Annotated in this window: 49 protein-coding genes and 1 pseudogene (1 of these 50 only partly in view); 28 read left to right on the top strand and 22 right to left on the bottom strand. The window is 72.7% G+C overall.

Features of this window, described 5'->3' with window-relative positions; genetic code table 11:
- The 7 genes from IH09_RS31630 to IH09_RS31600 all read left to right on the top strand — a co-directional run.
- Positions 1-1,629: the 3' portion of a DNA translocase FtsK gene (locus IH09_RS31630; RefSeq protein ID WP_110952706.1), read on the top strand. 1,140 nt of this gene lie to the left of the window's left edge; only the last 1,629 of its 2,769 coding nucleotides appear in the window; its start codon lies beyond the left edge, outside the window; its stop codon occupies positions 1,627-1,629.
- Between the two features lie 223 nt (positions 1,630-1,852).
- Positions 1,853-2,656 carry a helix-turn-helix domain-containing protein gene (locus IH09_RS31625; protein WP_052860978.1) on the top strand — a complete coding sequence of 268 codons (804 nt, stop codon included), beginning with the start codon at positions 1,853-1,855 and terminating at the stop codon, positions 2,654-2,656.
- A 114-nt stretch (positions 2,657-2,770) separates the two neighbouring features.
- Positions 2,771-4,255 carry a 30S ribosomal protein S12 methylthiotransferase RimO gene (rimO, locus tag IH09_RS31620; RefSeq protein ID WP_052860977.1) on the top strand — a complete coding sequence of 495 codons (1,485 nt, stop codon included), beginning with the start codon at positions 2,771-2,773 and terminating at the stop codon, positions 4,253-4,255.
- Positions 4,252-4,893, top strand: coding sequence for a CDP-diacylglycerol--glycerol-3-phosphate 3-phosphatidyltransferase (gene pgsA / locus IH09_RS31615; RefSeq protein ID WP_052860976.1), 642 nt, complete (start codon positions 4,252-4,254; stop codon positions 4,891-4,893). The genes rimO and pgsA overlap by 4 nt, the downstream gene beginning before the upstream one ends.
- Positions 4,890-5,429 (top strand): nicotinamide-nucleotide amidohydrolase family protein, encoded by a 540-nt coding sequence (locus tag IH09_RS31610; protein WP_052860975.1) that lies wholly within the window; start codon positions 4,890-4,892, stop codon positions 5,427-5,429. Before pgsA ends, IH09_RS31610 begins: the two co-directional genes overlap by 4 nt.
- Before the next feature lie 94 nt (positions 5,430-5,523).
- A complete protein-coding gene (locus IH09_RS31605) occupies positions 5,524-5,907 on the top strand; it encodes a helix-turn-helix domain-containing protein (RefSeq protein WP_052860974.1) in 384 nt (127 codons plus the stop codon).
- Between the two features lie 178 nt (positions 5,908-6,085).
- Positions 6,086-6,556: a Dps family protein gene (locus IH09_RS31600; RefSeq protein ID WP_052860973.1), complete on the top strand. Its 471-nt coding sequence runs from the start codon at positions 6,086-6,088 to the stop codon at positions 6,554-6,556.
- A 429-nt stretch (positions 6,557-6,985) separates the two neighbouring features.
- On the opposite strand, the gene IH09_RS31595 is transcribed toward IH09_RS31600, so the two are convergent.
- The 3 genes from IH09_RS31595 to IH09_RS31585 form a co-directional block, all read right to left on the bottom strand.
- Complete coding sequence (locus tag IH09_RS31595; RefSeq protein WP_052860972.1) at positions 6,986-7,762, bottom strand: SDR family NAD(P)-dependent oxidoreductase; 777 nt, start codon at positions 7,760-7,762, stop codon at positions 6,986-6,988.
- Positions 7,763-7,853: 91 nt separating this feature from the next.
- Complete coding sequence (locus IH09_RS31590) at positions 7,854-8,648, bottom strand: Fpg/Nei family DNA glycosylase (protein WP_052860971.1); 795 nt, start codon at positions 8,646-8,648, stop codon at positions 7,854-7,856.
- 154 nt (positions 8,649-8,802) lie between these two features.
- Entirely contained in the window at positions 8,803-13,548 is a 4,746-nt protein-coding gene (locus tag IH09_RS31585; RefSeq protein WP_052860970.1) for an ATP-dependent helicase, read from the bottom strand.
- A 450-nt stretch (positions 13,549-13,998) separates the two neighbouring features.
- On the opposite strand from IH09_RS31585, the pseudogene IH09_RS40350 reads away from it, so the two are divergent.
- Positions 13,999-14,293: pseudogene (locus tag IH09_RS40350) on the top strand (AzlD domain-containing protein).
- Between the two features lie 37 nt (positions 14,294-14,330).
- On the opposite strand, the gene IH09_RS31580 reads toward IH09_RS40350, so the two are convergent.
- From IH09_RS31580 to IH09_RS31570, 3 genes are all read right to left on the bottom strand, one after another.
- Positions 14,331-15,254, bottom strand: a complete 924-nt coding sequence (locus tag IH09_RS31580) for a hypothetical protein (RefSeq protein ID WP_052860969.1) — start codon at positions 15,252-15,254, stop codon at positions 14,331-14,333.
- Between the two features lie 366 nt (positions 15,255-15,620).
- Positions 15,621-18,254: a DUF7507 domain-containing protein gene (locus tag IH09_RS31575; RefSeq protein ID WP_190233461.1), complete on the bottom strand. Its 2,634-nt coding sequence runs from the start codon at positions 18,252-18,254 to the stop codon at positions 15,621-15,623.
- Between the two features lie 415 nt (positions 18,255-18,669).
- Positions 18,670-19,239, bottom strand: coding sequence for a rhodanese-like domain-containing protein (locus IH09_RS31570; RefSeq protein ID WP_052860967.1), 570 nt, complete (start codon positions 19,237-19,239; stop codon positions 18,670-18,672).
- A 66-nt stretch (positions 19,240-19,305) separates the two neighbouring features.
- On the opposite strand from IH09_RS31570, the gene IH09_RS31565 reads away from it, so the two are divergent.
- On the top strand, positions 19,306-19,587 hold the full coding sequence (locus IH09_RS31565; protein WP_052860966.1) for a metal-sensitive transcriptional regulator: 282 nt from the start codon (positions 19,306-19,308) through the stop codon (positions 19,585-19,587).
- A 34-nt stretch (positions 19,588-19,621) separates the two neighbouring features.
- Here the strand turns inward: IH09_RS31565 and IH09_RS31560 are convergent, their stop codons facing one another.
- Genes IH09_RS31560 through IH09_RS31550 form a run of 3 tightly spaced genes read right to left on the bottom strand, consistent with a single transcriptional unit; the run spans position 19,622 to position 22,139 of the window.
- Positions 19,622-20,374, bottom strand: coding sequence for a TSUP family transporter (locus tag IH09_RS31560; RefSeq protein ID WP_052860965.1), 753 nt, complete (start codon positions 20,372-20,374; stop codon positions 19,622-19,624).
- Positions 20,371-20,724 carry a rhodanese-like domain-containing protein gene (locus IH09_RS31555; protein ID WP_052860964.1) on the bottom strand — a complete coding sequence of 118 codons (354 nt, stop codon included), beginning with the start codon at positions 20,722-20,724 and terminating at the stop codon, positions 20,371-20,373. The genes IH09_RS31560 and IH09_RS31555 overlap by 4 nt, the downstream gene beginning before the upstream one ends.
- 38 nt (positions 20,725-20,762) lie before the next feature.
- Positions 20,763-22,139: a rhodanese-like domain-containing protein gene (locus IH09_RS31550; RefSeq protein WP_052860963.1), complete on the bottom strand. Its 1,377-nt coding sequence runs from the start codon at positions 22,137-22,139 to the stop codon at positions 20,763-20,765.
- A 368-nt stretch (positions 22,140-22,507) separates the two neighbouring features.
- Here IH09_RS31550 and IH09_RS39410 point away from each other — a divergent pair, with 368 nt between their 5' ends.
- The 5 genes from IH09_RS39410 to IH09_RS31530 all read left to right on the top strand — a co-directional run bounded on the left by IH09_RS39410 (position 22,508) and on the right by IH09_RS31530 (position 26,926).
- A complete protein-coding gene (locus tag IH09_RS39410; protein ID WP_190233460.1) occupies positions 22,508-22,684 on the top strand; it encodes a hypothetical protein in 177 nt (58 codons plus the stop codon).
- A gap of 159 nt (positions 22,685-22,843) precedes the next feature.
- A complete protein-coding gene (locus tag IH09_RS31545) occupies positions 22,844-23,965 on the top strand; it encodes a lipid II:glycine glycyltransferase FemX (RefSeq protein ID WP_052860962.1) in 1,122 nt (373 codons plus the stop codon).
- Between the two features lie 368 nt (positions 23,966-24,333).
- Entirely contained in the window at positions 24,334-24,975 is a 642-nt protein-coding gene (locus tag IH09_RS31540) for a DUF7003 family protein (protein ID WP_052860961.1), read from the top strand.
- A gap of 330 nt (positions 24,976-25,305) precedes the next feature.
- Entirely contained in the window at positions 25,306-25,500 is a 195-nt protein-coding gene (locus IH09_RS31535) for a DUF3046 domain-containing protein (RefSeq protein ID WP_052860960.1), read from the top strand.
- 136 nt (positions 25,501-25,636) lie between these two features.
- Positions 25,637-26,926 (top strand): AI-2E family transporter, encoded by a 1,290-nt coding sequence (locus IH09_RS31530; RefSeq protein WP_240150583.1) that lies wholly within the window; start codon positions 25,637-25,639, stop codon positions 26,924-26,926.
- 442 nt (positions 26,927-27,368) lie between these two features.
- On the opposite strand, the gene IH09_RS31525 is transcribed toward IH09_RS31530, so the two are convergent.
- Positions 27,369-28,466 (bottom strand): NAD(P)/FAD-dependent oxidoreductase, encoded by a 1,098-nt coding sequence (locus IH09_RS31525; protein ID WP_110952705.1) that lies wholly within the window; start codon positions 28,464-28,466, stop codon positions 27,369-27,371.
- Between the two features lie 1,015 nt (positions 28,467-29,481).
- On the opposite strand from IH09_RS31525, the gene recA reads away from it, so the two are divergent.
- Together recA and recX are read left to right on the top strand one after the other, a co-directional pair.
- Positions 29,482-30,603 carry a recombinase RecA gene (recA, locus tag IH09_RS31520; RefSeq protein WP_052860957.1) on the top strand — a complete coding sequence of 374 codons (1,122 nt, stop codon included), beginning with the start codon at positions 29,482-29,484 and terminating at the stop codon, positions 30,601-30,603.
- Positions 30,604-30,609: 6 nt separating this feature from the next.
- The gene (recX, locus tag IH09_RS31515; RefSeq protein WP_052860956.1) at positions 30,610-31,254 is read left to right on the top strand and encodes a recombination regulator RecX; all 645 of its coding nucleotides are present in this window, start codon (positions 30,610-30,612) and stop codon (positions 31,252-31,254) included.
- 815 nt (positions 31,255-32,069) lie between these two features.
- Here the strand turns inward: recX and IH09_RS31510 are convergent.
- The 8 genes from IH09_RS31510 to IH09_RS31480 form a co-directional block, all read right to left on the bottom strand.
- Positions 32,070-32,462: a rhodanese-like domain-containing protein gene (locus tag IH09_RS31510; RefSeq protein WP_052860955.1), complete on the bottom strand. Its 393-nt coding sequence runs from the start codon at positions 32,460-32,462 to the stop codon at positions 32,070-32,072.
- The gene (locus IH09_RS31505) at positions 32,459-33,001 is read right to left on the bottom strand and encodes a cupin domain-containing protein (protein ID WP_052860986.1); all 543 of its coding nucleotides are present in this window, start codon (positions 32,999-33,001) and stop codon (positions 32,459-32,461) included. Before IH09_RS31505 ends, IH09_RS31510 begins: the two co-directional genes overlap by 4 nt.
- A gap of 77 nt (positions 33,002-33,078) precedes the next feature.
- Positions 33,079-33,252, bottom strand: a complete 174-nt coding sequence (locus tag IH09_RS40345; protein ID WP_318279611.1) for a putative leader peptide — start codon at positions 33,250-33,252, stop codon at positions 33,079-33,081.
- Between the two features lie 180 nt (positions 33,253-33,432).
- Positions 33,433-35,307 (bottom strand): FAD-dependent monooxygenase, encoded by a 1,875-nt coding sequence (locus IH09_RS31500; protein WP_110952704.1) that lies wholly within the window; start codon positions 35,305-35,307, stop codon positions 33,433-33,435.
- A 163-nt stretch (positions 35,308-35,470) separates the two neighbouring features.
- Positions 35,471-36,406, bottom strand: coding sequence for an amino acid ABC transporter permease (locus tag IH09_RS31495; protein ID WP_052860954.1), 936 nt, complete (start codon positions 36,404-36,406; stop codon positions 35,471-35,473).
- Positions 36,403-37,050 (bottom strand): amino acid ABC transporter permease, encoded by a 648-nt coding sequence (locus IH09_RS31490; protein ID WP_052860953.1) that lies wholly within the window; start codon positions 37,048-37,050, stop codon positions 36,403-36,405. The genes IH09_RS31495 and IH09_RS31490 overlap by 4 nt, the downstream gene beginning before the upstream one ends.
- Positions 37,051-37,231: 181 nt before the next feature.
- Complete coding sequence (locus IH09_RS31485; RefSeq protein ID WP_052860985.1) at positions 37,232-38,140, bottom strand: glutamate ABC transporter substrate-binding protein; 909 nt, start codon at positions 38,138-38,140, stop codon at positions 37,232-37,234.
- 56 nt (positions 38,141-38,196) lie between these two features.
- Entirely contained in the window at positions 38,197-38,982 is a 786-nt protein-coding gene (locus IH09_RS31480; RefSeq protein WP_052860952.1) for an amino acid ABC transporter ATP-binding protein, read from the bottom strand.
- A 327-nt stretch (positions 38,983-39,309) separates the two neighbouring features.
- On the opposite strand from IH09_RS31480, the gene IH09_RS31475 reads away from it, so the two are divergent.
- The 3 genes from IH09_RS31475 (at position 39,310) to IH09_RS31465 (ending at position 41,919) form a co-directional block, all read left to right on the top strand.
- Entirely contained in the window at positions 39,310-40,059 is a 750-nt protein-coding gene (locus IH09_RS31475; RefSeq protein WP_052860951.1) for a response regulator transcription factor, read from the top strand.
- A gap of 16 nt (positions 40,060-40,075) precedes the next feature.
- Positions 40,076-41,491: a sensor histidine kinase gene (locus IH09_RS31470; RefSeq protein WP_052860950.1), complete on the top strand. Its 1,416-nt coding sequence runs from the start codon at positions 40,076-40,078 to the stop codon at positions 41,489-41,491.
- 224 nt (positions 41,492-41,715) lie between these two features.
- Positions 41,716-41,919, top strand: coding sequence for a cold-shock protein (locus tag IH09_RS31465; RefSeq protein WP_052860949.1), 204 nt, complete (start codon positions 41,716-41,718; stop codon positions 41,917-41,919).
- Positions 41,920-42,088: 169 nt separating this feature from the next.
- On the opposite strand, the gene IH09_RS31460 is transcribed toward IH09_RS31465, so the two are convergent.
- Positions 42,089-43,084, bottom strand: a complete 996-nt coding sequence (locus tag IH09_RS31460; protein ID WP_052860948.1) for a TAXI family TRAP transporter solute-binding subunit — start codon at positions 43,082-43,084, stop codon at positions 42,089-42,091.
- Positions 43,085-43,255: 171 nt separating this feature from the next.
- Positions 43,256-44,188 carry an EamA family transporter gene (locus IH09_RS31455; protein ID WP_094792045.1) on the bottom strand — a complete coding sequence of 311 codons (933 nt, stop codon included), beginning with the start codon at positions 44,186-44,188 and terminating at the stop codon, positions 43,256-43,258.
- Between the two features lie 68 nt (positions 44,189-44,256).
- Here IH09_RS31455 and IH09_RS31450 point away from each other — a divergent pair, with 68 nt between their 5' ends.
- From IH09_RS31450 to IH09_RS31440, 3 genes are all read left to right on the top strand, one after another.
- The gene (locus IH09_RS31450; RefSeq protein ID WP_052860946.1) at positions 44,257-45,126 is read left to right on the top strand and encodes a LysR family transcriptional regulator; all 870 of its coding nucleotides are present in this window, start codon (positions 44,257-44,259) and stop codon (positions 45,124-45,126) included.
- 109 nt (positions 45,127-45,235) lie between these two features.
- Complete coding sequence (gene miaB / locus IH09_RS31445) at positions 45,236-46,732, top strand: tRNA (N6-isopentenyl adenosine(37)-C2)-methylthiotransferase MiaB (protein ID WP_172450859.1); 1,497 nt, start codon at positions 45,236-45,238, stop codon at positions 46,730-46,732.
- Positions 46,733-46,912: 180 nt separating this feature from the next.
- Positions 46,913-47,623, top strand: a complete 711-nt coding sequence (locus IH09_RS31440) for a class III extradiol dioxygenase subunit B-like domain-containing protein (RefSeq protein ID WP_052860945.1) — start codon at positions 46,913-46,915, stop codon at positions 47,621-47,623.
- Positions 47,624-47,788: 165 nt separating this feature from the next.
- On the opposite strand, the gene IH09_RS31435 is transcribed toward IH09_RS31440, so the two are convergent.
- Positions 47,789-48,064, bottom strand: coding sequence for an antitoxin (locus IH09_RS31435; protein WP_052860944.1), 276 nt, complete (start codon positions 48,062-48,064; stop codon positions 47,789-47,791).
- Between the two features lie 70 nt (positions 48,065-48,134).
- On the bottom strand, positions 48,135-48,458 hold the full coding sequence (locus tag IH09_RS31430) for a hypothetical protein (protein ID WP_094792046.1): 324 nt from the start codon (positions 48,456-48,458) through the stop codon (positions 48,135-48,137).
- Between the two features lie 182 nt (positions 48,459-48,640).
- Between IH09_RS31430 and miaA the strand changes: the two genes are divergently transcribed.
- The 6 genes from miaA to hflX all read left to right on the top strand — a co-directional run bounded on the left by miaA (position 48,641) and on the right by hflX (position 56,850).
- The gene (gene miaA / locus IH09_RS31425) at positions 48,641-49,579 is read left to right on the top strand and encodes a tRNA (adenosine(37)-N6)-dimethylallyltransferase MiaA (protein ID WP_052860942.1); all 939 of its coding nucleotides are present in this window, start codon (positions 48,641-48,643) and stop codon (positions 49,577-49,579) included.
- Between the two features lie 106 nt (positions 49,580-49,685).
- Positions 49,686-50,240: a hypothetical protein gene (locus tag IH09_RS31420; RefSeq protein ID WP_052860941.1), complete on the top strand. Its 555-nt coding sequence runs from the start codon at positions 49,686-49,688 to the stop codon at positions 50,238-50,240.
- Positions 50,241-50,287: 47 nt separating this feature from the next.
- On the top strand, positions 50,288-51,163 hold the full coding sequence (dapF, locus tag IH09_RS31415; RefSeq protein ID WP_052860940.1) for a diaminopimelate epimerase: 876 nt from the start codon (positions 50,288-50,290) through the stop codon (positions 51,161-51,163).
- Between the two features lie 161 nt (positions 51,164-51,324).
- Complete coding sequence (locus IH09_RS31410; protein WP_052860939.1) at positions 51,325-53,526, top strand: RelA/SpoT family protein; 2,202 nt, start codon at positions 51,325-51,327, stop codon at positions 53,524-53,526.
- Between the two features lie 108 nt (positions 53,527-53,634).
- A complete protein-coding gene (locus IH09_RS31405) occupies positions 53,635-55,221 on the top strand; it encodes a M1 family metallopeptidase (RefSeq protein ID WP_110952703.1) in 1,587 nt (528 codons plus the stop codon).
- A gap of 144 nt (positions 55,222-55,365) precedes the next feature.
- Positions 55,366-56,850 carry a GTPase HflX gene (gene hflX / locus IH09_RS31400; RefSeq protein ID WP_052860938.1) on the top strand — a complete coding sequence of 495 codons (1,485 nt, stop codon included), beginning with the start codon at positions 55,366-55,368 and terminating at the stop codon, positions 56,848-56,850.
- The last annotated feature ends 159 nt before the right edge of the window (positions 56,851-57,009 follow it).

Here is a 57,009-nt window from a genome sequence, read left to right as displayed (position 1 = left end):
GACACCGGGGCGGAGAGCGGCGGGGTGCCGGCGGCCCGCGGCGCGCAGCCGGCCGGCGCCGGGTCCACCCCGTCCGTACCGGACTTCACCAAGGCGGCGCCGGAGCCGCCCGCGGATCTGCCGCCGCGCGCCGAACAGCTCCAGCTGGCCGGTGACATCAGCTACGCGCTGCCCTCCCTCGACCTGCTCTCCCGCGGCGGCCCCGGCAAGACCCGCAGCGCTGCCAACGACGCGATAGTGGCGGCGCTGACCACGGTCTTCCAGGAGTTCAAGGTCGATGCCGCGGTCACCGGCTTCACCCGTGGGCCGACGGTCACCCGCTACGAGGTCGAGCTGGGTCCGGCCGTCAAGGTCGAGAAGATCACCGCGCTGGCCAAGAACATCGCCTACGCGGTGGCCAGCCCCGATGTCCGCATCATCAGCCCGATCCCCGGCAAGTCCGCGGTGGGCATCGAGATCCCCAACACCGACCGCGAGATGGTCAACCTCGGCGACGTCCTGCGGCTGGCGGACGCCGCGGGCGACGACCACCCGATGCTGGTCGCGCTCGGCAAGGACGTCGAGGGCGGCTATGTCATGGCCAACATGACGAAGATGCCGCACGTCCTGGTCGCCGGTGCGACCGGCTCCGGCAAGTCCTCCTGCATCAACTGCCTGATCACCTCGGTGATGATCCGCGCCACCCCGGACGATGTGCGGATGGTGCTGGTCGACCCCAAGCGGGTGGAACTGACCGCCTACGAAGGCATCCCGCACCTGATCACGCCGATCATCACCAACCCCAAGCGTGCCGCCGAGGCGCTCCAGTGGGTGGTGCGCGAGATGGACCTGCGCTACGACGACCTGGCGGCGTACGGCTTCCGGCACATCGACGACTTCAACGAAGCGGTGCGCAACGGCAAGGTCACCTCGCCCGTGGGCAGCGAGCGCGAGCTGTCCCCGTACCCGTATCTGCTGGTCATCGTCGACGAGCTGGCGGACCTGATGATGGTCGCGCCGCGGGACGTGGAGGACTCGATCGTCCGCATCACGCAGCTCGCCCGCGCCGCCGGCATCCACCTGGTGCTGGCCACCCAGCGCCCGTCCGTCGATGTCGTCACCGGTCTGATCAAGGCCAATGTGCCCTCCCGGCTCGCCTTCGCCACCTCCTCGCTCGCCGACAGCCGGGTCATCCTCGACCAGCCGGGCGCCGAGAAGCTGATCGGCAAGGGCGATGGACTCTTCCTGCCGATGGGCGCCAACAAACCGGTCCGTATGCAGGGCGCCTTCGTGACCGAGGCCGAGGTCGCGGCGGTGGTCCAGCACTGCAAGGACCAGATGGCGCCGGTCTTCCGCGAGGACGTCACCGTCGGTACGGCGAAGAAGAAGGAGATCGACGAGGACATCGGCGACGATCTCGATCTGCTCTGCCAGGCCGCCGAGCTGGTGGTGTCCACCCAGTTCGGATCGACGTCGATGCTCCAGCGCAAGCTGCGGGTGGGCTTCGCCAAGGCCGGGCGGCTGATGGACCTGATGGAGTCGCGGAACATCGTCGGGCCGAGCGAGGGCTCCAAGGCCCGCGATGTGCTGGTCAAGCCGGACGAACTGGACGGGGCGCTCGCCCTGATCCGGGGGGACTCTCCGGCGTAGCACCCATTTGCGGGTCACTCGTACGAGAGAAAGCAACCGTTTCGCCTGCTGATACGTCAAGCGGAAGGAGGTGAGGGAACGATGCTTCATCATGCAGGCCCGGCGGCGCCGTCCACGGGCGTTCTGATGGCGTACAAACTCCGCTCTCCCGCTTGCCCCACCCTTTCGGTCCACCCCTAGACTGAACCTCCAGCAGGTGGCTACACGCTCGAAAGGCGCCCCCGTGTCCATCGGCAACTCTCCCGAAGCCGACCGGCCTTCCGTCGGTCGCGCCATCCAGCAGGCCCGTACCGACGCAGGACTGACCATCGAAGAGGTCAGTACGACGACACGGGTGCGCATCCCCATCGTGCAGGCGATCGAGATGGACGACTTCTCGCGCTGCGGCGGCGAGGTCTATGCGCGGGGGCATCTGCGTGCGCTCGCCCGCGCCGTCTCGCTCGATCCCGAGGCACTGATCGCCCGGTACGACGCCGAGCACGGCGGCCGGCCCGCACCGACCCCGGCCGCGCCGCTGTTCGAGGCCGAGCGGATCCGGCCCGAGCGGCGCCGGCCCAACTGGACCGCCGCCATGGTCGCGGCGATCGTCGCAGTCGTCGGCTTCGTCGGCTTCACGCTCTTCAGCGGCGGCAAGACCACCGGCAACCCGGTCGCCGCGGGGGACTCCGCCGACGCCGAGAAGCCCGCACCGGCGCCCAGCCGCTCCGCGCCGCCGGCCAAGCCCGCCCCCGAGCCCTCCGACGGTGCCATCGCCGGACTGCCCAAGGACAAGGTGACGATCAAGGTCACCGCCCGGGACGGCAAGAGCTGGGTCTCCGCCAAGGACGCCAACGGCAAGCTCCTGGAGGACGGTCTGCTGGAGCAGGGCGAGTCCATGACCTTCACCGACAAGAAGCGGATCGACCTGGTCCTGGGCAACGCCGGAGCCGTGCAGCTGTACGTCAACGGCAAGGAGGTCAAGGAGGTCGGCGACGAGGGGTCCGTGGAGCGGCTGAGCTACACCCCCGGAGACCCTCAGGCGGGCTGAGACCGCGTCTGAGCTGCGGCCGCCGCCCCGGCACCCCCTGGCCGGGGAGCCCTGGGAGAGCGGCCGCAGACCTGCACGCCATGGGCACGACCGGGACGAAGTAGGCTGAGCCCCATGCCCGAACGCCGTACCGTCGCCCTTGTCACTCTTGGCTGCGCCCGTAACGAGGTGGACTCGGAGGAGCTCGCAGGCCGCCTGGCAGCGGACGGCTGGGAGCTCGTCGAAGAAGCCGCCGATGCCGATGTCGCCGTCGTCAACACCTGCGGATTCGTCGAGGCCGCCAAGAAGGACTCCGTCGATGCCCTGCTCGAAGCCAACGATCTGAAGGATCACGGCCGGACCCAGGCCGTGGTGGCCGTGGGCTGCATGGCCGAGCGCTACGGCAAGGAACTGGCCCAGGCGCTGCCCGAGGCCGACGGTGTGCTCGGTTTCGACGACTACAGCGATATCTCCGACCGCCTCCAGACCATCCTCAACGGCGGCATCCACGCCTCGCACACCCCGCGCGACCGCCGCAAGCTGCTGCCGATCAGCCCGGCCGAGCGCCAGGGCGCCGCCGATGTGGCGCTGCCCGGCCACGCCCAGGACACCCCGCCCGAGGACCTGCCCGAGGGCGTCGCGCCCGCCTCCGGGCCCCGCGCGCCGCTGCGCCGCCGGCTCGGCAGCAACCCGGTGGCCTCGGTGAAGCTCGCCTCCGGCTGCGACCGGCGCTGCTCGTTCTGCGCCATCCCGTCCTTCCGCGGCTCGTTCATCTCGCGCCGGCCCGCCGATGTGCTCGGCGAGACCCGCTGGCTGGCCGACCAGGGCGTCAAGGAGATCATGCTGGTCTCCGAGAACAACACCTCCTACGGCAAGGACCTCGGTGACATCCGGCTGCTGGAGACGCTGCTGCCGGAGCTGGCGGCCGTCGACGGCATCGAGCGGATCCGGGTCAGCTACCTCCAGCCCGCCGAGATGCGCCCCGGACTGATCGACGTGCTGACCGGCACCGACAAGGTGGCGCCCTACTTCGATCTGTCCTTCCAGCACTCGGCGCCGGGTGTGCTGCGCGCGATGCGGCGGTTCGGGGACACCGACCGCTTCCTGGACCTGCTCCGGCAGATCCGGACGAAGGCGCCCGAGGCCGGCGCCCGCTCCAACTTCATCGTCGGCTTCCCGGGCGAGACCGAGAGCGACGTCGCGGAGCTGGAACGCTTCCTCACCGAGGCCCGGCTCGACGCCATCGGCATCTTCGGCTACTCGGACGAGGACGGTACGGAAGCCGCGTCGTACGCGGACAAGGTCGACCCGGAGGTGGTCGCCGAGCGGCTGGCGCGGGTCTCGTGGCTGGCCGAGGAGCTGACCGCGCAGCGCGCGGAGGAGCGGGTCGGCGAGAGCGTACGGGTGCTGGTCGACCGGATCGACGAGGAGGAGGGCGTCGTCGGGCGGGCCGCGCACCAGGCGCCGGAGACCGACGGGGTCACCCTGCTCTCGACCGGCCGGGAGCTCGTGCCCGGTCGTATGGTCGAAGCAAAGGTGGTGGCCAGCGAGGGCGTGGACCTGGTGGCCGAGGTGCTCTCGGTGGACGGTCCGGAGCGTGCCGAGGAGGCGGGCAGATGAGCGGAGTCCCGGCTTCCGCAGCCGGCAGGCCGCGCCCGGCGCCGGCCGTCCGGCAGGCCGGGCTGTGGAACATCGCCAACGTCCTGACGATGCTGCGGCTGCTGCTGGTCCCGGCCTTCGTCATGCTGCTGATGCACGGTGACGGTACGGACCCGGCCTGGCGCGCCTTCGCGTGGGCCGCCTTCGCCGTCGCCATGATCACCGACGTGTTCGACGGGCATCTGGCGCGCGCGTACAACCTGGTCACCGACTTCGGGAAGATCGCCGACCCGATAGCGGACAAGACGATCATGGGATCCGCGCTGATCTGCCTGTCGGTGCTGGGCGATCTGCCCTGGTGGGTGACGGGTGTGATCCTCTTCCGCGAGCTGGGCATCACGCTGATGCGGTTCTGGGTGATCAAGCACGGTGTCATTCCGGCCAGCCGCGGGGGCAAGATCAAGACATTGGCCCAGGGCACCGCGGTCGGGATGTACGTCCTGGTGCTGACCGGCCCGCTGGCCACTTTCCGCTGGTGGGTGATGGCGGTGGCGGTGGTGCTGACCGTCGCCACGGGGCTGGACTACGTCCGCCAGGCCGTGGTGCTGCGCCGGGCCGGTCTGGCCCGGGAGCGGGCCGGGCGGGACGCCGAACGGTGAACGGGCCGGCGGGTGCCGCGGCGGCCGGGGCGCTGACGCTGCTCGCCGGCCGAGGGCAGACGCTGGCGGTGGCCGAGTCGCTGACCGGCGGACTGGTCGCGGGGGCGCTGACCGCCGTCCCCGGGGCCTCGCGGGTCGTCCGTGGGTCGGTGACCGCCTACGCCACCGACCTCAAACGGGACGTACTGGGCGTGGACGGGGCGCTGCTCGCCGCGCGCGGGGCCGTGGACGGGGAGGTCGCCCGGCAGATGGCCGACGGTGTACGGCGGGTGCTGAGCGCCGACTGGGGCCTCGCCACCACGGGGGTCGCCGGGCCCGATCCCCAGGACGGGCAGCCGGTGGGCACCGTCTTCGTCGCGGTCCGGGGGCCGGCGGGCGCCGGAGCGGTGCGCCGGCTCGCGCTGGCCGGGGACCGTGCGCGGATCCGCACGGACAGCGTCGAAGCCGTGCTCGCCTTGCTGCTGAGCGAACTGACAGAAAATGCGCGGGCACAGGATACGGAACAACACGGGGGGAATGGATGTTTGCAGCCCTGAGAGAACACGAACTTGCGCCCGGCACGGCTACCGCCCGAGGCGGTACGGTGGGTCGAGAAGGATCCGGATCCGAGGTCCGAGGAGGGAGCCAGCGATGATTCTGCTTCGTCGCCTGCTGGGTGACGTGCTGCGCCGACAGCGTCAGCGCCAGGGCCGAACCCTGCGCGAGGTCTCTTCCTCCGCCCGGGTGTCGCTCGGCTATTTGTCCGAGGTCGAGAGGGGGCAGAAGGAGGCATCCTCCGAACTGCTCTCGTCGATCTGTGACGCGCTGGATGTGCGCATGTCCGAACTCATGCGAGAGGTCAGCGACGAGCTGGCACTCGCCGAACTCGCACAGTCCGCCGCCGCGAGCGGCCCGGTCCACGCACCGGTACGGCCGAAGCTCAATTCGGTGTCCGTCGCCTCCTTGGCCGGTGTGCCGGAGGACCGCGTGACCATCAAGTCGCCGGCAGACGTCGTGGATGTCGTCGCGGCCTGACAGCCCTGTATTCACCCGAAGCCCCGGTCGGCAGCAGCCCGGCCGGGGCTTCGGGCTGTGTGCGTCCGGGCACGCACCGGAGGGGACGCGCCCGCGTGGACCGTTTGGCCCGCTCGTCTCGCGACATCGTTTATACGATGACGCAATAGGTGCATTCGTCCCGAACAGGAGTATCCGGATGTCTGTTGTCACAAGCACGCTGTCCGACGCCGACCGCACCGTGGTCGGGAACGCTCTGCAGGGAGCCCTGGTCGACCTGGTGGACCTCTCCCTCGTCGCGAAGCAGGTGCACTGGAACGTCGTCGGCCCGCGCTTCCGCTCCGTGCATCTCCAGCTCGACGAGGTGGTCGCCACCGCCCGCCTGCACGCCGACACGGTGGCCGAGCGGGCGGCGGCGATCAGCGTCTCGCCCGACGGCCGGTCCGTGACCGTTGCCAAGACCAGCGGTATCGGCGAAGTGACGGACGGCTGGATCAAGGACGACCACGCCGTGGACGCGCTGGTGGCGGCCCTGGCCGCGGTCATCGGGCGGATGCGCCGGCGGATCACCGACACCGCGGAGCCCGACCCGGTCACCCAGGACATCCTCATCGGCCTGACCGCCGACCTGGAGAAGCACCACTGGATGTTCCAGGCCGAATCCCAGTGACGGGGCGCGGCGTCGGCTGAGGGGCCGTGCCGCCCTCGCAGCGGTGGGCGGATGCCCCGCGGTCGCGCCGGAAATGCTGCGGTGCGCCCTGCCGCCGGATGGCAGGCCCCGTCTAGCGTCGGCCGGAGGAGGCAGCCATGGCGTGGCACGACTTCGCGGCGCGCGGACCGGTCGCACGGAATGCCGGTGACCGGATAGCGGGCCGCCGAGGGCGCTCCGGGCCGGGGCGCTGGACGGCCGCGGCTCTCGTCGGCGGGCTGTGGTGGTGGGCCGTGCTCCGGCTGACCCTGTGGCCCCACTCGGCGGGCGTGATCGAGGGGGCGGTGGCGGCGGGCGGCTGGGGGCTGAGCCTGCTGCCCGTGCACTGCGTTCCGTGGGTGGGGCGCGACGCTGAGACCGCGGCGGTGGTACGGCGCGGGCGGGCGGCGCTCACCACGGCATGGCGACGCCGCCGTTCGGGCGGAGGATCTGGCCGGTCGTGAAGGACGAGGCGTCCGACGCCAGGTGCAGTACCGCGTGGGCGATGTCCTCGGGCTCGCCCACCCGGCCCAGGGGTGAGCGCCGGCTCATCGGCTCCTCGGCCTGCCGCCGGGCCTCGGCGGTGTGCCGGTCGGTCATCGCCGTACGGACCCAGCCCGGGGCGATGGCGTTGACCCGGATACCGTGCCGGCCGACCTCGCTGGCCAGCGTCCTGGTGAGCTGGACGACGGCCGCCTTGGCCGCCCCGTAGCAGAGCAGGCCCGGGGCGCCGGTGTCGATGGCGCCGGAGGCCATGGTGACGATGCTGCCCCCGGTACCGGCGGCGATCATGGCGCGGGCGGCCTCCTGGCAGCCGTACAGGACGCCCTTGAAGTTGGTGTTCCACACCCGGTCCAGATCCGCGTCCGCGGTCTCCAGGACGGTGGAGGTGTGCATGATCCCGGCGATGTTGGCCATCACGTCGAGGCGGCCGGTCTGCCGGCGGGCCTCGTCGACGGCGGCGGCGATCTGGTCGCGCCGGGTGACGTCGAGGTGGTGGGGGCGGGCGGAGCCGCCGGCGTCCGCGATGGCGGCGGCGGTCGCGCGGGCGCCCTCGCCGTCGAGGTCCGCGCAGTGGACGGTGGCGCCGGCCTCGGCGAGGAGTACGGCGGTGGCGCGGCCGATACCGCTCGCCGCGCCGGTGACGATCGCGGTGCGGCCCGTGAGGTCGTACGCGGTGAGGGGCATGGGGTGAGGGTAGGGACATGTCTGACTGGGCGTCAATTAGTGGGCACGGGGCGTGTGTTGGTGTGCCGGGGCCGGTGGGAGTGCGGCTAGGTCAGTCGGGTGGGGCGGGCTGGCAGGCCGGGCACCAGAAGGTGGTGCGTGCTTCGGTGGCGGGGCCCCCGTCGGTGGTGCGGATAGGGGTGCCGCAGCGCAGACAGGGGCGGCCCGCGCGGCCGTAGACCCACAGGCGGCGATCGGGTCGGGGGTCGGGGGTGGTACGGCGCGCGGGGCGGCGCTTGTTGGCTTCGAGGAGTTTCCTGGCGAGTGCGGGGGCGCGTTCCGGGGCGGGCAGGCGTCCGACGGGGAGCCAGGGGGAGGCGCGCAGCAGGAAACACAGCTCGGACTTGTAGACATTGCCGATGCCGGCGAGATTGCGCTGGTCCAGCAGGGCTTCGCCGAGCGGGCGTGCGGGGGCGGCGAGCAGACGGCGCAGCGCCTCGGCCGCATCCCAGTCGGGGCCGAGGAGATCGGGGCCCAGGTGGCCGACGACGCGGTACTCGTCGGCGGTGCGCAGCAGGTCGAGGACGGGGAGGCGGTAGCCGACGGCGGTGCGGCCGGCGGTGCCGAGGACGGCCCGGATCTGATGGGCGGGGCCGCCGCGCCAGCGTTCCGCCGGGGCGTAGAGCTGCCAGGCGCCGTCCATGCGCAGATGGGAGTGGAGGGTCAGCCCGCCCTCGAAGCGGATGAGCAGATGTTTGCCGCGGGAGCGGACCTCCAGCACCTGGCGGCCGGTCAGGTCCGCCGTCGCGAGCCGGGGAACGCGCAGGTCGCAGCGGGTCAGTGGCTGTCCGGCCAGTGCGTCGTGGAGGCGCTGGGCCGTGCGCCGGACCGTGTCACCTTCGGGCATGGCAGCCATCATGCCGGGGCGGGGGGATCAGGGGGCGGATCTCCGGGGCGCAGGGCGGCGCATCCGTTCCGGGCTTCCGGGCGGGGTCAGGGAACCCGGGGCGCGGGGCGGCGCGGCGGCCGACTGTGGCGCCGGGGCCGGTGGCCGCGTCCCGTCAGCCGCGCAGCCGCAGCCCCCGCGGGGTGGGGTGGAAACCGGCGGCCTCCAGGACCGGGGCGAAGGGGGAGGTGAGGGCCGCGGCGCCGTTGATGCGTTCGGTGGTGATGGTGCCGAGGGCGCCCGCGCGGGCGGCGTCCGTGAGCGCGGCGACGGCGGAGTGGAGGCGGGCGTCGGCGGGGTGGCCCGCCGGGTCGTCGGTGAGCGGCCAGAGCAGCAGGGTCTTGCCGCCGCGCTCCATGTAGAGCGCCAGCTCACCGTCGGTCAGGACGACGACGGAGCCCGCCTTGCGGCCGGGTTTGTGCGTCGAGCCCGCGGGCGGATCGGGCCAGGGCAGGGCGGCACCGTAGGCGTTGGCCGGGTCGGCGGCGGCCAGGACGACGGCGCGCCGCGGACCGCCGCGCGCGGCCTCGGCCGCACCGCCGTCCGGCAGGGCGTCGGCGGTGCGGTCCCGCTGGGTGCTGACGGCTCGCAGCCGGTCGACGGCGCCGTCCATCGCGAACTGGGCGGCACCCAGCCCCTCGACGACATAGCCGCGGCGCGCCTGGCCGGACTCCTCGAACGCGGCCAGCACCCGGTACGCGGCCGAGAACCCGCCCGCGACCCCCTCGGCGGCGACCGCGCCGCGGGTGACGATGCCGTGCCGGTCCAGGAGCGTGCGGGCCAGGGCGTGGGCGCGGTGGGTGGCGTCCGGTTCGACGGCGGGCAGCAGGGACCAGCGGCCGCCGACCGTCGGCGGGCCGGAGCGGGACGCCGTGGGGCGGCCCGTACGGCCGGTGGCGGCGGTCAGTGAGCCGTACCGGCCGCGGGGCACCGCCCGCCGGGCGCGGTGGGCGGTCGAACCGGCCGTACGGCCCGAGCCGAGGAGGGCGCGCAGCGGGGCGAGGGTGTCGTTGGTGAGCCGTCCCGACCAGGCCAGCTCCCAGAGGGCGTCGGCCAGTTGCGGGTCGGTGGCATCGGGATGGGTGGTGGCGTGGATCCGGTCGGCGAGCTGGCGGAAGAACAGGCCGTAGCCGGGGGCGAGGGCGGTCAGCACGGACTCGTGCAGCGCGGACAGTTCGAGCGGGAGCGGCGGCTGGAGCAGGAGGGGCGCGGAGTCGGCGAGATGGAGGGAGAGCCAGCCGTCCTTGCCGGGCAGCGAGCCGGCGCCGGCCCACAACACCTCACCGGTGGCGGTGAGTTCGTCCAGGAGGGCGGGGGTGTAGTCGCCGACCCGGGAGGGCAGTACGAGCTTCTCCAGGGCCGACGCGGGGACCGGCGCGCCCTGGAGCTGCTCGATGGCACGGACCAGGCCGTCGACGCCGTGCAGGCCGTGCGAGGTGCCGCGCGGCGCCCGGCCCCCGGTGCCCGGCGCGGGCGGCGGCGGGCCGACATGCTGCCACTGGGGGAGAAAGGCGGCGAGCGCGGCGGGCGGCACCGGCTCCAGCTCCTCGCGCAGCGCGGCGAGCGAGCGGCGCCGCAGCCTGCGCAGCACCTGGGCGTCGCACCACTCCTGGCCCGTCCCGGCGGGGTGGAATTCGCCCTGGACGACGCGGCCGGCGGCGGCGAGGCGGTGCAGGGCGCCGTCCGTGACGGCCGTGCCCAGACCGAAGCGGGCGGCCGCCCGCTCGGAGGTGAACGGGCCGTGGGTGCGGGCGAACCGGGAGAGCAGATCGCCCAGCGGGTCCTTGACCGGCTCGGTGAAGGACTCCGGGACGCCGACCGGCAGGGCCGTGCCCAGGGCGTCGCGCAGCCGCCCGGCGTCCTCGACGGCCGCCCAGTGGTCGGCGCCGGCGATCCGCACCGTGATGGCGCGGCGGGCGGCGGCCAGCTCCCGGGGCCAGGCCGGCTCCGCGCCCCGCTCGGCCAGCTCGGCATCGGTCAGCGGGCCGAGCAGCCGCAGCAGGTCGGCGACGCCCTCGGCGTCCTTGGCGCGGCGGTCGTCCGTACGCCACTGGAGCTCGCGCTCCAGCTCGGCCAGGACGCCGGCGTCCAGCAGCTCGCGCAGCTCGGCCTGGCCCAGCAGTTCGGCGAGCAGCCGGGAATCCAGCGAGAGGGCGGCGGCGCGGCGCTCGGCGAGGGGGGAGTCGCCCTCGTACAGGAACTGGGCGACATAGCCGAAGAGCAGGGAACGGGCGAACGGGGACGGCTCGGGGGTGGTGACCTCCACGAGCCGGACCCGGCGGGCCTCGATGTCGCCCATCAGCTCCGTCAGGCCCGGTACGTCGAAGACGTCCTGGAGGCATTCGCGGACGGCTTCCAGCACGATGGGGAAGGACCCGTACTCGCTCGCCACCTGGAGCAGCTGGGCCGCGCGCTGGCGCTGCTGCCAGAGCGGGGTGCGTTTGCCGGGGCTGCGGCGCGGCAGCAGCAGGGCGCGGGCGGCGCATTCGCGGAAGCGGGAGGCGAACAGCGCGGAGCCGCCGACCTGGTCCGTGACGAGCTGGTCGATCTCGCCGTGGTCGAAGGCGACATCGGCGGCGCCCACCGGGGACTGCTCCGGGTCGTACTCCGTGCCCGCGGCGGCCGGACCGAAACCGCCGTCGAGGAGGTCGAGGCCCATCAGGTCGGCGTCGGGCAGCCGCAGCACGATGCCGTCGTCGGCGTGCATCACCTGGGCGTCCATGCCGTAGCGCTCGGCGAGCCGGGCGCCCAGGGCGAGCGCCCACGGGGCGTGGACCTGCGCGCCGAACGGGGAGTGGATGACGACCCGCCAGTCGCCGAGCTCGTCACGGAACCGCTCGACGACGATCGTGCGGTCGTCCGGGACGTGCCCGCACGCCTGCCGCTGCTCGGCGAGATAGCCGAGGACGTTGTCGGCCGCCCACTCGTCGAGGCCGGCGGCGGAGAGCCGGGCGCGGGCGTCCGGCGGGGCGAGCGAGCCGATCTCCCGGAGGAACGCGCCGAGCGCACGGCCCAGTTCGAGGGGGCGGCCCAGCTGGTCGCCCTTCCAGAACGGCAGCCGGCCGGGGACTCCGGGAGCGGGGGTCACCAGAACCCGGTCGCGGGTGATGTCCTCGATGCGCCAGGACGTCGTGCCGAGCGTGAAGACATCGCCGACGCGGGATTCGTAGACCATCTCCTCGTCCAGCTCGCCGACCCGGCGGCCGCCGCCCTTGCCGGTGTCGCCGCCCGCCAGGAAGACACCGAACAGGCCGCGGTCGGGGATCGTGCCCCCGGAGGTGACGGCCAGCCGCTGGGCGCCGGGGCGGCCCGTGACGGTCCCCGCGACGCGGTCCCATACGAGGCGCGGCCGCAGCTCCGCGAAGGCGTCGGACGGATAGCGGCCGGCCAGCATGTCCAGCACCGCCGTGAACGCCGACTCGGGGAGCGCGGCGAACGGCGCGGCCCGGCGCACGACGGCCAGCAGCTCCTCGACGTCCCAGGTGTCCAGCGCGGTCATCGCGACGATCTGCTGGGCGAGCACGTCCAGCGGATTGGCGGGCACCCGCAGCGCCTCGATGGCACCGGCGCGCATCCGCTCGGTGACCACGGCGGCCTGGACCAGATCGCCGCGGTACTTGGGGAAGACGATGCCCGTCGACACCGCGCCGACCTGATGGCCCGCCCGGCCCACCCGCTGGAGGCCGGAGGCGACCGATGGCGGCGACTCGACCTGGACGACCAGATCGACCGCGCCCATGTCGATGCCCAGCTCCAGGCTGGAGGTGGCGACCACGGCGGGCAGCCGGCCCGCCTTCAAGTCCTCCTCCACCTGGGCGCGCTGCTCCTTGGAGACCGAACCGTGGTGGGCGCGGGCCAGTACCGGGGGCGCGCCCTTGGCGGCACCGGACTCGGCCATGATCTCCGCGGGGGAGTGCGCCTCCGGCAGCGTCTCTCCGGTGGCGCGCTCGTAGGCGATCTCGTTGAGGCGGTTGCACAGCCGCTCCGCCAGGCGGCGGGAGTTGGCGAAGACGATGGTGGAGCGGTGGGCCTGGACGAGATCGGCGATCTTCTCCTCCACATGCGGCCAGATGGACGGCCGCTCGCCGGCGTCGCCCTCCTGGACGGGCGAACCGCCCAGCTCGCCCAGGTCCGCCACGGGGACGACCACCGACAGGTCGAAGCGCTTGCCGGACGGCGGCTGGACGATCTCCACCCGGCGCCGCGGCGACAGATAGCGGGCCACCTCCTCGACCGGGCGCACCGTCGCCGACAGGCCGATCCGGCGGGCCGGGCGGTCCAGCAACTCGTCCAGCCGCTCCAGGGAGAGCGCCAGATGCGCACCGCGCTTGGTGCCGGCGACCGCGTGCACCTCGTCCAGGATGACCGTCTCCACGCCGGCCAGCGCCTCCCGGGCCGAGGACGTCAGCATCAGGAAGAGCGATTCGGGGGTCGTGATGAGGATGTCCGGCGGGCGGTTGGCGATCGACCGGCGCTCGGCGGGCGGGGTGTCGCCGGAGCGGATGCCCACCGTGATGTCCGGTTCGGGCAGCCCCAGCCGGACCGACTCCTGGCGGATACCCGTCAGCGGACTGCGCAGATTGCGCTCGACATCGACGGCGAGGGCCTTCAGGGGCGAGACGTACAGCACCCGGCAGCGCTTTTTCGGCTCGGCGGGCGGGGGCGTGGAGGCCAGGGCGTCCAGCGAGGCGAGGAAGGCGGCGAGGGTCTTGCCGGAACCGGTCGGCGCCACCACGAGGACGTCCGAGCCCTCGCCGATCGCCCGCCAGGCGCCCTCCTGCGCGCCGGTGGGCGCGCTGAACGCCCCGGCGAACCAGCCGCGGGTCGCGGGGGAGAAGGAGTCGAGCGCTGCCTTGGCCATGTCCCCCATCGTGCACCGGACCACTGACAATGCGACGCGCTGGCGGTCGCGCGACACTGCTCGGCACGCCTTTTCCCAGGTCGGAGGGGTGTGCGGAGTCCGGCGGGCCGCCCGGGTCCGGGCCGTTCCCGGTCCCGGGACGCCCACGGTGCGGACGGGCGGGCCGCCGAGGCCGGTGACGCCCTCACCGCGGACAGCCTGCTGCGGATCTCCGTCGCCCGGCTGCCGTGCCGCTACGGAGGCCCGCTGCCGGTCCGCCCGCCCCGTACGGCGGGCGCCGCCACCGCCGCCCGCGCCAAGGCCGTCCTGGAGGAGCGGACGGCCCGCCCGCCCTCGCCGGCGAAGCCGGCGCAGGAGCTCGGGACCGGCCCGGGGGCGCAAGAACGTACAAGACCGCCGAGGGCGCCGCCTCCTAAGGTCCCGGGCGGCCGCCGGACCGCTCGCCGCCCACTGGGCCATCGACGAGACCTCGGCCGTCACCCTGGCCCAGCCCGGCGCGGCCTCTCGGCGCCCACCGGTGTACTGGAGCGCCCGCTCGCCGAACGGTTGGCCGCGCTGCTCCCGGTGGCCCTGCCGGCCGCGCTCACCGCCCAGCAGACCGTCAGCGACGGCCGGTACCCGCTGCTCGACGCGAAGGCCGCGGGCCTGGCGGCCGCGGCCGTCGCGCTCGTCCTGCGGGCGCCGTTCCTCCTGGTCGTCGGCCGCGGTGATCGTCACCGCCGGGGTGCGGGCCCTGAGCGGGTGACGGCGGCAGGCCGCCGGGGAACGGCCCGCCCGCCGGGTCAGCCGATGGGGCGCCCGTACGCGCGCAGGGTCAGCAGCGCGTCGAGCGTCACCATCGGGCGGCACTCCAGCTCCGTCCCCGGGGCCCACGCCCGCCAGTTGACGGGCCAGCCGCCGTCCTCCTGCTGGAGCGATGCGAGATGGTCCAGCGACCGGTCCAGTTCCGCGTCGGTGAACCAGCTGCGGGCCAGCGAGCCGGGTGCGGCCGCGAAGTCGTACGCGAAGTGGTGCTCCCCGGGGGCGTACCCCTGCGCCACCGGGACCTCCGCCGCCCGCTCCGGCTCCAGCAGTACCAGGCCCTGGTCCCGGACGAGCCGGCCCAGGCGATGCGCCGCGGCGGCCGCCCGCGGGCGGTCCGGGGCGCCGTCCAGGAAGGCCACCGCCGCCTCGGCCTCGTACGGATGGGTCTGCGCCAGCGACTCCACGGCCGCCCAGCAGAAGTCCGTGGCCCGGAAGAGCCAGGCGTTCCACACCTCGTTGCGGTGCAGCACACCCACCACCGGGCCGGTGGCCAGGAGGGCGCTTGGCGGATCGTCGACCACCGGGATCCAGGGCGCGGCCGGATACCCGCGCTGTGAGGGGTGCAGCGCGGGCAGCGCGCCTTCCGGGGTCGAGATCCTCGTCAGATAGCGGCAGATCCGCTCCACCTGGCGGCCGTCACAGCGCCCGATACGGTCCAGCACCCGCAGTGCGTGCGCGGTGTGCAGCGGCTGGCTGACCGGGCCGCGCAGATCGGGCTCCAGAGCGTGGCCGTAGCCGTTGTCGTCGTTGCGGTACGCGGCGAGCGCGGTCTCGACCGCGTCCGCCGTGCCGCCGAGGAAGTGGTGCTCGAAGAGCCGCTGTTCGAGCACCCGGGCAGTCAGCCAGACGAAGCGCTCGGCGCGCGCCAGAGGGGTCGGTGGGGGACTTGCGATTTCGGCCATGGCCCGACCGTAGGGGCGAAATCCCCCCGGCGGCCCGAAGGTGGACGGCTGCCCTCCCAGGGCGGGAACCGGAGGCATGCGGTTGACGGCCGTCCGGCGGCGGATCCTCCGCCCGTCTGCCGGGAAACTCGTCAATTCGCGCTATGACCTGCACTGTTGTGCGGAGTCCGGAACCTGAGGAAGAGCACCCGGCCCACGCGGGCGGCGTCCCCCGCGCCGTGCGTGCCCCTCAACCACCGTGGCGTCGCCGCCGTCGGCCGTGTGAGGACGCCTCCCGGGCGGCGGCGGAGGTGACACGGGCAGCCGTGGGGCGCCCGCCGATGGCCGGCGGACGCCCCTGGTGCGAGGTTCAGCGGTTCGCGTGCCTCACTTCCGCACCGCGTGCCTCAACTTCGGCTTGCCGGGGTGCTTGCCGTGGCAGGGCTTGCCGCAGTGCTTGCCGTGGCAGGGCTTGCAGTCCTTGCCATGACAGGGTTTGTTGCACTCCTTGCCGTGACAAGGCTTGCACTCCTTGCCGTGGCACGGCTTGTTGCACTCGTCGCCGTGACAGGGCTTCTTCTGCACCTGGATGGTGGCGCGGGCGGGTTCCGAGCGGACGGTGCCGTTGTCGGCGGTCGCTACGGCGATGTTGGTGACGCTGCCACGTTGGGCGTCGGCTTGGGTGATGGTGTAGGTACCGGTGCAGGTGGTGGTTGCTCCGGGGGCGAGTGTGGTGGCCTCGCAGGTGATGTTGGTGACGTGGTCGTCGGTGATGTGGATGTCTGTGAGTTGTTGGTTGCCGGTGTTGGTGACGGTGTAGGTGTAGGTGACGTGGTCTCCGATGTTGTAGGGGTGGGTGTTGTTGACGGTTTTGTGGAGTTGGAGGGCGGGTTGGGGGGTGGGGGTGGTGGTGATGTCTACGCGTGCGGTGTCGGGTGGGGATTCGATGGGGGTGCCGTCGGATTGGCCGTGTGCGACGGCGATGTTGGTGACGTTGCCGTGTTGGGCGTCGGCTTCGGTGACGGTGTAGGTACCGGTGCAGGTCGTGGTCGCTCCGGGGGCCAGCGTGGTGGCCTCACAGGTGACGTCGGTGGCGCGGTCGTCGGTGACGGCGATGCCGGTGAGTTCCTGGTCCCCGGTGTTGGTGACCCGGTAGGTGTAGGTCACCTGATCTCCCACCTGATAGGGGTGCGAGTTGTCGACGCTCTTCTCCAGGCCCAGCGAGAGTTCGGAGGCGACCGCGAGCGTCACGCGCTCCGGCGGTGACTCCACCGGGGTGCCGTCGGACTCTCCGCGCGCGATGGCGGTGTTGGTCACCGAACCGGCCCGGCCGTCCGCCGCGGTGACCGTGTACGAACCCGTACAGGTGGTGCTGTCGCCGCTCTCCCCGGCCGGGGCCAGGGTGGTGGACGCGCAGGTGATCCCGTTGACATGGTCGTCGGTGACGGTGAGCCCCGTCAGCTCCTGCGGGCCGGTGTTGGTGACGGTGTAGGTGTACTTGATCTGGTCACCCACGCGGTATTCCCGGGTCTCGTCGGCCGACTTCACCAGCCGCACGCCCGGCCCCCGCTGGACCGGCAGGGTCACGTCATCGGGTGGCGATGTCACCTCCGTACCGTCGGACTCTCCGCGCGCGACGGCGGTGTTGGTCACCGAACCGGCCTGGCCGTCCGCGTCGGTGACGGTGTACGTCCCCGTGCACGTCATGCTCTCGCCGCTGGCCAGGGTGGTCTTCGGGCAGCTGATGTCCGTGACGTGGTCGTCCGTCACGGTCACGCCGGTGAGGGTGGTGTTTCCGCTGTTGGTGACCACGTACTGGTAGGGCACCTGACGGCCCGGCGTCAGCGGCAGGGGCACCGGGGGATTCTCGGGAACCTGCTTGACCAGGTTCAGCTGCGGCAGCGCGGCGGCCGGGTGCACCGAGACGTTCCGGATGAGGTGGACGTCCGTGAAGGCACCGGTCGACGCGGCGAAACCGAACTTGTACGTGCTCGGCACCGGCTGCGGGGCCGGGGTGGACAGGACCTGCCGGGTGCCGTTGCCGTCGTGGAAATCGATCGAGACCGTGATCACCGGATCGGGAGCCGGTGAGACCTCCACCGTGACGGTGCGCCGTGAGGGCTCCAGCAGCGTCTCGGCCTCCGCGGGGGTGACGCCCGCGGGCAGCGAGGTGGTCGGCCCGTGCAGCAGCCCCGGCAAGGTGGAGGGCCAGGGGCCGCTCGTGGAGAAGTTGCTGGTGGTCGCGGTCAGGAAGCAGTAGCCCTCGGTGCCGTCGCCGGGTCCGCGCAGCGTCACCATGTTCTCGCCCGGTGCGGGGATGCGGAACGCGGTGCCGGCCGGGGAACGGGTCGGGCAGCCGTTGCCCCGGTGCTCCCAGTCGCCGAAGTAGTTGCCCAGGACGTCGAGCCCCACACCGAGATAGCCGTGGTTGACGCCGGGCAGAAACGGCTCGGCCGGGTTGTCGTCGGGCAGTTTCTGCGCGTAGCCGAGACTGCCGCCGAAGGCGCCCGGGGCGGTCAGGGAGGAGGCTCCGTCGATGAGGAAGAAGGAGATGCCGTCGGCCGGGGGAGCGGTGGTGCCGCCGTACTGCCACTGGTCGAAGGTGGTGACCAGGCCCTGGTTGGCGGGCAGGGCGTGGTTGTAGAGCACCGCGGCGGACTGGTCGTTGGCGGCACTGGTCAGCCGCAGATAGCCGTGCGGCGCGGCGTCGTTCGGGGGTACGGGGCCGGTCGCACCCGCCGGGCAGCCGGTGAGCGGATGGGTGCCCGGTCCGGGTGCGGACCCCTGGGGCGCCCCGGTCAGACACGCGGGCCCGAAGCCCTCGAACTCCGGCAGCGCCGTGGCCCCGGTGAACGTCTCGTTCACCAGCGGCACGCCCGCGGGCTGCGCCTGAGCGGTGACCGGCAGGCCGAGGGCCGCGGCCACCACGCTGAGCACACCCAGCCCGGCCACGGCCCAACTGCGTACCCGGCGGGCCCCGCCGCGGCCGCCATATGCGGTATGTCTGAGTTTCGCCGTCATGGGGCGAACGTATGAAGCGTTCCTCGGCGGTCAGCGCCAACACGCACCTCTGCCGACCGCATCCACGCCGATGGTGGTACCGCGTACGACCACGGCGGGTCGGCGGAGTGCGACGGCTGGGGGAGAGGCCAGGGGGAGGGACTCGTGTGGCGGATGCGCTACGAGACCGTTGGGCGGGCGGCGGAGACGCCCGGTGCCCGCAACGAGGGCGTGGACCTGTCGGGGCGAGCCCCGTAAACCGGCGGAAGCGCGCGGCCCCGTACGGCACCCGGTACGGCGACGGCCCCGGTACCCGGGCGGGCAGCCGGGGTACCGGGGCCGTCGCGCGCACGTCCCGTCGTCGTGCGTCGCCGTCTCACGGGACGAGGCGCGGCGTCACCAGGTGGGTCGCGGCGTCACGAACCCTGGTGCGGTGTCACGGGGTGGTCAGGGCGGTGAGGGTGGCGTCCAGGTCGGTGGCGAGGGGCCGGTTGTGGGGGAGTATGGCCAGCAGTCGGGCCATGCCGCAGGTGTCGGTGAGTGCCGAGAAGACCAGACCGCCGGCGACACCGGCGGACAGCCAGCGGGCCGGGCGCCACCGCAGTCCGGCGGCCAGCCCGGTCAGGACGAGGGATCCGGCGGCGAACCGGACCTGGCGCTCCATGGCCCAGGCCGCGCGGTCGCGCGGGGGGTGGTGCAGGTCGTGGCCGAGCCGGGTCCACTCGGCGGTGCCGCCGGTGAGGGAGGCGACGGTGATGCCGTGCCCGGCGAGTCGCTCGCAGGCCGTCGCGGAGCGGTTGCCGGAGGCGCACACCACGAGGAGGACCCCGCGATCGGCCGCGGTCCTCAGGGCGGGCAGTGCCCGGTCGAGGTGGTCCAGGGGGATGTTGTGGGCGCCGGGCAGGTGGCCGGAGGCGTATTCGCCGGGGGTGCGTACGTCGATGACGGTCAGCTCGGCGAGCCGGGCGCGGGCCTGCTCCGGGGTGAGGGCGGTGGTGGCGTTCATGGTGCGGATTTTCCTTTTCTGTGCTGGGTATGATACCCGCGGGGGTATACGGAACGGAGAGTGGTTGTGGAACTGGCGATGGCGGCCGAGGAACTGAAGACGGTGGTCAACCGGCTGCGCCGGGCGCAGGGCCAGATCGCCGGAGTGATCAAGATGATCGAGGAGGGCCGGGACTGCGAGGAGGTGGTCACGCAGCTCGCCGCCGCCTCGAAGGCGCTGGACAGAGCGGGCTTCGCGATCATCGCCACCGGTCTGGAGCACTGCCTGACCGACTCGGACATCGCCGCCGGGGGCGACCGGGAGCGGATCCGCGCCCGTCTGGAGAAGCTCTTCCTCTCCCTGGCCTGAGCGGGTCGGGCCGGCCCGGATCGCCCCGGGCCGGTCATACCAGGGCATCGATGAGCATGAAGGCGGCCACCGCCAGCAGCACCGCCGCGAAAGCGCGTTGCAGCAGGGGGCCGGCGACCTTGGCGGCCAGGCGTTTGCCGTCCCAGGCGCCCAGTACCGCGGCCGCGGTGAACGGTGCGATCACCGCCCAGTCGAGTCCGTCCGCGGTGGCTCCGCGGGTGGCCAGAGAGGCCAGCGAGTTCGCCGAGATGACCAGCAGGCTGGTGCCGATCGCGGCCCGCATCTCGAACCGCACCACCGTGACCAGCGCCGGGACGGCGAGGAAGCCCCCACCCACACCGAGCAGCCCGGTCAGCGCCCCCAGCCCCGCACCCGCCGCGGCGGCCCCGGACGGCCGTACCGCGGCCCCGCCCCTGGCCGCCGTCGCGCGGGCGGGGCGCAGCATCTTGACGGCCGCGAGCGCGGCGACGACGGCGAAGGCGGTGGTCAGTACCGGCTGCGGCAGACGGGCCGCGGCGGCGCCGGCCGCCGCGGCCGGCAGGAGTCCGGCCGCCGCGAACAGGGCGCCCGCTCGCCACCGCACGTTCCCGGCGCGGGCGTGGGTGTACAGGGCGGTGACGGAGGTGACGGTGACGATCAGGAGACCGGCGGTGGTGGCGGCGGCCGGGGTGAAGCCGAGCAGGTAGATCAGCGCGGGTACGGCCAGGAGGCTGCCGCCCCCGCCGAGGGCGCCGAGCGTCAGGCCGACCACGCCGCCGGCGACCAGGGACAGGATCAGCGCGGTCACGATATGACTCCGGTACTGCCATTCCGGCCGGTGACCGGCAGACCGTCACGGACCCGGGCGGCGATACTGCCCGCCACGTCGCGTGCCTCGCCGCCGCCGGCCAGTACCTTGACGGCCTCCGGGGATCGGTGACCGCCGCGGCGGATCGTCGCCATGGGCTTGCCGGGTGCGGTGGCCGGAAGGCCGGCTCCGGCCGTGAGGCGGCTCGGCGGCAGGTGCGGTGCGCCGGGCACGTACCCGGCCGGCCGCTCGTTTGCCGCACGGGCATCGAGCAGGACGGCCCGGCCGCCCGAGGTGTGCCGGTGGGCCTGTGCAGGGGTGTGGCGGCCGGCGCCGCGACGGCAGAACATGAGGGATCGCTCCGGATGGGGGGTGTGCGGGGAGGCGCTCAGCGAGCGCTGCCGACTTGGGTGAGGGGGAGCCCGGCGCGGTCGGCGGCGTCGAAACCGTCGTCGACGGCGACCACCGTCCGGCCGGCGGCGTCCAGCAAGGAGGCGGCGATCGCCGCGCGCATGCCTCCCGCACAGTGCACCCACACCACCCCGGGCGGCACCTCGCCGAGGCGGCCGCGGAGCTCGTGGACGGGGAGGTGCACGGAGCCGTCGATGAAGCCTCCGGCGCGCTCGGAGTCGCGGCGCACGTCCAGTACCACCATCCGCTCCCCGCGGGTACGGGCCGCGGCCAGGTCGGCGAAGGTGGCGCGCGGGAAGGAGCTCAAGCGCTCGCCCTCGCGGATCCAGCTGTACGGGTCGCCGGTGGCGGCGGCGCTCGGGCGGTCGATGCCCACCCGGACCAGTTCCCGCTGCGCGTCGGCGACCTGCTCTCCGGTGTCGGCGAGCAGCGTGACGGGCTTGCCCCACGGGATCAGCCAGGCCAGATAGGTGGCGAGCTGTCCCGCACCCTCGAAGTTCAACGAGCCGGCCACATGCCCCTTGGCGAAGGCGACCCTGTTGCGCAGGTCCACCACCCACTCCCCGGCCGCCAGCCGCGCGGCGATCTCCGCGGCGTCGGCCCGACGCGGCGGGGTGAGGTCCACCGGGGCGGGGCCCGCGGCGTTGGCCGGACCCATGTGCGCGTAGTAGGCGGGTATGTCCTCCAGGCCGGCGAGCAGCCCGGCGACGAAACTGTCCACGTCCTTGGTCAGCGCGTCATTGTGCTCGCGCTCCGCGCCGATCGTGGTCGTGGCGCCCCCGGCCTGCGCCGAGGAGCAGAAGCTGCCGAACCCGTGCGTGGGCAGGACCGGCACCTCGTCATCGAGTTCATCCGCCAGGCGGCGGGCCGAGGCGTGCTGGGCACGGGCCAGCTGTTCGGTCAGCCGCGGCTCGACCAGGTCCGGCCGCCCCACGGTGCCGATCAGCAGCGACCCGCCGGTGAACACCGCGACCCCTCGGCCGTCCTGCTCCAGGACGTAGGACGTGTGGTGGGGGGTGTGGCCGGGGGTGGCGATCGCCCGCAGCACCAGACCCTCGTCCACCGGGACGGCGTCACCGTCCGCGACCGGGGTCCTGGCGAAGGCGACCGAAGCACCGGCCGGCACCAGATAGCGGGCACCGCTCACACGCGCCAACTCCAGCCCTCCGGTGACGTAGTCGTTGTGCAGGTGGGTCTCGGCCACGTAGGCGATACGCACCCCGCGCCGGGCAGCGGCCGCGATGACCTGGTCGATGTCCCGCGGCGGATCCACCACCACCGCGACACCGGCCCCGCCGGCCAGATAGCTGCGGTTGCCCAGCCCCTCGAATTCCAGGGTGTCGACGAAGAACACGGTGATGGCTCCTTTTGGATCGCTGTACCCCCGGGGGTATCTCTTGTTTACGTTAGCAGGTATACCCCTGGGGGTATTCCCCCTCCATCCGGGCGCGGGACCTCAGGACCTCGGGATCGAGGCCGTTGCCCCGGGGCCGGGGTGACCGGAGCCGAGATCGGGGCCTGCGCCTGGCGACCCCGCGCCAACGTGAGCCGCCTGCCCCTCGGCGTCTGCGGGCCCGCGGTCTCCGTGTGCGGTCTCGAGGGGCACAGCCGCGCCAGATCCGGGACGCAGCCGAATACGCGACCCCTCGGCGCCGGCTGCTACGGGGTGCGGGACTGGCGGCAGAAGGGACGTCCGGCGCGAGTGGGAAGTGGCCGCAGGACATGAGCCCCGAGGGCGAGGCGGCGGCGAAACGGATCGCGGGTGCGGTGGGGCCAGGACCGGAGCGACTGCGCAAGCAGGGCAGGATCAGCCCTGATGAGGTGCGCCCGCTTGTCGAACAGGCCGCCGGCGGCCGCCGGGTAGAGGCCGGGATCCGGCTGGTCGGAGCGGCGAACTAGAAGACCGACGGTATGGATTACGGAATCTGGGTGGGCAGGACAGGAAACGCCGCCCGGTGACGCGCATGTCCATATCCGGTCAGCTCCCGGGCACACGGCGGGACATGACGCCCAGTTCGCCTCAGTACGCTGGTGCGTCGAATCGAAGGAGCACTGCGCATGAGCTTCCGCCTGAAGGCGATCAACCGCGACGAGCATCTGGCCTTCGTTGCGGCTCGGCCCTCCGCAAGTCACATGCAGGTTCCCTCGTGGGGTGATGTGAAGCCGGACTGGCGGGCGGAGAGCCTGGGCTGGTTCGACGACAACGACCGCCTCGTCGGCGTGGGGCTGGTGCTGTTCCGGCCGTTGCCGAAGCTCAAGCGATACCTGGCCTATCTGCCCGAGGGGCCGCTCATCGACTGGTCCGCCCCGGATCTGGAACGGTGGCTGGAGCCGATGCTCTCCCACCTGAAGGCCCAGGGCGCCTTCTCGGTGAAGATGGGCCCGCCGGTCGTTGCCCGGCGCTGGGACGCGGAGGCGGTCAAAACCGCGATCGCCGACCCGCGGACACGGCGACTGCGTGATGCCGAGGCCACCGCGCGCGAACCGGGGGCCTTCGACATCGCCGACCGGCTACGCCGGATGGGCTGGCAGCAGACCGAGCCCGGCGGCGAGGACGGGTTCGCCGCCGGGCAGCCACGCTATGTGTTCCAAGTCCCCTTTGCCGGAAAGACGCTGGCGGAAGTCCGGCAAGACTTCAACCAGCAGTGGCGGCGCAACATCAAGAAGGCAGAGAAGGCGGGCGTCAAGGTGGTGCAGGGCGGCTATGAGGACCTGCCCGCCTTCCACGAGATCTATGTCGAGACTGCCCAGCGGGACCAGTTCGTGCCACGCCCGCTGACTTACTTCCAACGCATGTGGACCGCTCTGACGGCCGAAGACCCGGACCGCATGCGGCTCTACCTCGCCCACCACGAAGGTGAGGTCCTCGCGGCGGCGACGATGCTGACCGTCGGCGAGCACGTCTGGTACTCCTACGGAGCGTCCACCAGCCGCAAGCGCGAAGTCCAGCCCAACAACGCCATCCAGTGGCGCATGATGTCCGACGCCCACGAACTCGGCGCGAGCGTTTACGACCTGCGCGGCATCACCGACACCCTGGACGAGAGCAACCATCTGCTGGGCCTGCTCCGTTTCAAGGTCGGCACCGGCGGCCAGGCCCTCGAATACCTCGGCGAATGGGACTTCCCGCTCAACAAGCTCCTGCACAAGGCCCTCGGCCTCTACATGTCCCGCCGCTGAATTCGAGACCGCTATGTCCCGCGGCTCTTCGCAGCCCCCGGAATGGAGCCGGGTCTTCCAGTGCCATACCTGTCGGGGACGTAGCCCGAGCGGCCCCGGGACTGCCAAGTTGCCGGCGCCCCGTCCGACAGGGTTCGTCGCCCGGTTCGACGATCCGGCCCGCGCCGTCGACGGGGCCTTCGACATCCGCGAAGGCGGCTGGCAGGGGCGTTGACGGGGAGGGTGCCGAGACGGTCGGCTGCTCCGCCGCGAAGCGTCCGGTATCGGCACGAGGCGTGGTGGGCAACTGCGCGCCGAGCCCGCCGTCCACGGGCCCCGGGCTCCCACCGACAAGCAGGCGAGAGCCCGGGGCCTAGCCTGGCGCGGTGATGACAACCTCGTCGATCCTCGGGCAGTTCGATCTCTGCGCGGACAAGACGCAGTTCCCTGATCTGGACAACGGCTACTACTACCCGGTCGATGTGCGGATCCGCCTGTTCGGCGACGCCACGCGCTGGGCCATGGTCGCCGAACTGCTGGGCTACGGTCCGCGCGCCGGCAACCTCGTCGACTTCATGTACTGCTTCGGCAACTGCCTGACGCGCGGCGAGCCCGGGTTCGGGGGCTCCCTGGACCGGGTGGACAACATGGCGGAGATCGATCCCGACGGCGCCGAGGTCTATGCGGGAGGCGTTCCGGTGGTCGTCCGCGGGACCGCGCTGACGGTCGGTGCCGGCGCGGCCGCAGGCACCCCGCTCCAGGACTTGTTCCGGCTGCTGGCCCCGGCGAGCAGGGGGCTGCTGCTGGCCGACGAGGAGGAGCTGCGGGCCGGTATCCCCTTGGACCTGCCGGAACTGCTGCGGCTTGACGAGTGGAACCAGCCGGAGGAGTTCTGGGACGTCAGACCCAGCGAGCACGAAACCTTCCGGATGATCGCCGAGGTGCTGGAATCCGGGGACCCGACCCGGTACCGGCCGACGTTCCCGGCGAACACCCACTGGTCCCACTGGCCGGACGCCGGAACTCTGTAGCGGCTGCCTGGCCGCTGCCGGGGCACCCGCGCTACCGGTCCCGCGCGCTCGCGACGCCGGCACCGATGTGCGGGATCACTGACCGGCCACTCCTGCGGGAACCGATCGTCTGCCTTGCCCGTTGGCCGGGGCACACCGATCCGGATTCGTTCCGCGTACGTGCCCACCTGCCCGCATACCGGCACTTCGTGGCCGATGCGGACGTGCGTGGTCGCGCCGTCATGGATGCTTGGTTCCGTGGGGAGGGAACTTCCTGGACGCTCCCGGCTGGGGCCGGCGAGCGTAAGGGGAGGGAAACGTGCAGGTCAGAGTGGACATGGGGCAGAGAGCATGCGGTTGACGGTCTTCTGGCAGCGGATGGCGGATCACTTCGGTGCGGCGTACGCCGACTCCTTCGCGCGCGATCACGTGATGGCTGAACTCGGCGGCCGGACCGTCCACCAGGCGCTGGACGCGGGGTGGAGCGCCAAAGAGGTGTGGCGGGTGGTGTGCTCGTCGATGGATGTGCCGTACGACAAGCAGTGAGCAGTGAGCAGTGAGTGGGGCGGGGCGGGGCGGAGCTGGTGTGTCTTCCCGTCCTGCTTGTGGGCGGCTCAGGCCAGGGCGGCGGGCCGGCCGGTCACCGGCGGCGGCACGGGGCAGGCCAGGGACTGTCACACCCATGCGCGACACTTGGCCCGTGTCAGCGACAGATGAGATCACCAGCAACGATGCCCCACGACCCGAGGACCGGCCCGGTGCGCGGATGCCGCGCTGGCTGCCCCGTGCCATGGTGCTCGCGCTCGCCCTGGTGGCCTGTTTCCAGCTCGGCAGCTGGGCGTTCCACCAGCTGATCTCGCTGCTGCTGAATGTGCTGATCGCGTTCTTCCTCGCGCTGGCCGTCGAGCCCGCGGTGGACTGGATGGCGGCCCGGGGCATGCGGCGCGGGGTGGCCACCGGCGCGGTGTTCCTCGGCATCCTCGTCGCCACGGCCGGCTTCTTCGCGCTCCTGGGGTCCATGCTCGCCGGCCAGATAGCCACGATGGTCGAGGAGCTGCCGCAGTATCTGGACTCCGTCATCAGCTGGACGAACGGCACCTTCCACACCCACCTCTCGCGGGTCGAGGTGCAGAACAACCTGCTCAACTCCGACTGGTTGCAGAAGTACGTCCAAGACAGCGCCAACAACGTCCTGGCGGTCTCCGCGACGGTGCTCGGCAGTCTGTTCAATCTTCTGACGGTGGCGCTGTTCTCCTTCTACTTCGCCGCCGACGGCCCCCGGCTGCGCCGTGCCCTGTGCTCCGTACTCCCGCCGAGCCGCCAGACGGAGGTACTGCGCGCCTGGGAGATCGCGGTCGCCAAGACCGGCGGATATCTCTACTCCCGCGGGCTGATGGCGCTGATATCCGGGCTCGCGCACTATGTCCTGCTGGAGGTCCTGGGCGTGCCGTACGCCCCGGCGCTGGGCATGTGGGTGGGCCTGATCTCGCAGTTCATCCCGACCATCGGCACCTATCTCGCGGGCGCGCTGCCCATCCTCATCGCGTTCACCATCAACCCCTGGTACGCGGTGTGGGTGTTCGCGTTCGTGGTGATCTACCAGCAGTTCGAGAACTACCTCCTCCAGCCGCGGATCACGGCCAAGACGGTGGACATCCACCCGGCCGTCGCCTTCGGTTCGGTGATCGCAGGTACGGCCCTGATGGGCGCGGTCGGCGCGCTGATCGCCATCCCGGCGACCGCGACGTTGCAGGCGTTCCTGGGCGCGTACGTCAAGCGGTACGAGGTCACCGACGATCCGCGGGTACACGGCGGGAAGCGCCGCGGCGGGGGAGCCAGGGCCCTCGGACAGCTCCGGCGCACCCTGAGGGGCGAACGGGACGAACGGGGCGGGCAGGACCGGCGGGACGGTAGGGGAGAGCCGGACGGGCAGAGTGAGCCGGATCCGCAGGCGGCCTCGGGCGGTCGCTGATCCGGAGCCGGCGCCTCGCGCGCTGATTCCGGGTGCGCCGGTCCCGGCCGGTCGGCGCACCCCGCGGGTCCGTCGCCCTGCCCGGCATCGGACCGGCGGTTTCGGGATCCGGGGCGGTGGGGGGATAACCGCTCCGGATCAGTTCGCTCGGGCGGTACGGGGCGGGCGTCCCGGAACTCGTCGTGCGAGGTGCTGCGGCCACCGTGGCCACCAGCTATCGACGTGCCGTCCTCTTCGCGCCTTCGCGCCTTCGCGCCTTCGCGCCTTCGCGCCTTCGCGCCTTCGCGCCTTCGCGCCTTCGCGCCTTCGCGCCTTCGCGCCTTCGCGCCTTCACGTCTCCGCACCTCCGCACCTCCGCACCTCCGTGCCCAAGCGTCCGCGCCCAAGAGTCTTCGAGCTTCAGCCGTTCCGCACGTCCCGGTGTCTTCGGGCCCTCGTGCCGTCATACGGGGCGGGGGGACAGACCATGCCGGCGGTCGCCGAGTACGCGCGTGCTGACCTCCCGTTCCATCCCCGGGGAGAAGGGCCGGCGATGGGCGACGACGGCCCGGCGGGTTTCCTCGGCGAGCAGGTCGGCGTTGATCGCCTCGGCGGCGCGCATCCCCGCTGCGGCGGCGCCGATGACCGACTCGGTCGGCGCGGTGACGTTGCCGGCCACCCATACCCCGGGCACCGCGGTCGCCCCGGACGCGTCGGCGGCGACGCAGGTGCCGAGGGCGTGCCCGTCCATCTCCTGCTCGGCCGACTCAAGGCCCAGGCCGGTGAGGATGCCGGCGCGCGCGGTGAAGCGCGGGGCGACCACCAGAGCCCGGCAGGGCAGCGTCCGGCCATCGGCCAGGGTCACACCGGTGAACCGGTCGCCGGTCACCTCCAGGCCGGTCACCGTGCCGTCCAGTACGGCGATGCCCCGGGCGGCCAGCCGCTCGTACGCGTCGTCATCCGGCTTCGGCGCGGTGTGCAGGAGGAGCGTCACGTCCTCGCTCCACTGCCGCCACAGCAGCGCCTGCCGGACCGCCAGCGGTCCGGTGGCCAGGACGCCGATCGCCTGGTCGCGTACCTCCCAGCCGTGGCAGTACGGGCAGTGCAGGACCTCGCGTCCCCAGCGCTGGGCCACCCCGGGCACGTCGGGGAGTTCGTCGACCAGACCGGTGGTCACCAGCAGCCGGTCCGCCGCGATCGCGGATCCGTCGTCGAGTACGACGCGGAAGCCCCCGGCGGCCAGGCGCTCGGCCGCCAGGACCTCGCCCGCCACGATCTCGCCGCCGTAACCGGTCACTTCGGCACGGCCCGCGGCCAGCAGTTGCGAGGGTGACACACCGTCGCGCGCCAGGTACGTGTGGACATGGACCGCCGGAGCGTTGCGCGGCTGCCCGGCGTCGATCACCAGTACCGAGCGGCGCGCCCGTACCAGGGTCAGCGCCGCGCTCAGCCCCGCGGCGCCACCACCGACGACCACGACGTCATGGTGTCGTTCCCCACTCCGGTCCCGTTCCGCACCCGTCGGGTCAGCGGCCACTGTCTGTTCCTTTTGTTCGGTCATGCGCGGTACCTCCGTTCATGGGAGAGAGTCCGCCCATTCCTTGGAGGGTGACAAAGTTTCTTGCCGGAGTGGCAAAAGCGGAGCGGGTGGAAGATCCGGCGAGCGCGTCGGCCCTCGTGGACCCCGGTCGTGGACGCCGCGTCGGGGATGCGGCGCCGCCCGGCCGGCCCGACTGGACGCGATGGCCGGGGTGCGGCCGGCGGAGCCACCGCTCGTCCGGAGTCCAGTGGCGAGCACCCGACCTGTTCCGGTCGGTCCCGGTTCCTGTGTCCCGCGCCACTGAAGGCCGAACGCGCGCCATCGAACCTTGAGCGACACCGGAGTCTCGGCCGAGGCGCCGGCTGGACCGCGTGACCAGTGACGCGTCGGCGGGGGCCCATAGCCTTGCGCCGTGGGTGACTCCTGCCCGCTCTTGGTGATCTTCGGGGGCATTGCCGCAGTCCTTGCCGGTCTCGGCTGGCTGGCGTTCTGCGTTCGTCGCCGGGGGTGCGGTGGGGGCGACGGCCGCCGCGGCGCCGGCGTCTTGGGAGGAGGGGTACCGCGTGACCGCTCATGAGTCTCACGGGGAGATCAAGGCGCAGGCGGAGCGCCGGGCTCCCGTCCTGCTGCCGGATGGTCATTGGCGGCCGGGCGGGGGCGAAATGAGGCGGGTGGGTGAGTGGAACCCGGCGCCTTCTGCGTCGCGCCTCCGTCGAGGAGGTATGAGCCACCGGCGCCTGGTGCGCCGGTGGCGGCAGCGGAGCTGATCGGATCGACGGCGTCCGAGGCTCGATGGCGCGCGCTCAACGTTCACAGGCGCTCAACCTTCAGTGGCGGGGGACACCCCGCCCCGGCTGTGACGTGGTGCGCTTGACACCAAAATCGAACATCCATTCTTATTGGGGGTCCGGCCGGTGTTCTGGTGGCTTTCCACAGAGTTATCCACAGGTCGGAGGCGGGTCCGGGCGCATTGTCAGTGGCAGGCGTTAGCGTCGTGGACGTGAAGCGATCGACTCAAGCAAATCGGGTGGAACCCATGGCAGGCACTGACCGCGAGAAGGCGCTCGACGCCGCACTCGCACAGATTGAACGGCAATTCGGCAAGGGCGCCGTGATGCGCATGGGGGAGCGGCCGAACGAACCCATCGAGATCATCCCCACCGGGTCGACCGCGCTCGACGTCGCACTCGGCGTCGGCGGCATCCCCCGCGGCCGCGTCGTCGAGGTCTACGGCCCGGAGTCCTCCGGTAAGACGACCCTGACGCTGCACGCCGTGGCGAACGCGCAGAAGGCCGGCGGCGCCGTGGCCTTCATCGACGCCGAGCACGCGCTCGACCCCGAATACGCCAAGAAGCTCGGCGTGGACACCGACGCCCTGATCCTGTCCCAGCCGGACAACGGCGAGCAGGCGCTGGAGATCGTGGACATGCTGGTCCGCTCCGGCGCGCTCGACCTGATCGTCATCGACTCGGTCGCCGCGCTCGTGCCGCGGGCCGAGATCGAGGGTGAGATGGGCGACTCCCACGTCGGCCTCCAGGCCCGGCTGATGAGCCAGGCCCTGCGGAAGATCACCAGCGCGCTCAACCAGTCCAAGACCACCGCGATCTTCATCAACCAGCTCCGCGAGAAGATCGGCGTGATGTTCGGCTCGCCGGAGACCACGACGGGTGGCCGCGCGCTGAAGTTCTACGCCTCGGTGCGCCTCGACATCCGCCGCATCGAGACCCTCAAGGACGGCACGGAAGCGGTCGGTAACCGCACCCGCGTCAAGGTCGTCAAGAACAAGGTCGCGCCGCCCTTCAAGCAGGCCGAGTTCGACATCCTGTACGGCCAGGGCATCAGCCGCGAGGGCGGCCTGATCGACATGGGCGTGGAGCACGGCTTCATCCGCAAGTCCGGCGCTTGGTACACCTACGAGGGCGACCAGCTCGGCCAGGGCAAGGAGAACGCCCGCAACTTCCTCAAGGACAACCCCGACCTCGCCAATGAGGTCGAAAAGAAGATCAAGGAGAAGCTCGGCGTCGGCGTGCAGCCCCAGGAGCCGGCGGCGGAGCCGGGTCCGGACGCCGCAGGCGCGACGGGCGGCCAGACCGCGGCCGTCGCGGCACCGGCGGCCAAGGGCGCCAAGGGTTCCAAGGCCGCCGCGGCCAAGAGCTAGCCCGTCATGACACGGCGAACGGACTGGCCGGGCAGCGAATGCGACACCAGCAGCGCTGCGGGCGACCCCGAGAACCGTAACGGCCGGGAGGGCCGGGAGAGCAGCGGTGGTCCCGCCTCGTCGAGGGCCGAGCCGGGACCACCGCGTACGCCCGAGGAGCAGGCGCGGGCCATCTGCCTGCGCCTGCTCACCGGGAATCCGCGTACGCGCAAGCAACTCGGGGACGCCCTGCACCAGCGGGGCATCCCCGAGGAAGCAGCCGAGGAAGTGCTGTCCCGCTTCGAGGACGTCGGACTGATCGACGACGCGGCCTTCGCCGACGCCTGGGTGGAGTCCCGCCACCGCGGGCGCGGCCTGGCCCGCCGCGCGCTCGCCCGCGAACTGCGCACCAAGGGCGTGGACTCCGCGCTGATCGAGGTGGCCGTCGGCCGCCTCGACGCCGACCAGGAGGAGTCCACGGCCCGCGAACTGGTCGACCGCAAACTGCGCACGACCAGAGGGCTGGACCGCGAGAAACGCCTTCGCCGCCTGGCCGGGATGCTGGCCCGTAAGGGATACCCGGAGGGCCTCGCCCTGCGGGTCGTCCGCCGGGCCTTGGAAGAGGAGGGCGAGGACCCGGAGCTGTTGGAGCGGCATCTGCCCGACGACTGACGGACGCCCGGCTCGTGGGTGCTGGCGGACGCCCGTATCGCGGCTGTTGACGGGCGGCCTCCTGCGGATGGCCGAGGGGCGTCGGCCTCCAAGGGGCCGGCTTGAGGGGCGAGCCGAGTTTCTTGGTGGCGGTAACGGGGCTCTGGTGAACGGGAGTTGAGAGCCGTTCCGTCCGTGGGTGAGCGGGTACGTCCGGCCGTGGGTGGGCGGGAGTGACCGGCCCGTGGAGGGTGAGAGAGTGGTCGGTCGCTGGGGTCACCGGCCTGCCGCCGGCGCCCGAAGCGGATCGGCGAGGGCGCCGTGTCTCCGTCGCCCTCCGGCCTGTCGCGCGTGACGTGCTGATGACCACGAGCCGTGGGAGGCTTTGCAGTCTCCTCGGCCCCCCGGCGGGCCGTGGTCCCGATCTCCGCGCGCCGTATTCCTCGCCTCCGGTCCGGTGACGTATTCGACGAGGTGCGCGGCGAGGCGTTCGGTCGCGCTGCGGGCGGGCGGTCCCGCCGAGCCCCGCCCCACCACGTCACGCCACGGCACACCCCACCACGTCACGCTGCACCCCGTCGGGGCCACACCACGGCTGCCCTGCACCCGGTCGCCGACAGCGGCGCCGCAAACGTCCGGTTCCGCACCGAGCCGCGGCCCGAAACCGCCTCAACTCCCGTTATTCAACTGCGTGTTAGCCCAATCGCCTGCACAGTCTCGCTGTGCTCGGCCCGCTCCTCATCCGGGTCACCGTGGCCCCGACCGCCACTGTGGCTCCAGCCATCACCGTGACTCCAGCCATCACCCCGGCCGCAGCCACCCCGGAGCCCCGGCTATCACTGAGACTCCGCAGCTGGCACCACCGGCAGTCCCGCCGCTCGCCATGCCTGGAAGCCGCCGATCAGATCGGTGGCCCGGGTCAGGCCCAAATGGCGCAGCGAGACGGCCGCCAGGCTCGACGCGTAGCCCTCGTTGCAGACCACCACGACCGCGAGTCCGTGATGCGTCGCCTCCGGGGCGCGGTGGTCGCCCGTCGGGTCGAGTCGCCATTCCAGCTCGTTGCGTTCCACGATCAGCGCCCCGGGGATCGTGCCGTCGCGCTCGCGCAGCGCCGCGTAGCGGATGTCCACCAGGAGCCCGCCGGCCTCCTGGACCGCGGCGGCCTCCCGGGCGTCCACCCGGTCCAGTTCCCTCCGGGCCCGTTCCAGCAGTTCGTCGACGGCGCTCACTGCCACTCCTCCGGGCGCTCGACCTCTTCGAGCCGCAGCACCGCGCCGGTGCGGCTGTAGCGGCGCATCAGCGGCAGCGGCGGGTAGTAGGCGTGCACCGACACCGCGTGGGTGTCCGGGGAGGCGTTGAGCACCTGGTGGACATGGTGCGGGCCGAAGGCCCGGCCGCGTCCTTCGGCGAGCTTGCGCTGCCGGTCCACACCATCGGCGAGTTCCAGGGTTTTCCAGCCCTCGGTGGGGAGTTGGGCGGCGAGCGACTGCTCCGTCAGCTCGCCCGCGGCGGCCGCGAAGGCGCCGCGCGAGCCGCCGTGATCGTGCCAGCCGGTGCCCGTACCGGGCGGCCAGCCGATCAGCCACGCCTCGCTGCCGCCCGGCCCGTCCAGCCGGATCCAGGTACGGCCTTCGGGGTCGAGCGGGAGTGCGGCGATGAGCGTGGTGTCCGCGGCGGTGCGCCGGGCGAAGTCGAGGAGTTCGGACGCGCTGGGGCCGCTGTCACGGCCGGCGGCGGGCGGGTGCGCAGGGGTACGAACGTCGGGCACGGAAACCGTCCTGGTGATCGCGAAGAGGCGCGGCCGCCAGGAGGAGGCGAAGGGCCGCGCGGGAAAGGAGCTGTGGATCAGGAGGACGGACGACACATGCAGCCCGCATAGCGGACGAGGTCCAGATGGACCCTCCGCCAGAATCGCGAGCCGTGATCAGTCACCTTCGGAGTGAAGCACGGGGGTTCCCGCAGGGTCAACCACGCGCCATCCGGGACACCGACGGCTTTCCCCAGGCCCTGCCCAGCCATTCCCGGTCCCCTCCCTGATCTTCCCCGGCCTTCCCCACTCCCTCCCCGGCTTTCCCCCGACCTTGCTCCGGTCTTCCCCCGACCTCGCTCCGGACTCTTTCCGACATCGTCCAGCCACAGTGCCCGGCCGCCCACAGGGTCCAGCCACAGTGCATGGCCGCCCGCAGCGTCCAGCCACAGTCAGGGCACCTGCGGCCCCGAGGCCATGCCCGACCCACCCGATGCAACCGACCCACCTGACGCACCCGCTCCGGTACCGGCCCCCGGCTCACCGCCCACCCCGGCCCCGCCCGCACCGCCAGCCACCCCGACGTCCCCAGCCACCCCGACATCCCCAACCACCCCGTCACTCCCGCCCACCCCACCTGAAGCCCCGGCATCGGCGGATGCCTGGCGGTCCGCGGCCGCACCCTTCCCGCCCGCGCTCCGCCCGTACGCACCGCCCCGTACCGCCTCCGCGCAGGCGTGCAGTTCGGCCGGGCGGACGCCGGGCAGCGCGGTGACCAGGTGGCCGTCGGGGCGTACGAGCAGGACGGTGTGCGCCGCCGCGCCCGGATAGGACTCGGCCACCAGGACCTCGGCGTCCATCGGCAGCGCTTCGGCCGCGCCGGTCAGCTGCGGCATCAGGCCCGCCGACCGCCAGTGCCGCCGGTCCCAGACACCGGTGCCCGGTGCCACCAGCAGCACCAGGAGGCCCTGTCCCAGCCGGTCGCGCAGCCGGGTCACCGATCCGTCGGCCGCGGTCACCGGTACGTCCGCGACCGGCGCCCCGGGGAGCGTGCCCACCGGCGCACCGGCGGTCTGCCCGGCGGGCGGTGCGAGCGGCGAGCGGGCGTACACGGGCGGTGCGCCCAGCGGGCCGCGCCCCAGATACCCGTCCGTCAGCATCGCGGTGCGCCCGCGTACCGCCCCCGGGAGCGCGGTCCGCCAGCGGGCCGCGCCGCCCTCCCGCAGCAGCGGCAGCGCCCGGTCCGCGGCGCGCAGCCGGGCCGCGACGGCGCCGCGGCGTTCGGACTGGTAGCTGTCCAACAGCGCCTCGGGGGCGCCCTGATGCCAGGCCAGGGCCAGCTTCCAGGCGAGGTTCTCGGCGTCCCGCAGCCCCTCGTCCAGGCCCTGGGTGCCGAGCGCGCCCACCAGATGCGCGGCGTCCCCGGCGAGGAAGGCGCGGCCCTGCCGCCAGCGCCGCGCCAGCCGGTGGTGGACGGTGTGCACCCCGGTGTCGAGGAGTTCGTACGGCGGGACCGGGCGGCCGGCGCCGCGCCCCGGCCGCCCGGTGCCGGTCCCGTCGCCCGGGTCCGGCAGCGCGTCGACGGCCCAGCCCGCCAGGGTGTCGCGGATCCGGGCCACCAGGGCGTCCGGCGTCACCAGCTCGCGTCCGGGCGGCAGCAGCCAGTCCAGCCGCCAGACGCCGTCGGGCAGCGGGCGGGCGCAGACCTCGCCGCCGTGCCGGGACGGCGAACGGTGCAGCAGCGCCTCGCCGGGCCACGGGAGCTCGGCGCGCAGCGCGGCGACCGCATGCCGCTCGACGGCCGTACGGCCCGGGAAACGGATGTCCAGCAGCTTGCGGACCGTCGAGCGCGGGCCGTCGCAGCCGACCAGGTAACTCCCGCGCCACCACGTGCCGTTGGGGCCGCGGGTGTGCGCGCTGACCCCGTGCTCGTCCTGCTCCAGCTCGGCCAGCCGGCCGCCGGTGACGATCCGGGCCAGCTCCTCGCGGGTCAGCGCGGCGCGCAGGGCGCGGGTCAGCGCGTGCTGGGGGAGGTGGAGCGGGGACGCGGCGGCGCCGGGCTCGAACACGACGTGCTCCAGCAGGCGCCGACGGCGCACCGTGCGCCAGCCGCTCCAGTGGGTGCCGGCGCTCTCCAGGACACCGCCGCAGCCCAGCCGGCCGACGAATCCCGCGGTGTCCTGGCGGAGCACGGCGGTACGGGCCGGCCGGGTGTCCTCCGTGCCCGGGGTCTCGTCCAGGAGGATGGACGGGACGCCCCGCCGGGCGAGCGCGAGGGCGAGCGAGAGGCCGACCGGACCGGCCCCGACGACGATCACCGGGTCCACGGCGTCGCTCCCCGGTCCCGGTGGTGCGAAGAGGCGGTGCGGGAACTGGCAGTTGGAGCCCGGTGCGTGATCACACAGCGTATGCAACCCACTGCGGCCCCTCGCGTCAAGTGACCGAGGCGGCGGCACCGGTGCCGCCGCCTCGGCAGGATATGCCGTCGCGTCAGTTCTGCCGGCCGGCGGGTCCGCCGGGAACCGGGTCGGCGACCTCCAGGGCGTCGGCGGCCGTGACCGGCTCGCCCGCCCCGGCCACGTCGATACCGGTCTTGGCCCGGCGGCCGCGCCGCTCGATCCAGTTGGCGAGGGCGGAGAGCAGCAGACACATCGCGACGTAGATCGCACCGCCGACGATGATCATCGGCACGTACGGGTTCTCCTCGTTGACGGTGATGTTGCCCGCCATCTGCCGGATCGCGAAGAGCAGTTCCTGGTACGTGATCACATAGCCGAGCGAGGTGTCCTTGAGGGTCACCACCAGCTGGCTGATGATCGTCGGCAGCATCGACCGCACCGCCTGCGGCACCAGCACCGTCAGCATCACCTGCGCCTTGCGCATGCCGAGTGCGTACGCGGCCTCGCTCTGGCCCTTGGGCACCGCGTTGATGCCCGCGCGCAGCACCTCGGCCTGCACCGAGCCGTTGTAGACGGTCAGGCCGATGACCAGCGCCCAGAACTGGGTGCCCTCACCGGAGAAGCCCAGCGTGCCCCGGTTGGCGAGGAAGAGCACCCACAGCACATAGATGGTGATCAGCAGGGGGACGGCGCGGAACAGCTCGATGAAACCGGTGGCGAACCAGCGGACCGGCTTGTGGTCCGAGAGTCGCCCGACGGCGAGCAGCACGCCGAGCACCAGGGACAGCACCGCCCCCACCGCGAACGCCTGAAGCGTCATCAGCACGCCGTCGCGGATGTTGGTCCGCACCCCGGCGTTGTTGAAGATGTTCCACATCTCCGGCGCGAACTGGCCCTTGTCGTTCAGCCGGAGCACGACGAAGACCAGGGCACCGAGCACGGCCAGCGAGCCGGCGACGGTGTAGATCCGGTTGCGGACGCGGGTCTTGGGGCCGGGTGCGTCGTAGAGGACACTGCTGCTGCTCATCGGGCCACCTCCAGGCGGCGCTCCAGCAGCCGGAAGAGGCCGCTGATGGCGAAGGTGATGATCAAGTACGCGAGGGCGATCCACAGGAAGATCCAGCCGATCGCGAAGCCTCGGTCGCTGAGCAGCTTGGAGATGTTGAACAACTCGGTGTTGCTGAACGCGCCGGCGACCGCGGAGTTCTTGGTGAGCGCGATGAAGATGCTGCTCAGCGGCGGGACCACGGTCCGGGTGGCCTGCGGCAGGATGATCAGCCGCAGGGTCTGGAGGAAGGTCATCCCGATGCTGCGGGCCGCCTCCGCCTGGCCGAGCGGCACGGTGTTGATGCCCGAGCGCACCGCCTCGCAGACGAAGGACGAGGTGTAGAAACCGAGCGCCAGAGTGGCGAGCATGAACGGGCTGGTGCCCGGAAACAGGATCTGCGGGACCACGAAGAACGCGACCAGGAAGAGCAGGGTCAGCGGGGTGTTGCGCAGCAGCATCACCCAGCCGGTCCCGAAGGCGCGCAGCGGGGGTATGGGGGAGACCCGGAAGCCGGCTATCAGGATGCCCAGGACGAGGGCGAGCGCCGCGCTGGCCGCGGTGATCGACAAGGTTCCGAGGAACCCGTCGCGGAACTCGGGGAGATGATCGAGGAGTACGTTCATGGGTTCTCCGCGGTAGCGGTCAGGTCAGCGGCGGACAGGGCAGGCGGCACCACGCCCCGCACTCCCGCCACGGCGGGCGTACGGGGCGTACCGGCGTGGCGGTGGCCAGGGGCGCCCGGTGGGGGCGCGGGGCGGTGCGGCGGTGCGGGAGCCGGGGCTCTCACGGCCGCGCCGACGGGCGTCAGTTACGCGGCAGCGGCGTCTCCGGCGCGACGTAGGCCGAGCCCGACTTGCCGAGCGTGCCCTCGTACGCCTTCTTGTAGTCGCCGTTCTTGATGTGCTTCTCCAGGGACGCGGTGACCGCGTCCCGCAGCACCTTGTCGTTCTTGTTCATGCCGACGCCGTACGGCTCCTTGGTGAAGGGCTTGCCGACGACCTTGAGCTTGCTCGAACGCTCGGCGGCGAACCCCTTGAGGATCGCGTCGTCGGTGGTGACGGCGTCGACCTGGCCGTCGAGCAGCGACTTGACGCAGTCCGAGTACTTCGACAACTCGGTGGTCTCGGCACCGTACTTCGGCTTCTTGATCTCGGAGAGCGGCGTGGAGCCGACGATCGAGCAGACCTTCTTGCCCTTGAGGGCGGTCGGGCCGGTGATGGCGTTGTCGTCCCTGCGCACCAGGAGGTCCGCGCCGGCCGTGTAGTACGGGCCCGCGAAGCCGACGCGCTGCTTGCGCTCGTCGTTGATGGTGTACGTGCCGACGTAGAAATCGACCAGACCCTCGGAGATCGACGTCTCGCGGATGTTGGAGTCGACGGTCTTGAAGGTGATCTGCTGCTCGGAGAAGCCGAGGTCGGCGGCGACCATCTTGGCGATTTCGATGTCGAAACCGGTCCGCTTGCCGTCGGTGTCCTGGAAACCGAGGAAGGGCTGGTCGGCCTTGGCGCCGACGACGATCTTCTTGCGCTCCTGGGCCTTCTTGAGCACCGGCGAATTCAGCGTCACATTCTTGGCGACGGTGTATTCGCCGCTGAAGACCTTCGCCGCCGTGTCCTTGTCGCCGGCGGTACCCGCCTCGCCGCCGCATGCGGTCGCCGTCGCCGTCAGCGCGAGCACCATCGCACCCGCCGCAGCAGTTTTACGAATCCTCATGGTGAACATCCTTTGGTTCCACAGGTGTTGGAAATCATCGTGGCCCAACTGCGGTCTCAGTGATGAAGGATTTTCGACAGGAAATCCTTCGCCCGGTCACTGCGCGGGTTGTTGAAGAACTGGTTCGGCTCGGCCTCTTCGATGATGCGGCCGTCCGCCATGAAGACGACCCGGTTCGCGGCCGAGCGGGCGAAGCCCATCTCGTGGGTGACCACGACCATCGTCATCCCGTCCCGGGCGAGCTGCTGCATGACCTCCAGCACCTCGTTGATCATCTCCGGGTCCAGCGCGGACGTCGGCTCGTCGAACAGCATCACCTTCGGGTCCATCGCCAGCGCGCGGGCTATCGCCACACGCTGCTGCTGGCCGCCGGAGAGCTGCGCCGGGTACTTGTCGGCCTGGGTGCCGACGCCCACCCGGTCCAGCAGGTCGCGGGCCTTCTTCGAGGCGGCCGCCCGGTCCGTCTTGCGGACCTTGATCTGCCCCAGCATCACGTTTTCGAGCACCGTCTTGTGCGCGAAGAGGTTGAAGGACTGGAAGACCATGCCCACGTCGGCGCGGAGCCGTGCCAGCTCCCGCCCCTCCTGCGGCAACGGTTTGCCGTCGATGCTGATGCTGCCGGTGTCGACGGTCTCCAGTCGGTTGATCGTGCGGCAGAGCGTCGACTTGCCGGACCCCGAGGGCCCGATCACGACGACGACCTCGCCGCGGTGGATCGTCAGGTCGATGTCCTGGAGCACGTGCAGCGCGCCGAAGTGCTTGTTCACGTTGTCCAGCACGACCAGCTGGTCTCCCGCCGGCGCGGGACCGTCGGCGTTCTCGGTCACCGATACTTCGCTCATCGGCGTGTAGCTCCGTCCTCCTCGATTGGGGAGGACCCTAGTAACGGCCCGCGACCAGCGTCATCACATCTGAGCGGAAATTGAGCATAACGATCCGGCCGCAAAGGGACAGTCCGCGTGAAGGGGACGCGACGCCACGGAATCGTGCGACGGACGCGCCGCGGGCGTACCGGCTGGGTAACGGATGGCGGTCCGGAGGCGACCGCCCCTTGACGCGCGCACCACCTATCGCCGTAGATGCCCTGTGGCCGTACACACAGCCGGCCGCCACATCCGACCCATCCGTACCCCGCACCAGCCCTGCGCACGCACCCCAGGAGGAGGCCGATGAGACTGCTGCTCGTCGAGGACGACGACCATGTCGCCGCGGCCCTGTCCGCGGTGCTGGCCCGGCACGGCTTCGCGGTCGTCCATGCGCGCAGCGGCCAGGAGGCCCTCCGGGCGCTGCTCCCCGATACCGCCGAGCCCTTCGCCGTGGTGCTGCTCGACCTCGGCCTGCCCGACCAGGACGGCTTCGAGGTGTGCGGCCGGATCCGCCGGATGTGCGCCGTCCCGGTCATCATGGTCACCGCGCGGGCCGATGTGCGCTCCCGCATCCACGGCCTCAACCTCGGCGCCGACGACTATGTCGTCAAGCCGTACGACACCGGGGAGCTGCTGGCCCGCATCCACGCGGTGAGCCGGCGCAATGCGCCCGGCGGCGAGCAGTCCGCCGAGGAGAGCGCCGCCGAGGACGCGCTGCGGCTCGGCGCGGTCACCGTCGAACTGCCCACCCGCCAGGTCTCCGTGAACGGCACCGCGGTCCCGCTCACCCGCAAGGAGTTCGATCTGCTGGCGCTCCTCGCCCAGCGCCCCGGTGTGGTCTTCCGCCGGGAGCAGATCATCAGCGAGGTGTGGCGTACGAGCTGGGAGGGGACCGGCCGGACCCTGGAGGTGCACATCGCCTCGCTCCGCGCCAAGCTGCGCATGCCCGCGCTGATCGAGACGGTGCGCGGGGTCGGCTACCGCCTCGTCGCCCCCGCGGCCGGCGCCCCGTCCGCCGCCCGGCCGCTGCCGCCCCCGCGGCCGTCCGCCTGACGGCCGCCGCGAGCACGTGCGCACCCGACTCCTGCCGCTCCTCATCGTCCTCATGGCCGGTGTACTGCTCGCGCTCGGCATACCGCTCGGCGTCATCACGGCCGGTCTCGAACAGCAGCGGGTGGTCGTCGACCGGATCGACGACGCCGCGCGGTTCGCCTCCCTCGCCCAGTTCGTCACCGCCCGCCCCACCGCCGACGCCGACGGCAAGAGCGCGGAGGAGGACGAGCGGCTGGCCACCCTCCGCGCCGAACTCCGGCGCTACCACGCCCTCTACGGCATCCGCGTCGGCGTCTTCTACCGCGACCGCACCCCGATGGCGGCGGCCCCCACGGGCCTGCCGGTCCCGGACGGGGGCGAAGGCGCCGGCGCCTTCAACGAGGCACTGGCCGGCCGCCGCAGCCACGACCCGCAGCAGATCTGGCCCTGGGACCGCGACGGCCGGATCCCGGTCGCCTCACCGGTCATCCGCGACGGTGACGTGGTCGCCGTCGTCGTCACCGACTCGCCCACCGGCCGGATGCGGGCGCACGTCCTGGACAGCTGGCTGCTGATCGCGGCGGGCGAGGCCGCGGCCATGCTGCTCGCCGTCGGCGCGGCCATCCGCCTGACCGGCTGGGTGCTGCGGCCCGTGCGGGTGCTGGACGCGGCCAGCCACGACATCGCCACCGGCCGGCTGAAGTCCCGGGTCGCGGCCACCGCGGGCCCGCCCGAACTGCGGCGGCTGGCCCGCTCGTTCAACGAGATGGCCGACAACGTCGAGGACGTCCTGGAACAGCAGCGCGCCTTCGTCGCCGACGCCTCCCACCAACTGCGCAACCCGCTCTCTGCGCTGCTGCTGCGGATCGAGCTGCTCGCCCTCGAACTCCCCGACGGCAACGAGGAGATCGCCTCGGTCCGCACGGAGGGCAAACGCCTGGCCCGCGTCCTGGACGACCTCCTCGACCTGGCGCTGGCCGAACACGCCCCGGCCGACCTCCAGCTCACCGACGTCGCGGCGCTCGCCGCCGAGCGGGTCGACTCCTGGCGCCCGCTCGCCGACGAGCGGGGGGTCCGGCTGACGTACGCGGGGCACCGCGCCGTCACCGGCTGGGCCGACCCGGTCGCGCTCTCCAGCGCACTGGACGCCGTCGTCGACAACGCGCTGAAGTTCACCCCGCGTGGCGAACCGGTCACCGTGAACGTGGCGCCGGCCGGTGAACGCGTCCGCATCACCGTCACCGACCGCGGTCCGGGGCTGAGTGAGGACGAGCTCGCCCGGATCGGCGACCGCTTCTGGCGCAGCGGCCACCACCAGAACGTCTCCGGCTCCGGCCTGGGCCTGTCGATCACCCGCGCGCTGCTCGCCGCGGGCGGCGCCGCCATCGCCTACGCACCGCACCGCCCGCACGGTCTGCGGGTCACCGTCACCGTGCCGCGCAGCGCGCCCTGAGCCCGGCCCCACCGGGCCGCCGGAGCGTTTGCACACGGCGGGCCGGGTCTGTGCTATCGTGAACGTCGTTGCAGTTGTGGTACCCATGAACTTCGTGTGCGCCTGGAGGCTTGTAGCCCCGGGCGTTCATTGTTTTCCGGACCTTTTCCGGTGTGGGGCAATCATCTCGGCGACGTGGAGTCCGCGAGGTGCGGTCTCCGGTTTGCCCCATGAAGGAGAAAAAAATGGCTACTGGCACCGTGAAGTGGTTCAACGCGGAAAAGGGCTTCGGCTTCATCGAGCAGGACGGCGGCGGCCCCGACGTCTTCGCCCACTACTCGAACATCCAGGCTCAGGGCTTCCGTGAGCTCCAGGAGGGCCAGCAGGTCTCGTTCGACGTGACCCAGGGCCCCAAGGGCCCGCAGGCGGAGAACATCGTCCCCGCCTGACGCACCGCGTCCCGTGAAGGGGGCTCGCACCGGTTCGCCGGTGTGAGCCCCCTTCCGTGTGTGCGGGGGCGACGTTTTGGGCGGATCGCGCGGTCGTCTCTCCTCGGGCATCGGCCGGCGGGCCGGCGCCGGCCCGCCGTGCTCCGGGTCTGCGGCAGGCAGGCGGGTCTCAGGGCTTCTCCGACACGTAGTAGCGCCGGGCCCCTTCGTGCAGGGCCAGCGGGTCGGTGAACACCGCCGTCCGCAGATCCACCTTCTGCGCGGCGTGCACCGCGCGCCCGATCCCGTCCCGGCTCCTGATGAGGGCCCGGGTGACGCCCTCGGTCAGCGCGGCGTCCTCCCCGTCCATCGTCACCAGCAGATTCGCCACCGCGATCGTCTTCACCGCCTGCCCGTCCTGGACCCGCGGATAGGCGTCGGCCGGCATCACCGCCGCCCGGTAGTAGCGGGTGCGCTCGCCCTGCCGGTGCAGCGGTTCGACCAGATCGCCGAGCTGCACCAGGCGCACCGGGAACCGCTTCGCCAGCTGCTGCAACGCGCCGGTCGGCAGCCCGCCCGACCAGAAGAACGCGTCCAGTCGGCCGTGCTCCAGCAGCCCCGGCATCCGGTCGATACCGGCCCGCACCGGTTCGACGTCCCGGTCGAAGTCCAGCCCGGCGGCCTCCAGCAGCCGCCGGGTGATCAGCTGGACGCCGGAGCCGTCCGTACCCACCCCGACCCGCAGCCCCCGCAGCTCCTTGGCCGAGCGGACGGTGGACCCCTTGGGCACCACCAGCTGCAAGTAGTCGTCATACAGCCGCGCGCAGGCCCGCAGCCGGTCCGCGCCCGGTTCGCCCTGCATCTGGTACGTCGCGACCGCGTCCGCCGTTGCAATGGTGAACTCCGCGCGTCCGGAGGTCAGTTGGCGCAGGTTGTCGATGGAGCCCTCGCTGCGCGTCAGCCGCAGATCCACCCCCGGCATATCGCTGGACAGATCCTGCTTGAGCAGTTCCCCGTAGCGCGCGTACACACCGGTGGGCACCCCCGTCGCCAGCGTCACCCGCCCGCCCGGGGACGGTGCGCCGCCCATCGACAGCAGCCACCACAGCAGGAGTCCGAGCGCGATCAGTGCCGCGATCGCCGCGCGGAGAGCCCGGCAGCCGATGCGGGGGAGTGCTGTGACCATGGGCGGGATCCTGCCAGTACCGGGCCGCGAAGGGGAGGGGCGAGGGCGGGCGGGCGTCGGTACTCCCGGTGCCGAGCCGGCGGCCATGGCGTCACTTCTCGCCGGGGACGGGCGGGCGGCCCCGGGTCCGTCCGCGCCCGTCAGCAGTCATGGCCCGGACAGCTGGTGCGGTCAGCGGGCCGGCTCCGCCGCGTCGGAGGAGGGGCCGGGACGGGCGGCGGTGGTCACCGCGGTGGCGTTGGCGGCGACGATCACCGCGATGGCCAGCCAGGAGAGGTGGTCCAGGCGCTGGTCCAGCACCACGGTGCCGACCAGGGCGGCCAGTACCGGGTTGACGCTCATGAAGATCCCGAAGAAGTGGGCGGGAACGCGGCGCAGCGCGAGCAGGTCGGCCAGGAAGGGCACTGCGGAGGAGAGCACCCCGGCGGTGAGCGCACAGACCAGGGCGGTGGGGGTGGGCGGCCGGTGCCACAGCACCAGTGCGCCGGCCGGCAGGTACAGCAGACCGGAGACGGCCGCGGCGGCGGCCGGACCCTGTACCCCGGGCAGACGGGCGCCCACGGTGCGGTTGAGCAGGATGTAGCAGCCCCAGCAGGCCGCCGCCAGCAGTGCCAGGCCGATGCCCAGGTAGTCGGTGCTCGGCCGCGGGCGGGTGAGGACGACGACGGCCGCGGCGGCGGCGAGCGCACAGCCCAGATCCCTACGGCGGCGGGAGCCGGCCAGGGCGACGGTCAGCGGGCCGAGGAACTCCAGCGTGACCGCGAGGCCGAGCCCGATCCGCTCGATCGCCGTGTACAGCGACAGGTTCATGGCGGCGAACACCACGGCCAGCCCCAGCACCGGGCGCCACTGCGCGGCGGTGAACGACCACAGACGCGGCCGGCCGGCGCTCAGCAGCACCACCGCGGCCACCCACTGGCGCACCGCCACCACCCCGACCGGTCCGATCACCGGGAAGGCGAGCGCGGCCACCGCCGCTCCGACCTGGTTGGACAGGCCGCTCCCCACCATCAGCGCCGTCCCGGCCCACCGGTGCGCGGGCGCCTGCGGCCCCGGCGTTCCGGCCGTGTCCCCGGCGGCCGTCCCTTGAGCGCGTATCGACATGCCGGGACTCTTTACCGTCGGCACGTATGCGCAAAATGCATCCGCAGCGCCATCTATACGCTGGAGTCATGGACGGACACGGGGATCTGGAACTGCGGCATCTGCGCTGCCTGGTCGCGATCGTCGACACCGGCAGCTTCACCGACGCCGCGATCGAACTGGGCGTCTCCCAGGCCGCGGTCTCCCGCGCCCTGATCGCACTGGAGAAGATCCTCGGTGTGCGGCTGCTGCACCGCACCAGCCGCACCGTCGCCCCGACCACCGCCGGTGTACAGGTCCTCGCCCGTGCTCGCCTCCTGCTCACCGAGGCGGACAACCTGGTGCGCGAGGCCGCCACCGGCCACACCCGGCTGCGCATCGGCCACGCCTGGTCCGCGATGGGCCGCCACACCGCGGAGTTCCAGCGCCGCTGGCACCAGCGCCACCCCGGTATCGCGCTCCACCTGATCCGCCGCAACACCTCCACCGGCGGCCTCGCCGAGGGCCTGTGCGATCTCGCCGTCGTCCGCACCCCCATCGACCTGCGCCGGTACGCCCACGCCCGCGTCGGCTCGGAGCGCCGCTACGTAGCCATGGCCGCGGACGATCCCTGGGCCCGGCGCCGCAGCGTCCGGCTCGACGAGATCCGCGACCGCACCCTCGTCGTCGACCGCCGCACCGGCACCACCACCGCGCACCTGTGGCCCGAGGACCGGCGCCCGGCCCTGGAGTACACCCAGGACATCGACGACTGGCTCGCCGCCATCGCCACCGGCCGCTGTGTCGGCGTCACCCCGCACGCCACCGTCACCCAGTACCGCCGCGACGGCATCGCCTACCGTCCGCTGCGCGACGCGGACCCCGTCCCCGTCCACCTCATCTGGCGCCGTCACGACCCGCACCCCGCCACCCACGCCGCGGTCGCCCTCCTCACCGACCTCTACCGCGAAGAGACCTGAACCGGCCGGCGCGCCAGGACCGCGGCGAGGGGCGGACCGGCATGGTGGCGCGCCTTCGGCATCCCCTTACCCTTGAGCGGTGACCAGCAGCAAAGACCTGACCGGAGAGATGGCAGCCGTGGGCGTTACTCGAAGCTACGAGATCCGCACCTACGGGTGCCAGATGAACGTCCATGACTCCGAGCGGCTGTCGGGCCTGCTGGAGGACGCCGGCTACGTCCGCGCGCCCAAGGGTGCCGACGGCGCCGATGTCGTCGTCTTCAACACCTGCGCGGTGCGGGAGAACGCCGACAACCGGCTCTACGGCAACCTCGGCCAGCTCGCCCCGCAGAAGGCCGCGCGGCCGGGCATGCAGATCGCCGTCGGCGGCTGCCTCGCCCAGAAGGACCGCGACACCATCGTCAAGAAGGCCCCCTGGGTCGACGTGGTCTTCGGGACGCACAACATCGGGAAGCTGCCGGTGCTGCTGGAGCGTGCCCGCGTCCTGGAAGAGGCACAGGTCGAGATCGCCGAGTCCCTGGAGGCGTTCCCCTCGACCCTGCCCACCCGCCGCGAGAGCGCGTACGCGGCATGGGTGTCCATCTCTGTGGGCTGCAACAACACCTGCACCTTCTGCATCGTGCCCGCGCTGCGCGGCAAGGAGAAGGACCGCCGCCCCGGCGACATCCTCGCCGAGATCGAGGCGCTGGTCGCCGAGGGCGTCAGCGAGATCACCCTGCTCGGCCAGAACGTCAACGCCTACGGCTCCGACATCGGCGACCGCGAGGCGTTCAGCAAACTGCTGCGCGCCTGCGGCGGTATCGAGGGCCTGGAGCGGGTCCGCTTCACCTCCCCGCACCCCCGCGACTTCACCGACGACGTGATCGCCGCGATGGCCGAGACCCCGAACGTCATGCCGCAGCTGCACATGCCGCTCCAGTCCGGTTCGGACACCGTCCTCAAGGCGATGCGCCGCTCCTACCGGCAGGAGCGCTACCTCGGCATCATCGAGAAGGTGCGCGCCGCGATGCCGGACGCCGCCATCTCCACCGACATCATCGTCGGCTTCCCGGGCGAGACCGACGAGGACTTCGAGCAGACCCTGCACACCGTCCGCGCGTCCCGTTTCGCGCAGGCGTTCACCTTCCAGTACTCCAAGCGCCCCGGGACCCCGGCGGCCGACATGGCGGACCAGATCCCCAAGGCCGTCGTCCAGGAGCGCTACGAGCGGCTGGCCGCGCTCCAGGAGGAGATCTCCTGGGAGGAGAACAAGAAGCAGGTCGGCCGCACTCTGGAGGTGCTGGTGGCCGAGGGCGAGGGCCGCAAGGACGATGCGACCCGCCGGCTGTCCGGCCGCGCCCCCGACAACCGCCTGGTGCACTTCACCCGCCCCGACGAGCCGGTCCGCCCCGGCGACATGGTGACCGTGGAGATCACCTACGCCGCCCCGCACCACCTCCTGGCCGAGGGTCCCACCCGCACCGTCCGCCGCACCCGCGCCGGCGACGCCTGGGAGAAGCGCACCGCCGCCCCGGCGGAACGACCCAAGGGCGTCCTGCTGGGACTGCCGACCGTCGGCGCCCCGGCCCCTTCGCCCGACCCGGCACCGGCCTGCGGGCGCGACTGACGCGCTCGGACGCGCTCGGGGGAGGCCGACGGGCGCGAGGGGGACCGTCCGTCGCCACCCGGGGCGGTACGAGTTCCGGAGCGCCGGCGGGGCCGGACGGCTCTCCCGGCGCTCCCCGCATGGCCGGGAACGTCACCGAACCCTCCTGCGGCCCGGGGCCGCCTTGCTAGGGTTCCGGCCATGCTCGTCGCCGCCGCCATCTGCCCCTGTCCGCCGCTGCTCGTGCCCGAGGTCGCCGCGGGCGCCGCGCCCGAGCTGGACGCCTTGCGGGCCGCCTGTCTGGACGCGGTCGGGGTGCTGGCGGCGGCCCGACCCGACCGGCTCGTCGTGCTCGGCCCCGCGGAGCAGGCGGGCCGCGGCCCGCACCCGCAGGGCGCGACCGGGTCCTTCCGCGGGTTCGGCGTGGACCTGGAACTGCGGCTGGGCCCCGAGGGCCCCGACTCCGAACGGGAACTCCCGCCGTCGCTCTCCGTCGGCGCCTGGCTGCTGGCCCGTACGGACTGGGCCGACGCCCCGGTGGAGGGGCTGGGCGTCGGCGAACCGCTGCCCCGTGACCGCTGCCTGCCGGTGGGCCGGGAGATCGCAGCCTCCGCGGCCCGGGTGGCGCTGCTGGTGATGGGCGACGGCAGCGCCTGCCGGACGGTCAAGGCGCCGGGGTACTTCGACGAGCGGGCCGAGGCGTTCGACGCCGCGGTGGCCCGCGCCCTGGGCGGCGCCGACACCGACGCGCTGACCGCCCTCGACGAGGAACTGGCCGCCGGCCTCAAGGCATCGGGCCGGGCCTGCTGGCAGGTCCTGGCCGGCGCGGCCCAGGGCGCGGGTCTGCGCGGACAACTGCTGCGCGAGGAGGCACCGTACGGCGTGGGCTACTTCGTCGCCGCCTGGTCGTAGCACCGCGCCCACCGGCGGGCGCGGTGCCGGGCCGGCCCCGTACCCGTCCGCACATGGCAGCGGCCGCGAGGCGCAGCGTCAGCGCCTCGCGGCCGTCGTGGTGTCCCGCGAAACCATGGGTGGCGGCTGCGCCGGTACCAGGGGTACCAGGGACCGCTCGGAGCCTCAGAAGGGCCCGCCCTCGCGTCTCTTCTCCGCGCTGTCCGCGGATCCCGCACCCGGTGGCTGACCGGCGCTCCCGGACAGCCGCCCGAGGGCGTCCTTGGCCTTGTCCGTGCCCGTCCGGATCTGGCTGCTGTACTTGCCCTTGGTCTTCTCGTCGACCGTCCTGGCGGCCTTCTCCAGCCCGGATCCGATCTTGTCCCCGTGCTGCTGCGCGAGGTCACCGGCCTTGTCCTTGAGGAGGCCGGCCGTGGTCTTGAGATTGTCCATCAGGCCCATGGGCCACCTTCCTTCTCCGTGGGAACCGGCGCCGGATCCCCCGCCGGACCACCGCGGTCCGGCCGCCGGACTACTGGCGGGCGCTCTCGCCGGCGTCGCTGTCCGCCGCGGCCCCCGCGGACTGCTGCCGGGGAATCCCGGCGCCCTCGGTAGCCTCGGCCGCGCGCTGTCCGTCGTCACCGGCTGTGCTGTCGGCCGCGCCGGTGGCTGCGCCGACGGCGGCGTCACCGCTCGCGGCGCCGGCCCGGTCGCCGGACGCCGCGGGCTGCGGTGCGGTGGCGGGCTCCCCGGTCTCGCCTGTCGGCTCGGCCGGTTCCGCCGTCACGGTCGCGGCGGCCGTCTCCTCGGCCGAAGCCTCGGACTTACGGCGTCGAAAACGTGAAAAAACGCCCATAACTGCTCCTACCTTACGTGTGCGGGCGAGATCCTGCGCCGCCCGGAGCGCACCCATTGCGCTGCCCGCGGGCGCCGGTTGCAGGTACCGGCACTCGGGACCTCGAACAGGCAACGACCTCATCCGTCCCCCGTCACGTCGCTCGTTCGGGAGTGGCGCGCGATGTTTGCGAGACTGACGGGGTGAACATCGCCGTTCCCGCTCCGCGGGTCATCGCCGTCGTCGGCCCCACCGCGGCCGGAAAATCCGACCTTGGCGTCGCGCTCGCCCGGCATCTGGGCGGCGAGGTCATCAACGCCGACTCCATGCAGCTCTATCGGGGAATGGACATCGGCACCGCCAAACTGACGCCCCAGGAACAGCAGGGGGTCCCGCACCACCTCCTGGACATCTGGGACGTGACACGGGCGGCGAACGTCGCCGAGTACCAGAAACTGGCGCGCGCGCAGATCGACCGGCTGCTCGCCGAGGGCCGCACCCCGGTCCTCGTCGGCGGCTCCGGCCTCTACGTACGCGGCGCCCTCGACGCCCTCGACTTCCCCGGCACCGACCCGGCCGTCCGCGCCCGCCTGGAGGCCGAACTGGCCGAGCACGGCAGTGGCGCCCTGCACGCCCGGCTGGCCGCCGCCGACCCGGCCGCCGCACACGCGATCCTGGCCGGCAACGGCCGCCGCATCGTGCGGGCCCTGGAGGTCATCGAGATCACCGGCCGCCCGTTCACCGCGCACCTGCCCGGCCACGAAGCGGTCTACGACACCCTCCAGATCGGCGTAGACGTCGCGCGCCCCGAACTCGACGAGCGGATCGCGCGGCGGGTGGACCGCATGTGGGACGCCGGGCTCGTCGACGAGGTGCGCCGGCTGGCGGCCGAGGGGCTGCGCGAGGGCCGTACCGCCTCCCGGGCGCTCGGCTACCAGCAGGTGCTGGCGCAGCTGGCGGGGGAGTGCACCGAGCAGCAGGCGCGCGACGAAACGGTGCGTGCCACCAAGCGGTTCGCCCGCCGCCAGGACTCCTGGTTCCGCCGGGATCCGCGGGTCCACTGGCTCAGCGGCGCGGCCGACCGGCAGGCGGAACTGCCGCGGTGCGCGCTGGCGTTGCTCGAACGACCGGTCACAGCCTGATCACGTCATGGCATCGGGACGCTCCGCCCGCCGTCCGGCCCCCTGCGGACATGTCATCATCAACCTCGATCGAGGCGTGCAGTCGCAGTGGGGAGGGCGCGTGGCAATGGCAGCCGGCCCTCGCAACAAAGCACAGCAACCGGACCGGAACGGCCCCGGAACGGCGCCGCTGAACGCGGACGGCCCGGACACCGGCGACGGTGCGACCGCCTCCGGCGAGCGCGTCCCGGCGGCCGACCCGGCCGCCCTGACGGCCCCGGACCGCGCCGCCCTGGACGACTCGGACCGCCCCGGCGCCGAGACCGGGCAGGACCCCGGCGGCGGCGAGTCCTTCCGGGAGCTCCGCCCGCCGCGCCGGCTGCGCCTGTGGCAGCTCGCGCCGATCGTCGTGCTCGCCGCCCTCGGCTCGCTGATGTTCGCCTTCCCCCTCGCCTTCGAGTTCGGTGACGGCGGCGCGGTGATCGCGATGCTCGGCCTGCTGCTCTGCTGCTGCGCCGCGGGCTCGGGCATGATGGCCGCCCGCCACGTCGGCCACACCTGGCCCGGTCTGCCGGTCCGCGGCTCCGGCCGACGCGCGGGCTGGCGCGTCATCCTGATCTACACCGCGGTGGTCGCCGTCCTCGCCGCGCTCGCCATCTGGCGCGTCGCCCGGCTGCGCTGAGCGGCCCGGCCGCGCGGTGCACCCCGGTACCCCCGTACGATCCAGGGGTGAGCACCGCGCAGCGCATCGCCTTCCTCAAGGGCCACGGCACCGAGAACGACTTCGTGATCGTTCCCGACCCGGACGGCCGCCTGGACCTGCCCGCGGCCGCGGTCGCCCGGATCTGCGACCGGCGGGCCGGCGTCGGCGGCGACGGCCTGCTGCGCGTCGTACGGTCCGCGGCGCACCCCGAGGCGCGCGCGTCGGCCGACGAGGCCGAGTGGTTCATGGACTACCGCAACGGCGACGGTTCGATCGCCGAGATGTGCGGCAACGGCGTCCGCGTCTTCGCCCGCTATCTGCTGTACGCCGGGCTGGCCGAGGCGGGCGATCTCGCCATCGCCACCCGGGCCGGCGTCCGGCGCGTCCGCCTCGACAGGAGCGGCGACGTCACCGTCTCGATGGGCCGCGCCGAACTCCCCGAGGAGAGCGTCGTGGTCACCCTGGACGGTCGCAGCTGGCCGGCCCGCAATGTGAACATGGGCAATCCGCACGCCGTCGCGTTCGTCGAGGACCTGGCGCACGCGGGCGAGCTGCGCGGCGTACCGCCGTACAGCCCGGCGGCGGTCTACCCCGACGGTGTGAACATCGAGTTCGTCGTCGACCGCGGCCCGCGCCATGTGGCGATGCGGGTGCACGAGCGCGGCTCGGGCGAGACCCGCTCCTGCGGTACCGGCGCCTGCGCGGTCGCCGTCGCCACCGCCCGCCGGGACGGCGCGGACCCCGCACGGACCGGAACCCCCGTCACGTACACCGTCGATGTGCTCGGCGGCAGCCTGTCGATCACCGAGCTGCCGGACGGCACGGTCGAGATGACCGGCCCCGCCGTGATCGTCGCCGAGGGCGACTTCGACCCCGACTGGCTGGCCGCCGCGCTCGCCTGACGGGACACGGGCCCCGTCGCGGGATTCGCTCGAATAGGTGATCCGTTTCACGCTGGGCGGGAGGCGTCCAGTGGTGCGTGATGGGCTCGGTAGCATCAAGCACCGGCCCGGACGTCCGACTGACGGCGGCCAACCGCCGGTCGACGCCGCCGGAGGTGCCCATGAGCGCAGAGGCCACGAACCCAGGTAGTCCCGGAGCGGCGGGGCGCCGGCGCGGCCGCCCCCGGCTGGAGTTGCGGGGGCTGCGCCGCATCGGGCGCGCCGCGCTGCTGGGCCCGGCGCCGCGCGACGGCCTCCCGGACGCCCTGGAACACGTCGCCAAGGTGCACCGCGACCATCACCCGGACGCCGACCTGGACATCCTGGCCAAGGCGTACGCGCGGGCCGAGTCCTCGCACCGCGGCCAGCTGCGCAAGAGCGGTGAGCCGTACATCACCCACCCGCTGGCGGTCACCCTCATCCTCGCCCAACTGGGCGCGGAGACCACGACGTTGACCGCCTCCCTCCTGCACGACACCGTCGAGGACACGGAGGTGACCCTCGACCAGGTGCGCGCGGAGTTCGGCGCCGAGGTCTGCTATCTCGTCGACGGCGTGACGAAGCTGGAGAAGGTCGACTACGGCGCGGCCGCCGAACCGGAGACCTTCCGCAAGATGCTGGTCGCCACCGGCGACGACGTCCGGGTGATGTCCATCAAGCTCGCCGACCGGCTGCACAACATGCGCACCCTCGGCGTGATGCGCCCCGACAAGCAGATCCGGATCGCCAAGGTGACCCGGGACGTGCTGATCCCGCTCGCCGAACGCCTCGGCGTACAGGCCCTCAAGAGCGAGCTGGAGGACCTGGTCTTCGCGATCCTGCGCCCGGAGGAGTACGCCGCCGCCCGCCGCCTGGTACGCGAGTGCGCGGCGCGGCCCGATCCGCTCGCCGCCATGGCGCAACGGGTGCGCACGACCCTGGAGGAGGCCCGGATCGACGCCGAAGTCCTCGTCCGGCCGCGGCACTTCGTCTCCGTGCACCGCGTCCGGCTCCGGCGCGGCGAGGTCACCGGCGCGGACCTGGGGCGGCTGCTCGTCCTGGTCGCCGAGGACGCCGACTGCTACGCGGTCCTCGGCGAGCTGCACACCTGCTTCACCCCCGTCGTCTCCGAGTTCAAGGACTTCATCGCGGTCCCCAAGTTCAACCTCTACCAATCGCTGCACACCGCCGTCACCGCCGAGGACGGGAAGATCGCCGAGACACTGATCCGCACCCACCAGATGCACCGGGTCGCGGAGGCCGGGGTGGTCGCCCTGGGCAATCCGTACGCCCCCACCGACGGCGCCGACGCCCCCGACGGCGAGCGGGCCGACCCGACCCGCCCCGGCTGGCTCTCCCGGCTGCTGGACTGGCAGCGCACCACCCCCGATCCGGACGCGTTCTGGACCTCGCTCCGCGCCGACCTGGCCCAGGAGGGGGAGATCACGGTCTGCTGCGCGGACGGTACCTCCGACGGCGCCGCGGACGGCCCGTCCACCGGCACGGGCCGCGTCATCGGCCTGCCCGCCGGGGCGAGTTGTGTGGACGCCGCCTACGCGCTGCACGGCGAGGCGGCGCACTGCTGCATCGGCGCCCGCGTCAACGGCCGCCTGGCCACGCTCGCCACCGTCCTGCGCGACGGCGACAGCCTGCATCTGCTGATGGCCCCGGACTCCGCGGCCGGCCCCTCGCCCGAATGGCTCGACCACGCCCGTACGCCCGCCGCCCGGCTCGCCATCTCCCGGTGGCTGTCGGCGCCCGCGCACGTCCCGGCCGCCGCCACGCCCGCCCCGGCGGGGACCGCGCCTGCCGGCCCCGCGGGACCCGCTCCGGCCGGGCGGGACGGCACGGCCCCCCGCGGCCCCGCCGACGTCCTCGCGGTGGCGGATCTGCCCGGTGCGGCGGTCCGGCTGGCGGGCTGCTGCACCCCGGTGCCGCCGGACTCCGTCACCGGCTTCGCCGTACGGGGCGGCACGGTCACCGTGCACCGCGCCCTGTGCCCCGTGGTCGCACGGATGGCGGCGACCGGCCGGCAGCCGGTCGGGGTGCACTGGCGGGGTGCGGACGAAACCGGCCACGGCTGCCGGGTGACCCTCCTCGCCGAGGCGTTCAGCAGGCCGCACCTCTTGGCGGACCTCACCGAGGCGATCGCCGCCCAGGGCGCCGCCGTGGTGTCGGCCGCCGTCGAACCCCCGCACGAACAGCGGGTACGGCACACCTACACCCTGCACCTGCCCGACGCCGCCGCGCTGCCCTCCCTGATGCGGGCGATGCGCCAAGTGCCGGGCGTCTTCGACGTGTTGCGGGCGGGGCGCGCCAGGCCGGCCGCGGCGGCGCACGGGTAGCCCGCCCCGGGCCGCGGGCGTAAGCCGGACGCCGCAACCGCCGCCCGTTCGGGTGCCGTACTGCCGCGCCACCCGCCCGGGGGCGGGCCGCGCTGATAGCGGTAACCCATGCCGTCTCCCTTGCGCCGGCCGTCCCACGGCCTCGTCCGCCCCGTCCGCCCCGCCCGTGACCTGCCCCGTGTCCCACGCGGCCGGATCCCGTCGCGGGCCGGCCGCCGTGCCGCCGCCCTCGGGCTGGCAGCGGTCGCCACGCTCACCGCGGCCGCGCCCCCGGCCACCGGCTCGCACGGCATCGGCGACCGCGTCTTCCCCACGCTCGGCAACAACGGCTACCACGTCTCCTCCTACGACATCGCGCTGGACTACTCCGGCCGCAACGACAGCCCGCTGTCCGCCGTCACCCGGATCACCGCCCGCACCACCGCCGACCTCGACCGCCTTGACCTCGACTACGCCGGCGGCACCGTCCACTCCGTCCAGGTGGACGGCGTACCGGCCGCCTACTCGCGCAGCGGCGAGCACCTCGTGGTCGACCTGCCCCTGCCCGCCACGTCGGGCCGGCAGCTGCGAATCGTCGTCCGGCACCTCAGCAACCCGGCCGGCACGAGCGACGGCGGCTGGATCCGCACCACCGACGGGCTGGCGATGGCCAACCAGGCCGACGCCGCACACCGCGTCTTCCCCTGCAACGACCACCCCTCCGACAAGGCGTACTTCACCTTCCACGTCACCGCGCCCCGCGCACTGACGGTCGTCGCCAACGGCGTGCCGCTCGGCCGCGACGACCGCGACACGCGCCGCACCTGGACCTACCGCACCGCGCACCCCATGGCCACCGAACTGGCGCAGGTCTCCATCGGAAAGTCCGCCGTCCTGCCGCGCAGCGGACCGCACGGTCTGCCGATGCGCGACGTGGTCCCGGAAGCCGACCGCGCCACCCTCTCGCCGTGGGCCGCCAAGACCCCGGACCAGCTCGCCTGGATGGAGCGCAAGGTCGGCCGGTTCCCCTTCGAGACGTACGGGGTGCTCATCGCGGACGCCAAGACCGGGTTCGAGCTGGAGACCCAGACCCTCTCGCTGTTCGAGAAGCGGCTCTTCACGACCGCCGGGCTGCCCGCCTGGTACGTCGAGTCCGTCATGGTGCACGAACTCTCCCACCAGTGGTTCGGCGACAGCGTCAGCCCGCGGCGCTGGTCCGACGCCTGGCTCAACGAAGCCCACGCCACCTGGTACGAGGCCCTCTACGCGCAGGAGCGGAGCAAGGGCAAGGCACCCCTGGAGGCCCGGATGCGCCGGGCGTACCAGTGGTCGGACGGCTGGCGCGCCAGCGGCGGGCCGCCCGCGCTGCCCAAGCCGGCCGACCCCGGCAAGAAGACCAGCATCTTCCGCCCCGTCCTCTACGACGGCAGCGCCCTGGTCCTGTACGCCCTGCGGGAGAAGATCGGCCAGGCCGCCTTCGACCGCCTCGAACGCGCCTGGGTGGACCACCACCGCGACGGCGTGGCCGGCACCGGCGACTTCATCGCACTGGCGTCCCGGATCTCCGGGCAGCGCGTCGGCGGCTTCCTCGGGTCCTGGCTGTACGGCGCGAAGACCCCGCCGATGCCCGGCCACCCCGACTGGAAGAGCGCGACGGGCACCAAGAGCACGGCGGCCGCCCGAGGACGCGCCCGACAGGCCGGAAAATCCGCGTGACGCCCCCCACCCTCCGTGCGACCATCGACGGGCGACGCCGACGGGCCCGGGAATCTCCGGGGCGGCTCGGACGTTGTCACCACCGACAGTCCCACCGGGACCGGCAGGTCCCCACGAGGACTTCCCAACGACACAAAGGATCAAATGACCTCCTCTTCTTCCCTTCCGCAGGACCGCCAGCGCCTCCCCGAGAGCCGTCGGGCCGACGCCCTGATGGAAGAGGACGTCGCCTGGAGCCACGAGATCGACGGGGAGCGTGACGGCGACCAGTACGACCGTTCGGCGCGCGCGGCGCTGCGCCGCGTCGCGGGCCTCTCCACCGAGCTGGAGGACGTCACCGAGGTCGAGTACCGCCAGCTGCGCCTGGAGCGCGTGGTGCTCGTCGGCGTGTGGACCTCCGGGACGGTGCAGGACGCGGAGAACTCCCTCGCCGAGCTCGCCGCGCTGGCCGAGACCGCCGGCGCCCTCGTGCTCGACGGCCTCGTCCAGCGCCGCGACAAGCCCGACCCGGCCACCTACATCGGCTCCGGCAAGGCCCTGGAGCTGCGCGACATCGTCCTCGAATCCGGGGCGGACACCGTGGTGTGCGACGGTGAGCTCTCCCCGGGCCAGCTGATCCACCTGGAGGACGTCGTCAAGGTCAAGGTGGTCGACAGGACCGCCCTGATCCTCGACATCTTCGCCCAGCACGCCAAGTCCCGGGAGGGCAAGGCACAGGTCTCCCTGGCGCAGATGCAGTACATGCTGCCCAGGCTCCGCGGCTGGGGCCAGTCGCTCTCCCGCCAGATGGGCGGCGGCGGATCCAGCGGCGGTGGCGGCATGGCCACCCGCGGTCCCGGTGAGACCAAGATCGAGACGGACCGGCGGCGGATCCGCGAGAAGATGGCGAAGATGCGCCGGGAGATCGCGGAGATGAAGACCGGCCGGGACATCAAGCGCCAGGAACGCCGGCGCAACAAGGTCCCCTCGGTCGCCATCGCCGGATACACCAACGCCGGCAAGTCCTCGCTGCTCAACCGCCTCACCGGCGCCGGCGTCCTGGTGGAGAACGCCCTGTTCGCCACCCTGGACCCCACCGTCCGCCGCGCCGAGACGCCCAGCGGGCGGCTCTACACCCTCGCCGACACCGTCGGCTTCGTCCGGCATCTGCCGCACCACCTCGTCGAGGCGTTCCGCTCCACGATGGAGGAGGTCGGCGACTCCGACCTCATCCTGCACGTGGTCGACGGCTCGCACCCGGTGCCGGAGGAGCAGCTCGCCGCCGTGCGCCAGGTCATCCGCGACGTGGGCGCGACGGACGTGCCCGAGATCGTGGTCGTCAACAAGGCCGACGCCGCCGACCCGCTGGTGCTGCAGCGCCTGCTGCGCCAGGAGAAGCACGCCCTCGTGGTCTCGGCCCGCACCGGCCAGGGCATCACGGAGCTGCTGGAACTGCTCGACGCGGAACTGCCGCGCCCCGAGGTGGAGATCGACGTGCTGGTGCCCTACACCCACGGCGCCCTGGTCTCGCGGGCACACGCCGAGGGCGAGGTCATCTCCGAGGAGCACACCGCCGACGGCACGGTCCTCAAGGCACGGGTGCACGAAGAGCTGGCCGCCGAGTTCCAGCGGTTCGTACCGGCCGCCTGACACGGCGCGCGGCGCGGCCGCGTACGACGGCGGAAGCAAGACGGAGGCCCGCCCCGGGAGTCTTAGGTTCTAGTGGTCGTCGCAACACCCCAGTTCAGGGGATGCGATGGACTTTCAGATCCGGAGGGTTCGAAGCCCTCAGGGGCCGAAGAAGCTCTC

The sequence above is a fragment of the Streptomyces celluloflavus genome (assembly GCA_000720995.1).
In the GTDB taxonomy this organism is placed as follows: Bacteria; Actinomycetota; Actinomycetes; order Streptomycetales; family Streptomycetaceae; genus Streptomyces; species Streptomyces celluloflavus.
The sequence above is the reverse complement of the archived record's forward strand: the minus strand, read 5'-3'. Positions and strand labels throughout refer to the sequence as shown.

Bases quoted from the DNA above. Each gene is read 5' to 3' on its own strand.
- IH09_RS31570 (WP_052860967.1), bottom strand. From the start codon at position 19,239: ATGAACGCCACCACCGCCCTCACCCCGGAGCAGGCCCGCGCCCGGCTC.
- rimO (WP_052860977.1), top strand. From the start codon at position 2,771: ATGCCCGAACGCCGTACCGTCGCCCTTGTCACTCTTGGCTGCGCCCGT.
- IH09_RS31580 (WP_052860969.1), bottom strand. From the start codon at position 15,254: ATGGCCGAAATCGCAAGTCCCCCACCGACCCCTCTGGCGCGCGCCGAG.
- IH09_RS31585 (WP_052860970.1), bottom strand. From the start codon at position 13,548: ATGGCCAAGGCAGCGCTCGACTCCTTCTCCCCCGCGACCCGCGGCTGG.
- IH09_RS31540 (WP_052860961.1), top strand. From the start codon at position 24,334: ATGACAACCTCGTCGATCCTCGGGCAGTTCGATCTCTGCGCGGACAAG.
- recA (WP_052860957.1), top strand. From the start codon at position 29,482: ATGGCAGGCACTGACCGCGAGAAGGCGCTCGACGCCGCACTCGCACAG.
- IH09_RS31435 (WP_052860944.1), bottom strand. From the start codon at position 48,064: ATGGGCCTGATGGACAATCTCAAGACCACGGCCGGCCTCCTCAAGGAC.
- IH09_RS40345 (WP_318279611.1), bottom strand. From the start codon at position 33,252: ATGGCTGGGCAGGGCCTGGGGAAAGCCGTCGGTGTCCCGGATGGCGCG.
- IH09_RS31430 (WP_094792046.1), bottom strand. From the start codon at position 48,458: ATGGGCGTTTTTTCACGTTTTCGACGCCGTAAGTCCGAGGCTTCGGCC.
- IH09_RS31495 (WP_052860954.1), bottom strand. From the start codon at position 36,406: ATGAGCAGCAGCAGTGTCCTCTACGACGCACCCGGCCCCAAGACCCGC.
- IH09_RS31460 (WP_052860948.1), bottom strand. From the start codon at position 43,084: ATGGTCACAGCACTCCCCCGCATCGGCTGCCGGGCTCTCCGCGCGGCG.
- IH09_RS31555 (WP_052860964.1), bottom strand. From the start codon at position 20,724: ATGTTCTGCCGTCGCGGCGCCGGCCGCCACACCCCTGCACAGGCCCAC.
- IH09_RS31545 (WP_052860962.1), top strand. From the start codon at position 22,844: ATGAGCTTCCGCCTGAAGGCGATCAACCGCGACGAGCATCTGGCCTTC.
- pgsA (WP_052860976.1), top strand. From the start codon at position 4,252: ATGAGCGGAGTCCCGGCTTCCGCAGCCGGCAGGCCGCGCCCGGCGCCG.
- IH09_RS31450 (WP_052860946.1), top strand. From the start codon at position 44,257: ATGGACGGACACGGGGATCTGGAACTGCGGCATCTGCGCTGCCTGGTC.
- IH09_RS31410 (WP_052860939.1), top strand. From the start codon at position 51,325: ATGAGCGCAGAGGCCACGAACCCAGGTAGTCCCGGAGCGGCGGGGCGC.
- hflX (WP_052860938.1), top strand. From the start codon at position 55,366: ATGACCTCCTCTTCTTCCCTTCCGCAGGACCGCCAGCGCCTCCCCGAG.
- miaB (WP_172450859.1), top strand. From the start codon at position 45,236: ATGGCAGCCGTGGGCGTTACTCGAAGCTACGAGATCCGCACCTACGGG.
- IH09_RS31405 (WP_110952703.1), top strand. From the start codon at position 53,635: ATGCCGTCTCCCTTGCGCCGGCCGTCCCACGGCCTCGTCCGCCCCGTC.
- IH09_RS31455 (WP_094792045.1), bottom strand. From the start codon at position 44,188: ATGTCGATACGCGCTCAAGGGACGGCCGCCGGGGACACGGCCGGAACG.
- IH09_RS31575 (WP_190233461.1), bottom strand. From the start codon at position 18,254: ATGACGGCGAAACTCAGACATACCGCATATGGCGGCCGCGGCGGGGCC.
- IH09_RS39410 (WP_190233460.1), top strand. From the start codon at position 22,508: ATGAGCCCCGAGGGCGAGGCGGCGGCGAAACGGATCGCGGGTGCGGTG.
- IH09_RS31485 (WP_052860985.1), bottom strand. From the start codon at position 38,140: ATGAGGATTCGTAAAACTGCTGCGGCGGGTGCGATGGTGCTCGCGCTG.
- IH09_RS31605 (WP_052860974.1), top strand. From the start codon at position 5,524: ATGATTCTGCTTCGTCGCCTGCTGGGTGACGTGCTGCGCCGACAGCGT.
- IH09_RS31420 (WP_052860941.1), top strand. From the start codon at position 49,686: ATGGCAGCCGGCCCTCGCAACAAAGCACAGCAACCGGACCGGAACGGC.
- IH09_RS31600 (WP_052860973.1), top strand. From the start codon at position 6,086: ATGTCTGTTGTCACAAGCACGCTGTCCGACGCCGACCGCACCGTGGTC.
- IH09_RS31490 (WP_052860953.1), bottom strand. From the start codon at position 37,050: ATGAACGTACTCCTCGATCATCTCCCCGAGTTCCGCGACGGGTTCCTC.
- recX (WP_052860956.1), top strand. From the start codon at position 30,610: ATGACACGGCGAACGGACTGGCCGGGCAGCGAATGCGACACCAGCAGC.
- IH09_RS31530 (WP_240150583.1), top strand. From the start codon at position 25,637: ATGCGCGACACTTGGCCCGTGTCAGCGACAGATGAGATCACCAGCAAC.
- IH09_RS31595 (WP_052860972.1), bottom strand. From the start codon at position 7,762: ATGCCCCTCACCGCGTACGACCTCACGGGCCGCACCGCGATCGTCACC.
- IH09_RS31525 (WP_110952705.1), bottom strand. From the start codon at position 28,466: ATGACCGAACAAAAGGAACAGACAGTGGCCGCTGACCCGACGGGTGCG.
- IH09_RS31475 (WP_052860951.1), top strand. From the start codon at position 39,310: ATGAGACTGCTGCTCGTCGAGGACGACGACCATGTCGCCGCGGCCCTG.
- IH09_RS31465 (WP_052860949.1), top strand. From the start codon at position 41,716: ATGGCTACTGGCACCGTGAAGTGGTTCAACGCGGAAAAGGGCTTCGGC.
- IH09_RS31590 (WP_052860971.1), bottom strand. From the start codon at position 8,648: ATGCCCGAAGGTGACACGGTCCGGCGCACGGCCCAGCGCCTCCACGAC.
- IH09_RS31480 (WP_052860952.1), bottom strand. From the start codon at position 38,982: ATGAGCGAAGTATCGGTGACCGAGAACGCCGACGGTCCCGCGCCGGCG.
- IH09_RS31535 (WP_052860960.1), top strand. From the start codon at position 25,306: ATGCGGTTGACGGTCTTCTGGCAGCGGATGGCGGATCACTTCGGTGCG.
- IH09_RS31440 (WP_052860945.1), top strand. From the start codon at position 46,913: ATGCTCGTCGCCGCCGCCATCTGCCCCTGTCCGCCGCTGCTCGTGCCC.